Below are 56,018 nucleotides of genomic sequence, written 5' to 3' on the forward strand. Positions count from 1 at the left end.
GCTTGCTCGCGATTTTCGAAGGCGACATCATTTATATGCCAATCACCCGACAGTCCGGGCTGCGAAACAACCCCGGAATGAAGTATTGTTGTACCCATCCAGAAAAACGTCAGAAGCCTTGAACCGTTGCGACGGTTGTTAAGCGATAGAGGGTGTCATGGGTAACGAGAGCATCAATTGGGACAAGCTGGGTTTTGACTACATCAAGACAGACAAGCGCTATTTGTCGCACTGGCAAGATGGCGCCTGGGACAAAGGCACCCTGACTGAAGACAATGTGCTGCACATCAGCGAAGGCTCCACTGCCCTTCACTATGGCCAGCAATGCTTCGAAGGGCTGAAGGCCTATCGCTGCAAGGACGGTTCGATCAACCTGTTCCGTCCGGACCAGAACGCCGCGCGCATGCAGCGCAGCTGCAGCCGTCTGCTGATGCCGCACGTGCCGACCGAAGACTTCATCGAAGCCTGCAAGCAAGTCGTGCGCGCCAACGAGCGCTTCATTCCGCCTTACGGCACCGGCGGCGCGCTGTACCTGCGCCCGTTCGTGATCGGCGTGGGCGACAACATCGGCGTGCGCACCGCGCCCGAGTTCCTCTTCTCGATCTTCTGCATCCCGGTCGGCGCCTACTTCAAGGGTGGCCTGACCCCGCACAAGTTCCTGATTTCCAGCTATGACCGTGCCGCGCCGCAAGGCACCGGTGCGGCCAAGGTCGGTGGCAACTACGCCGCCAGCCTGATGCCGGGCTCCCAAGCCAAGAAGGCGCACTACGCCGACTGCATTTACCTGGATCCGATGACCCACTCGAAAATCGAGGAAGTCGGCTCGGCCAACTTCTTCGGTATCACCCACGACAACAAGTTCGTCACACCGAGTTCCCCTTCGGTGTTGCCGGGCATCACCCGCCTGTCCCTGATCGAGCTGGCCAAATCGCGCCTGGGCCTGGAAGTGGTCGAAGGCGACGTGTTCATCGACAAGCTGTCGGACTTCAAGGAAGCCGGCGCCTGCGGGACTGCCGCGGTGATCACCCCGATCGGCGGCATCAGCTACAACGACAAACTGCACGTGTTCCACAGCGAAACCGAAGTCGGCCCGATCACCCAGAAGCTCTATACAGAACTGACTGGCGTGCAAACCGGCGATATCGAAGCGCCAGCAGGCTGGATCGTCAAGGTCTGATCTGACGGGGCCTGGCCCCACGCGGCACTCAGCCCACCCATCGCTTCGGCGGTGGGTGGGCTTTTTGTTGTGCTGCAATCTGCGCCCCACGACCGTTAGTCGCTCTTGCGGTGATGCAGACGGTCTCTTCACGAACATCATCTAGTCTGAGAGCAACACTCAGCTGGAGTTGGACCGATGTCGTTAGCTGATGAGCGCGTGCCCAGTTCCGACCGAGGTAAGGAAACCCGGCTGTTCCTCTTCCTCGTTGCCTGCCTGTTCCCCATGCTCTCCATCGCCCTGGTCGGTGGTTACGGCTTCTTCATCTGGTTTATTCAAATGATCTTCGGTCCACCCGGGCCACCCAACTGATAGCACCTTTTTTGAGTCTATCGGGAGCACGGACATGGACAAACCTTTGCATATTGCCAGCCTGGTGGTGCTCGCCCGTCCCGAACTGTTCGAGGCGGTCAAAGCCAACCTGCGGCTGTTGAAGGGTCTCGAACTGCATCAGCAAAGCCCTGCGGGCAAGCTGGTGGTGGTGCTCGAAGCCGAAGATGAAAGCCAGATCCTCGACTGCATCCAGCAGATTGGCAACCTGCCGGGGGTACTCAATGCCGCGTTGATCTACCACGAAGTTCTCGAAGACACTGGAGAGGTCGTATGAGCATGACTCGCCGGGAGTTCGTCAAGGCTCAGGCCGCCGCTATCGCCGCCGCCGCGGCCGGTCTGCCGATTGTCACGTCCTCCAGCAACCTGATCACCGACGCCGAGATGGTCACCCTGGACTGGAACAAGGCGCCCTGTCGCTTTTGCGGCACCGGCTGCAGCGTCATGGTGGCCACCAAGAATAACCGCGTGGTCGCCACTCACGGCGACGTCAAGGCCGAGGTCAATCGCGGGCTGAACTGCGTCAAGGGCTACTTCCTGTCAAAAATCATGTACGGTGTCGACCGCCTGACCCAACCGCTGCTGCGCATGAAGGATGGTCAGTTCGACAAGCAGGGCGAGTTCCAGCCGGTCAGCTGGGATCAGGCCTTCGATATCATGGAGTTGAAATTCAAGGCGGCGCTCAAAGCCAAAGGCCCCGAATCGGTGGGCATGTTCGGCTCCGGGCAATGGACGGTGTGGGAAGGCTACGCCGCCAACAAGCTGATGAAAGCCGGCTTGCGCAGCAACAATATCGACCCTAATGCCCGCCACTGCATGGCCTCGGCGGTGATGGGCTTCATGCGCACCTTCGGCATGGACGAACCGATGGGCTGCTACGACGACATCGAAGCGACTGATACCTTTGTGCTGTGGGGCTCGAACATGGCCGAGATGCACCCGGTGCTCTGGAGCCGCGTCACCGATCGCCGGTTGAGTCAGGCGAATGTCAAAGTCGTGGTGCTGTCGACCTTCGAACATCGCAGCTTCGAGCTGGCCGATATTCCGATGGTGTTCAAGCCGCAAACCGACCTGCTGATCCTCAACTACATCGCCAACCACATCATCGAAAGCGGCTCGGTGAACCAGAGTTTCGTCAGCAAGCACACGCGCTTCGCCAAGGGCACCGATGACATCGGCTACGGCCTGCGCCCGGACGATCCGCTAGAAATGCAGGCAAAAAATGCCGCCAAGGCCAACACCTGGACCGATATTTCCTTCGAACAGTTCGCCACCTTCGTCAAGCCCTACACCCTGGAACGCACAGCCAAGGAAACCGGGGTTTCCACCGAACACCTCAAAGCCCTGGCAGAGTTGTATGCCGACCCCAAGCGCAAGGTGGTGTCGTTCTGGACCATGGGCTTCAACCAGCACACCCGCGGGGTCTGGGCCAACAACCTGATCTACAATATCCACCTGCTCACAGGCAAGATCAGCGAGCCGGGCAACAGCCCCTTCTCACTGACCGGCCAGCCCTCGGCGTGCGGCACCGCGCGCGAGGTCGGGACTTTCTCCCACCGATTGCCCGCCGATCTGGTGGTGACCAATCCCAAGCACCGCGCCACTGCGGAAAAAATCTGGAAGCTGCCGGCCGGGACCATCCAGGAAAAGGTGGGTTTTCACGCCGTGGAGCAGAGTCGGATGCTCAAGGACGGCGTGCTCAACGTCTACTGGACAATGTCCAGCAACAACATGCAGGCCGGGCCGAACATCATGCAGGAGGTCCTGCCGGGGTGGCGCAATCCGGAAAATTTCGTGATCGTCTCGGACGTCTACCCCACCGTCTCCGCCCAGGCCGCGGACCTGATTCTGCCCAGCGCGATGTGGGTCGAAAAGGAAGGCGCCTTTGGCAATGCCGAACGGCGCACCCAGTTCTGGCACCAGTTGGTCAGCGCACCGGGCGACGCCAAATCCGATCTGTGGCAACTGCTGGAATTCTCCAAACGCTTTACTACCGAAGAAGCCTGGCCCGCCGAGTTGCTCGCCAAGGCCCCCGAGTACAAGGGCAAAACCCTGTTCGAGGTGCTGTACAAGAACGGCCAGGTCGATCAGTTCCCGCTTGAGCAACTGGAAGCCGGGTACAAGAACGATGAAGCCAAGGCCTACGGTTTCTACCTGCAAAAAGGTCTGTTCGAGGAATACGCCCAGTTCGGTCGGGGCCATGGCCATGACCTCGCCGAATTTGATCGCTACCACAGCGAGCGCGGGTTGCGCTGGCCCGTGGTGGACGGCAAGGAAACCCGCTGGCGTTACCGCGAGGGTTATGACCCTTACGTGGAAAAAGGCAGCGAAGTGCAGTTCTACGGCTACCCGGACAAGAAGGCGATTATCTTCGCCCTGCCCTACGAGCCGCCAGCCGAGATGCCGGATGCCGATTATCCGTTCTGGCTGAGCACCGGCCGGGTGCTGGAGCATTGGCATACAGGGAGCATGACCCAGCGCGTCGAGGAACTGTACAGGGCCGTACCGGACGCGCTGGTCTACATGCATCCGGAGGATGCCAAGGCAATGAATGCGCGGCGTGGCAGTGAAGTAAAAGTGATCAGCCGGCGCGGTGAAATGCGCGCACGCATCGAAACCCGCGGGCGCAACAAGCCTCCGCGTGGCCTGGTATTCGTGCCGTTCTTCGACGCCAACAAGCTGATCAACAAGGTCACGCTGGATGCCACCGACCCGATCTCCAAGCAGACCGACTACAAGAAGTGTGCGGTGAGGATCGAGCTGATCAGCGCGGCCTGAGGAGGACCTTCATGAGTTACCGCTTGCTACCCGTGCTGTTGCTTGCTGCCTTCGGCCTGGCTGTCGCGGCCCAGGTCGACTACCCGCTGGACGCACCGGGACCGGACGGCCGTCGACCCGGCGGAATAATGACCCAAAACCAGCCAGCGCCGCCCATCGCGAACGAGGAGAACAAGGACCTCAAACGCGAGCGCAATTACCCGGACCAGCCGCCGACCATTCCCCACACCATCCGCGGTTATCAAATCGACAAGAACAGCAACAAGTGCCTGTCCTGCCACAGCCGCGCTAACAGCGCGCGCAGCCAGGCACCGATGGTCAGCATCACCCACTACATGGATCGCGACGGCCAGGCACTTGCCGCCGTGTCGCCGCGCCGCTACTTCTGCAATCAGTGCCATGTCCCGCAAAAAGAGGTCAAGCCCCTGGTGGACAACAGCTTCGAGAACATCGACAAGTTGTTGCAAGACGAAGCCAGCGCGCCAGCGAAACCCTAAGGAGAGGTCATGAAATCATTGCTCGCCCTGCTCAAGGACTACTGGGGCGTCTTGCGTCGTCCCAGCGTCCACTACAGCCTGGGGTTCCTCACACTCGGCGGGTTTATCGCCGGGGTCATCTTCTGGGGGGGCTTCAACACCGCGCTTGAGGCGACTAATACCGAAAAGTTCTGCACCTCCTGCCACGAAATGCGTGACAACGTATTTGTCGAACTGCAGGAGACCATCCACTACAGCAACCGCTCCGGCGTACGCGCCACCTGCCCGGACTGCCACGTGCCCCACGAATGGACCCACAAGATCGCGCGCAAGATGCAGGCCTCCAAAGAAGTCTGGGGCAAGATTTTCGGCACCATCAGTACCCGCGACAAATTCGTCGGGATGCGCCGCGAACTGGCCGAGCACGAATGGGCCAGGCTCAAGGCCAATGATTCGCTGGAGTGCCGCAACTGCCACAACTTCCAGTTCATGGACTTCACCCGCCAGAGCAAGCGCGCCGCGAACATGCACTCCACGTCCCTGGCCGCTGGCCAGGCGACCTGCATCGACTGCCACAAGGGCATCGCGCACAAACTGCCAGACATGAGTGGGGTCAAGGGCTGGTGAGCGCCGTTATCCATGGGCGATCTTTGCGAGTGAACCGTGGCCGGGCTTCGTCACGTCGCTGAATCATTGAGAGCGGATGTGCTCAAGCACTGCGATTACCGCCTCCTCAGCGGATAGCACCGCAGTATCCAGTCTAAAAGGCCCGAATCCCCAGGCTTCATAGTCATGATCCAGTACCGATTGCCAAGTCGCAGGGACCAGGCCCGGAATGTCGAGTTCGCGGGTTTCGACCCTTCGTCTATGCTCGGCGATGTCGGAGCAGACCACCTCGATATCGACCAGTGGCACAGAATGGTAGTCGGCGATTTTTCGCCAGGCTTGACGGCTTTCCGCGACCGGATTGACGCAATCGGCAATCACCGTATTGCCGATGGAAAGATTGGCCTGTGCAAGCGCATTCGCTACGCTGTACCCGCTCTTGCCTGCATCACCGCCGAGCACGCCGGCATCGCGTATTGCCTGCTCGATGGAATCGATCCTCAGCCAGGTCGCAGCTGATTGAGCCGCAAGAGCGCGAGCGATGGTTGTTTTCCCTGTGCCAGGCAATCCGCTGAAAACGATGAGCATTGTGTGTCCTGAGTTCGTACAATTTTTCGGTAACATCATGTCCGAGAACGCAAGCCTCGGTCGAGGCGTTTGTACACGCTCAGGCATAGATCGACAGGTTGCTCGCCTGATGCCGGGACAGGCGCCGCAGCCACTCAGTCAATCCAGCCGGTCAAGGCGCACGCTCATGAACCCGCGTTACACGACCACCGCGATTGCCCTCCACTGGCTGATGGCTCTGGGGCTGATCGGCGCCTTCGCGATTGGCTTCTACATGCCGGACCTGGCGCTGTCGCCGACCAAGCTGAAGCTCTACTCATGGCACAAGTGGGCCGGCGTGACCCTGTTTCTGCTGGTACTGCTGCGCCTCGCCTGGCGCCTGCTGCATCCCGCGCCGCCGTTGCCGACGAGCATACCCGCGCTATTGCGCTTCACCTCGCTGGTCATGCACTGGTTGCTGTATGCACTGATGATTGCGATTCCCCTCAGTGGCTGGCTGATGAGTTCGGCGCAAGGTTTCCAGACTGCCTGGTTCGGGGTACTGCCGCTGCCCGATCTGCTGGACAAAGACCCCGCGCTGGGCGAGCGTCTGCAGGAACTGCATGAGGTGCTTAACTACATCTTGCTTGGCTTGGTGATCGTCCATACGGGTGCTGCGCTCAAGCATCACTTCATCGATCACAATGACGTGCTCACCCGCATCTTGCCGCTCAGGAACAAGGGCTGACCCAGGGTATTTCAGTCAATGAAGCTCGTGCTCCGACCGGAGAGTCCCATGAATGTTCGGTTCCTGCGTGCTGCCGCCCTGGTCGCCGCACTCATGCTCGGGCCCCTGACCGGCGCCCACGCGGTCCAATACAAGCAAGTGAATCCCGTTGCCAGCCAGATCTCCTTCACCTATACCCAGATGGGTGCGCGGGTGTATGGCACGTTCGGCAAGTTCGACGCCACGCTCGATTTCGACTCGGCGAACCCCACCGCGGCCCGCGCCGAGCTGACCATCCAGCTCGACAGCATCGACGCCGGCACCAGCGACGCCAACAGCGAGCTGCAAAAGCCCGCCTGGTTCAACACGGCGGTGTATCCGCTGGCGAAGTTCGAATCAAGCAGCGTCAAGGTGCTCGACACCAACCGTTTCCAGATTAGCGGCAAGCTCGCGCTCAAGGGCCGCACCCGTGACGTCAACGCATTGGTGGTTCTGAAGCCGCAGCACGCCATCGGCGTCTTCAGTGGCGAGTTCATCCTCAACCGCGCCGATTTCAGCATTGGTGAAGGCGAGTGGGCGGATATCGGGATCATTTCCAACGAAATCCTGATCAAATTCCGCGTTGTCGCTCCCGAGCAGTAACCATTACCGGCCCTTTCAATGGGCATAGGTATCTACACATCTTTCAAGGGCTGTCGAATACTGTGGCGAGGGGGCTTGCCCCCGTTCGGCTGCGCAGCAGTCGTAAAACCGGCAGATGAGATCTACCTGGAAAACCGCGATTGCCGGTTTTAGGGCCGCTTCGCAGCCCAACGGGGGCAAGCCCCCTCGCCACAATTTCGGTGTTCAATGGGCGTATTCCGATTTTCACTAAGTGCTGAACAGCCTGGAGGTGTTCCCTCACCGGATCATCAGTCATCGCGGGTCAGCACTTCCAGCAGCTCGATCTCGAAGGTCAGGTCTGAATGGGGGGTGATCGCGCCCATCGAGCGATCGCCGTAGGCCAGATGCGCCGGCACCCAGAGTGTGCGCTTGCCGCCGACTCGCATGCCCATCAGCCCGAGATCCCAGCCCTTGATCACCCTTCCTGTGCCAATCACGCACTGGAACGGCTTGCCGCGCTCATAGGAGGAGTCGAACGGGGTGCCATCCTCGAGAAAACCGCGGTATTGGGTGGTAATCAAGGCGCCTTTGACCACTTCTTTGCCGTCGCCCAGTTGAATATCTGTCACCTGCAATTCGCTGCTCATCACTCGCTCTCGTTGATTCGGTAGCCCTGTATGGCTCCTGAGGCAGGTTTTCCCAGAATTTTCGCGGGTTGGCAACCTTCATGAGTGCCTTGATTTTCTCGCGGCTTTCGCGAAAAAACCTGCTGTACTCAAGGGCGAGGACTAAGATAGCCTACGGCCATTACCCGCAGGGTTTCAATACTCCATGTCGTTAGTATTCACATGACCTATGCTTGGCTCAGCCTTTGCGCTGTTCTACTCATACTGGCGGCCGTAGTCACCTGGTTTCGTCGTGAGCGGAGCCTGCAAAACCGCCTGGCTCAGTATCGCGAACTGCTCGAACGCCTGCCGGACGGGGTGATCCTGGTCGGCGCCGATGGTCGCATCCAGCAGCAGAACAGCGCGGCAGCGCGGCTACTGGATAGCGACCACGCCCTCCTGGTCGGCTCGCCACTGTCCAGCTGGCTGCCGCACTTGAATGAAACCCTGGAGCAACGTCAACGCACCCTCGCCACCCGCGCCAATGGCCAGCAGCGGGCGATCGAGGTCACTCGCCTGCCCGCGACTTACAGCGCCAACTCCATCGTGCTGGTTCATCGCAGCAAGCAATACGGTCACGCGCCAGAGGATGCCGAACGCTACAAACGCAGCCAATATTTCGCCCGCATCGGCACCTGGGACTGGGATGTCGATACCGAGCAGCTGTATTGGTCAGAGGCGATCTACGGCATGTTCGGCTACAAGGTCGGCGAGGTGACGCCGTCCTATGAACTGTTCTGCAGTTGCGTGCACCCGGATGACCGCGCCCAGGTGCGAGCCGGTGAGTTGCGCTGCCTTGAAACCGGCGATAACCATGACGAGGAATACCGGGTCATCTGGCCGGACGGCAGCATCCATTGGTTGCGGGAAACCGGCAATGTGGTGAAAAACACCGACGATTCGACGGTAAAAATGATGGGCGTGGTCCGCGACATTACCGAGGAAAGAGCCTCGGCCAACCACCTCCAGCACCTGGCTCACTTCGATCCGCTGACCGGCCTGCCCAACCGCCTGGCCCTCGAGGCCCGCTTGTCCAAGGCCCTGGAACAGGCACGGCTGAACGATACCCGGGTGATACTGGTGTTTGTCGACCTCAATGGTTTCAAAGAAATCAACGACCATTTCGGCCACGCCGCCGGAGACCGGGTGCTGGTCACCACCGCTACCCGCCTGAAGAAAATCCTTCGCTCAACCGACACCGTCGCCCGCATCGGCGGCGACGAATTCGTGGTCATTCTCGAAGGCCTGCCCCAGGGCAAGAGCTTGCAAGATGAAGCCCACAGCATTTGCGAAAAAATCTTCGTCGAACTATCGCCCCCCGTCACCCTCGGCAATGACCAGCGACACATCGGCACCAGTCTCGGTGTCGCGGTGTTCCCGGATCACGCCCCGAGCATGGACAAACTCATCCACATCGCCGACCTGGCGATGTACGAGGCCAAGCGCAGCGGGAACAACCAGTATCGGTTGGGCAAGGAAGCATCGTGGGGCGTAGGGCTAAGTCCGTAGCAGCTGCCGAGCTTTGCGAGGCTGCGTTCGACTGCGAAGCGGTCGTTAAATCAGGCAACGGGTTCTTTCAAGCAAACCGCGTACTCAGGATTTACGAGGACTTCGGTCGAGCGCGACCCCGGCTCGAACGCAGCCTCGCAAAGCTCGGCAGCTGCTACGGAGTCAGTCAAGTCCCCTTACCCGCTGCACTATCCCCCCCACCCCGGTAGAATCCGCACTCAATCAGGACTGGCCGCGCCAGTCTGCATCAATTGTACGAACACCCAGGAGTCAGTCCATGCCCCATGAAGGCAACCTGTTGCAAGCCGCCGTGGTTTTTCTGTTCGCGGCGGTGCTGGCCGTTCCCTTGGCCAAGCGCCTGCAATTGGGCGCGGTACTGGGCTATCTGTTTGCCGGGGTGATCATCGGCCCGTCGGTGCTGGGCCTGATCGACAACCCACAAAGCGTCAGCCATATCTCGGAACTTGGGGTGGTGTTGTTGCTGTTCATCATCGGCCTGGAGCTCTCGCCCCGACGGTTGTGGGTGATGCGCAAATCGGTGTTCGGCGTGGGCCTGGCGCAGGTATTACTAACCGGGTCGCTGATTGGCGTCCTTGCCTTGTTCGTCTTTGGCCAGCCATTGAACAGTGCCATCGTGCTGGGCCTGGGCCTGGCGTTGTCGTCCACTGCGTTTGGCCTGCAGAGCCTGGCCGAGCGCAAGGAACTGACCAGCCCCCATGGGCGGCTGGCGTTCGCCATTCTGTTGTTCCAGGACATCGCCGCGATCCCCTTGATCGCCATGGTGCCGCTGCTGGCCGGTGGCGATCACAGCACCACTGCCACCCAGGACCTGAATCACGGCCTGCAGGTGCTCGGCAGCATCGCCGTGGTGGTGATCGGCGGGCGGTATCTGCTGCGCCCGGTGTTTCGCGTGGTGGCCAAGACCGGTCTGCCGGAAGTTTCCACCGCCACCGCGCTGCTGGTGGTGATCGGCACGGCGTGGCTGATGGACCTGGTGGGCGTGTCGATGGCACTGGGGGCGTTCCTTGCCGGTTTGCTGCTGGCCGACTCGGAATACCGTCACGAACTGGAAGCGCAGATCGAACCGTTCAAAGGATTGCTGCTCGGATTGTTTTTTATCAGCGTCGGCATGGGCGCCAATATCAGCCTGTTGTTCAGCGCGCCGGCCGCGGTATTGGGGCTGACTGTGTTGCTGATCCTGATCAAGCTGCCGCTGCTGTTTGTCGTCGGCCGGCTGGCCGGCGGACTGGGTCGAGTCAATGCCATACGCCTGGGCATCGTGCTGGCGGCCGGCGGTGAATTCGCCTTCGTGGTGTTCAAGATCGGCCGCGATCAGGGGCTGTTCGAGCCTCATCTGTACGATCTGCTGGTGCTGACCATTACCCTGTCCATGGCCCTGACGCCGCTCTTGCTGCTGTTGTGCGCGCGGCTGGTCAAGCCGGCGGTAAAACCGCTGAACATGCCGCCGGAATTCCGCGAAATCGAGACGGATGCGCCGCGGGTGGTGATCGCCGGCATGGGCCGTATGGGGCAGATCGTCGCGCGGATCCTGCGGGCGCAGAACATCAAGTTCGTGGCCCTCGACACTTCGGTGGAAACCATTGAGTTGTCCCGCAGTTTTGGCGGGGTGCCGGTGTTCTACGGCGACCCGATGCGCCCGGAGATTCTGAAGGCCGCCAAGGTCGAGCAGGCGGAGTTTTTCGTGATCGCCACCGACGACCCGGACACCAATATCAAGACCGCCGAACTGGTGCGCAAACTCTACCCGCAGATGAAAATCATCGCCCGCGCGCGCAACCGTCAGCACGTTCATCGGCTGGTGGATGTCGGCGCGCAAGCGGTGCGGGAAACCTACTATTCAAGCCTGGAAATGAGCCGGCGCACCCTGGTCGGGCTCGGCCTGAGCCAGACCCAGGCCGATGCCCGCATCAAACGCTTCACCCACCACGACGAACAGGTGCTCGAGGCCCAGCATGCGGTCTATGACGATGCCACCAAGGTCCTGCAAACCGCCCAGGAAGCCCGGGCTGAACTGGCGCGGTTGTTTGAGGCGGATCAGCTGGAGGAAGAGTCCAAAGGTTGAGGGTGAATGTGAGGGCCTCATCGCGAGCAAGCTCGCTCCCACAAGAGCACCGCTATCCCCTGTGGGAGCGAGCTTGCTCGCGATGAACGATAACGCGGTCTATCAGGCAAACAACAACCAAGGACTCCACAATGACCACCGCTGACCCATCCTCCCAGGCCCTCAAGGAAATCTTCAACGCCGAACGTCTCCAGCACATCGCCACCGAGATGAGTGCGGTTTACCCGGCGTTCAATGAAAAAGCCTTCCTCGCACTCGCCAACGACGGTCTTGCCGAGTTGTCGGTGATGCAACGCCTGGCCCGGGTCAGCGAGAGTCTGCACGCGGTGATTGCCCTCGACTACGAGCAAACACTAGAGCTCCTTCGCGCGTTGGCCCCACGGTTGAACAGCCGTTTCGTCAGCATGTTCCTGCCTCATTACGTCGCCGTTTATGGCGCCCACGCGTTCGAGCTGTCCATGGACGCATTGAAGTACTTCACGGCATTCGGCTCTTCGGAGTTTGCGGTGCGGCATTTCCTGCGCAGCGACTTTGAGCGCGCCCTGGCGCTGATGAACCAGTGGTCGCTGGACGACGACGAGCATGTCCGGCGCCTGGCCAGCGAAGGCAGCCGCCCGCGCCTGCCCTGGTCATTTCGCCTGGAACAGGTGCAAGCAGACCCGTCGTTGGCAGCCTCGATTCTCGATAACCTGAACGCCGACAACAGCCTGTACGTACGTAAATCGGTGGCCAATCACCTGAACGACATCACCAAGGATCACCCGCAGTGGGTGCTCGATCTGATCGAAGGCTGGTCCCTGGAAGACCCGCGCACTGCCTGGATCGCCAGACACGCCTTGCGCAGCCTGATCAAGCAAGGCAACCAGCGGGCACTGGCAATCATCGGTGCCGGAGGCAAACCAGAAGTCGAAATCCAGCACCTGAAAATCGAACCGCCAGTGATTCGCCTGGGGGAAAAAATCACCCTGTCCTTCACCCTGAAATCGACCCTGAGCGACAGCCAGCGACTGGTGGTCGACTACGCCATCGATTACGTCAAAGCCTCAGGCAGCACCTCGGCGAAAGTCTTCAAACTCAAGGGCCTGACCCTGGCTGCCAATGCCAGGGAAAACCTCAGCCGCGCCCAGCACATTCGCGAGCTGACCACCCGCAAACACTATGCCGGCAAGCACGCCGTGCACATTCTGGTGAACGGCGAACGCTTGGCCAGCAGCGCCTTCGAAATTCTCGACTGAGGCCCTGGACGACTGCAGAGCAGCGCCGTTTTCAAGGCGTAATAGCGACCTTCAGCACACCATCGCGCTGATGGGCGAACAGCTCGTAAGCCGCTTCGATGTCATCGAGTTTGAAGCGATGGGTCACCAGGGGTTTGAGATCGACCTGACCACAGGCAACCACCTCCATCAAGCGCCGCATGCGCTCCTTTCCGCCCGGGCACAGCGTGGTCACGATGCTGAGGTCGCCCAGCCCCGCGGCGAATGCATCGAGCGGGATGTGCAGGTCCGACGAATAGACCCCAAGGCTCGATAACGTGCCGCCGGGCCGCAGCACTCGCAGTGCCGATTCGAAGGTGCCCTGGGTCCCCAAGGCTTCAATGGCCACGTCAACCCCACGGCCATTGGTGATGGCCATGATGCGCTCGACCACATTGCCGTCCTTGAAGTCGACCACATGGGTCGCGCCCAACTGACGGGCGACAGCCATTCGTGCCGGCACGGTATCGACTCCGATAATGGTCGTAGCCCCCATCAGCCGGGCGCCGGCAATGGCGCACAGGCCAATGGGGCCAAGGGCGAACACGGCGACCGTATCGCCAATCTCGACCTTACCTCTTTGCGCGCCGGAAAAGCCCGTGGACATGATGTCCGGGCACATCAGCACTTGTTCGTCACTGAGGTTGTCGGGAATCGGGCAAAGATTGGCAAGGGCATCCGGCACCAGCACATATTCCGCCTGACAGCCGTCGATGGTATTGCCGAACTTCCAGCCACCGGCGGCGCGAAAACCGTGGGGAGTCCCGGGCCCGTCCTGTGACGAGCAGCCACAGAGGCAGGCGTAGCTTTGGCCGCTGGGGGTGATGGCGCCGACAATCACCCGTTGCCCTTCGACGAAGCCTGTGACCTGCGAGCCGAGCTTTTCGATCACCCCAACCGGTTCATGGCCGATAGTCAGCCCCTTGGCCACCGGGTACTCGCCGCGCAGGATATGCACATCGGTGCCACAGATGGTGGTGGTGGTAATGCGCACCAGCGCATCCAGCGGACCGACTTCGGGTATCGGTTTGTCGTCCAGCACGATGCGGTTTTTCTCAACGAAGATTGCCGCTTTCATTTTTGCCATGGTGCTGATTCCTGCTCTTCAAATCCGGGGAAGGTCTTGGTGACGGTCACTTTCCCAGATCCAGTTCATGGATGATTTCGCTGAACCCCTCGCTGGGATAGCGGCTGGTGAAACCGAGGTTTCTCGCCAGGCAATGCATGCCGTAATTGGTCGCCATGTCGGTCGAACTCATGGTCTTGACCCCGTTGCGCCGCGCGGCATCAATCAAATGCCCGCCCAGCAGGGTTCCCAGGCCGCGACGTTGCCAGTCATCGGCGACCGTTATGGCGCACTCGCATTGGTCCGCCCCGGGCGTCGAGGCGTAACGGCTGACGCCGATTTCAATTAATTGGCCATCTTTGTGCACCAGTGCGACATAGGCCATCCGCTTTTCATAGTCCAGGTCCATCATGCGGTCCATCAGTGGCGCATCCGCCTCACTGAAGGTTCCCATAAAACGCAAGCGGCGAGATCCGGCCGACAAATGCTTGATGAACTGAAACTCGCGCTCACGATCCTGCTCCTGAAGTGGGCGGATGAGTACATGAGTGCCATCCTTCAGCGCCTCGATCCAGTGTTCTTCAGTCGCGGCCGGACGAAAGGCGGCCAGGTGTTCGGCGGTTGATTGACCAGTGATCATGAGTTTCTCCCGGGCCGCGAGTCGAAGTGCTCGCAGGGCCTAGGAGTGTTGTACGACGGGTAGGGTTAGCCGAGCTGATCTGGATCAATGTTTAGGTGTATTCATCGGCCTTTACTCAGGCAAACGATTAAGAGCCTGGTCCGGACCGAGCAACAGCGCCTGCTCGCGCTCACACAACTCCACCACGTAATCCCACAACACCCGCAACCGCACCGACTTGTGCAGCTCGCGTCGGGTGCTGATCCAGTAGCTGCGCTGAATGCTCTCGGCCGGCAGCAGTGGAATCAGCTCCGGATCGTTGCTGGCCATGTAGCACGGCAATACGGCGATGCCCAGGCCCGAGCGCGCGGCCTGGTGCTGGGCGATCACGCTGGTGCTGTGAAACACCACCCGCGGGCTGCGGCAGAAGCTGTTGAGGAACATCAATTCCTGGCTGAACAGCAAATCATCGACGTAGCCGATCCAGGCATGCCGCGCCAGGTCTTCGCGGCTGTGCAGCGTTGGCGCATGGTCCAGGTAGGCGCGGCTGGCATACAGCGCCAGGCGGTAGTCGGTGAGTTTGCGAGTGACCAGCATGTCGACGATCGGGCGCTCGAGGTGGATGCTGATTTCCGCTTCGCGGTTGAGGATGCTGACAAAGCGCGGCACCGCTACCAGTTCGACCTCCAGCCCTGGATAGCGCTCGAACAGGCCGTTCATGCGGCTGGCCAGGAACATGATGCCCAGGCCTTCGGTCACTCCGAGACGGATCTTGCCCTGCGGCGCACTGGACTGGGTGATTTCTTCCTGCGCCAGCAAGGCGACGTTTTCCATGGCTTCGGCGTGCTTGAGCAGCGCCTCGCCGGCCGGGGTCAATTGGTAACCCTGGGCGTGCTGGACGAACAGCGCGGTGCCGAGGCTTTTTTCGATGGCCTCGATATGCCGGGCCACCGTGGCGTGGGTGGTTTTCAGCCGACGCGCCGCGGTCAGCAAACGGCCGCTACGTTGTAACTCGAGAAAAAACCGTAGGTCATTCCAATCAAACATGAATCTTCCTTGAACGCGCAGCAGGGTACAGCTGTCTAAAAACGCACAGCCACTGAGTAAAAACTAACATTCTTTAAACGAAAGCTAACAACTAGGATGAATCACAACAAGAACAACAACAGAAGAGGTCATGGATGCAGCCTGTCGTTGAAGAATATGACTACGTGGTAGTCGGCGCGGGGCCAGCCGGTTGTTTGCTGGCCAATCGTCTGTCCGCCAACCCCGGGCACCGGGTGCTGCTGCTCGAAGCCGGTGGCCGCGACAACTACCCGTGGATTCATATCCCCGTCGGTTATCTGTTTTGCATCGGCAACCCGCGCACCGACTGGTGCTTCAAGACCCAAGCGCAACCTGGCCTGCAAGGTCGCAGCCTGAGCTACCCGCGAGGCAAGGTACTTGGCGGCTGTTCGTCGATCAACGGCATGATCTACATGCGTGGCCAGGCCAGCGATTACGATGGTTGGGCCGCCGACGGTAATCCGGGCTGGGCCTGGAAGGACGTCCTGCCGCTGTTCAGGCAGAGCGAAAACCATTTTGCCGGCGACTCGGAGTTTCATGGCGCTGCCGGGGAATGGCGGATCGAGCGTCAACGGCTGTCGTGGCCGATCCTCGATGCGTTCCGCGAGGCGGCCGAACAAAGCGGCATTGCCAGCATCGATGACTTCAACCGGGGCGATAACGAAGGCTGCGGTTACTTCCAGGTCAATCAGAAGGCCGGCGTGCGCTGGAATGCCGCCAAGGCTTTTCTCAAGCCAATCCGCAACCGACCCAACCTCACAGTGCTGACCGATGTCGAAGTCGATCGCCTGCTGCTGGAAAACGGCCGGGCTTCGGCAGTCAGTGCCCGCTGGCAAGGCCAGCCGAAAACCTGGAAGGCGCGCCGGGAAATCGTCCTCTGCGCCGGCTCTGTCGGATCACCGAACATCCTGCAACGTTCCGGGATCGGCCCGAGTAGTTTGCTGCAACGCTTGGGGATTGGCGTCGCCCATGAACTGCCTGGCGTCGGCGGCAATCTGCAGGATCACTTGCAGCTGCGGCTGATCTACAAACTGCAAAACGCCCGCACCCTGAACCAGATCGCCGGCAGCCTGTGGGGCAAGATGGGCATGGGCCTGCGGTATCTGTATGACCGCAGTGGCCCGCTGTCCATGGCCCCGAGCCAACTGGGCGCGTTCGCCCGTTCGGGACCGGAGCAGACTTCGGCCAACCTTGAATACCATGTGCAGCCACTGTCGCTGGAGCGCTTCGGTGAGCCGTTGCATGCATTCCCGGCATTTACCGCGTCGGTCTGCGACCTGCGTCCGCAAAGCCGTGGCCGAGTGGATATCCGCTCGTCCAATCCTCAGGAGGCGCCGCTGATTCAGCCAAACTACCTGAGCCACCCTGAAGACCTTCGAGTCGCCGCCGACGCCATTCGCCTGACCCGGCGCATCGTCGCCGCGCCGGCCCTGGCGCAGTTCAAGCCCTGCGAATACCTGCCGGGCGACGCCTTGCAGACCGACGAGCAACTGTTTGACGCAGCAGCGCGGATCGGCACGACGATCTTCCACCCGGTCGGCACCTGCCGCATGGGCAATGACAAGGATGCCGTGGTCGATGCCCAATTACGCGTCCACGGCATTCCCGGGCTGCGCATCGCCGACGCCTCGATCATGCCACGCATCACCTCGGGCAATACCTGTTCACCGACCCTGATGATCGCCGAGAAAGCCGCTCAGCTGATTCTCGCAACACCGACAAGGAGCCTCGCCCCGGAAGAAGAACTGGTCACCGAACCGCAACCCCTGTAGGAGCTGCCGCAGGCTGCGATCTTTTGATCCTGCATTTGCGGCGCCCCCGAAAAGATCGCAGCCTATCGGCAGCTCCTACGCCGACCGGGTACACCTGCAATGTGGTGGGTTTAAACCTCCTACGCAGATTCCATCAGGCAATACCGACATCGTGGCGCCGAACATCGCGGCGACAGTGGAACAACAAAAACAATCACTGTAAGGGATACCGATATGTCAGAACATGCTCAACCCCTGGACGCGACGCTTGGCGCGACCACCAGCAAGGAAACCCAGAAAGTCATCTTCGCCTCGTCCCTGGGGACGGTGTTCGAGTGGTATGACTTTTTCCTCTACGGCGCCCTCGCGGCGGTCATCAGCAAACAGTTTTTCGCCGGGGTCAACGACACCACCGCGTTCATCTTTGCGCTGATGGCGTTTGCCGCGGGCTTCATCGTGCGGCCGTTCGGCGCGCTGGTGTTCGGCCGACTGGGGGACATGATCGGGCGCAAGTACACCTTCCTCGCGACCATCATCCTCATGGGCCTGGCGACCTTCTGTGTCGGCCTGCTCCCGACCTATTCGAGTATCGGCATTGCCGCACCGATCATCCTGGTGGTGCTGCGCATGCTCCAGGGCCTGGCCCTGGGCGGTGAGTACGGCGGCGCGGCGACCTACGTCGCCGAGCACGCACCGCCTGGCAAACGCGGGTTCCACACCAGCTGGATTCAGTCCACCGCCACCCTTGGCTTGCTGTTGTCGCTGCTGGTGGTGCTCGGTTGCCGCTACTTCACCGGTGACCAGTTCGAAGTCTGGGGCTGGCGCATCCCTTTCCTGTTTTCGATTGTGCTGCTGGGGATTTCCACCTGGATACGCATGAGCCTGCATGAGTCGCCGGCCTTCCTGAAAATGAAAGAGGAAGGCAAGATCTCCAAGGCGCCGATCCGCGAATCCTTCGGTAAATGGGAAAACCTGAAGATTGTGCTGATCGCGCTGTTCAGCATCAACGCAGGGCAAGCGGTGACCTTCTATGCCGCGCAGTTTTACACGCTGTTCTTCCTCACCCAGTTCCTGAAAATGGACCCGGCCCTGGCCAACGGCCTGCTGATCGTCAGCGTGGTGATCGGCGCGCCGTTCTTCATCTTCTTTGGCTGGCTGTCGGACAAGGTCGGGCGCAAACCGATCCTGATGCTCGGTCTGTTGCTGGCGACCGTGTTGTACTTCCCGATCTTCAAGGGTATTGCCCACTACGCCAACCCGGCAATTGACCTGGCCAGCCGTCAGGCACCGATCACCGTACTGGCCGACCCGGCCACCTGCACCTTCCAGTTCGACCCGGTGGGCAAGGCGCGTTTCGACAGCCCGTGCGACAAGGTCAAGACCTTCCTGGTCAAACAGGGCCTGCCCTACAGCAGCGAAGCGGCGCCGGCCGGTAGCCAGGTGCAAGTGAGCGTGGGTGACGTGCGCATCGACGGTTACGACGAAGCAGCGCTGCGCGGCGCGGTAACCCTCGCCGGTTATCCGCAACGGGCGGACACCCAGCAGGTCAACAAACCGATGATCGTCGCGCTGATGGTCGCCCTGACCTGTATCGCCGCCATGTGCTACGGCCCGCTGGCGGCGCTGATGGTCGAACTGTTCCCGACCCGTATCCGCTACACCTCGATGTCCCTGCCCTATCACATCGGCAACGGCTGGTTCGGCGGCTTCCTACCGACCGTGTCCTTCGCGCTGGTGGTGTACACCGGCGATATCTTCTACGGGCTGTGGTACCCGGTGGTGATCACCGGGGTGAGTTTGATCGTGGGCATGATCTGTCTGCGGGAAACCAAAAACGTCGATATGGACAAGAACTGACGGATCAAGGGCCGCCCACTCGCCGTATTGCCGGCGATGGGCGGACCCGGTGATACGCCCGGCCTGATTGGACCAGGCGCTGGAATTGCGCCTGACCCCAGGGCTAGCATCCCTCTAGCAAGCCCCTCAGGGGCGAGGCCGTTGCTCCACGAGGTTTTATGTAGTGCGAGAAAATATTCACTACAAAAGCATTGACGACTCGATTGCCGTTTTGCATTATCGACTCGTCTCTCGGATCGGGAGAGCTGGCAAGGGATTACGAACACGCTCGACAGACCGCCGAGCTGTTCCTTGATATGTACTGCCCACAAGGCAGATTGATGAAGCTGATCTGGCAGGACCGTCCAGTACAGGGACGAGAAGCGCTGGCGAAACGTCCTCATGATGCTTGTGGCTGACCTCGTAAGGTCAGCATGGGTATCCGGATTTGCGCTGCTTCTCCTCGTTGTGACCGTGCCCTGTAGTCGCTTTTCATCAATGCTACATTCATCAAGCCCAAGGCTGGATCTGCACCTGACGGACAGGTGCTTCAGGAAACGATTGGCCAATGTGGCCACGTCGTTCAGCGAACCAACCAGACATGATCAATGAGTGGTCAAGGGGCTTACCAATGAATCTGAACAATCAACCCACTATTGATGAACTGGCTCGGCTGTTCGCATCGCACAAAGACAACCACGACAGCCACGTACTGTGGATCTGCAAGTCGGGTGAAGTCCGAATCGATTGCCTCGCGCCCTACTCGCAGGAAAGTGAATTCGAGAAGGCCCATCAAAGCATGCGTGCCCGACTCAAAATGTACCGCCGGGGCCAGGGCTATGTCGGGAAGAAAGCGGCAGCGGACAAAGACTTCATTGGCCGGGTCTTTCAAACCCTGAGCCAGGAATGGAAGTTGCTGCAGAATCAGTCCGGAGTGAACCTGCTGGACCGCTACTGCTAAAAACCCCCTGCGGTGTCGCTGATAGCGACACCCGCCTCTACAAACACCCTACGGCGGCCGCTTTCATTCAAATGAAAGCGGCCGCGCTGTTTTGATCTTGTTTGTTTTTAACGGTGAGGGCCAACTCATATTCATCAAACTTCATATCGGGCAACCCGTGTTAAGTTAGCGTTCCATGTTGTATCGATTCCGTTGAACAATACCCGTTTATAACAAATATTTTTCAGCCCCTTGGTCAATCCGGCTGTCTTGCATGCCGGTAACACCAGCTATTATTTCACTACTTGCTCTGCGACTGACCCGGCAATCCCATGATTAATCAAATCAACAGGGACGCACATAATGGCGACCTTAAAGTTAACCCCGGCACTCCGGGCTGAATATCAAGCACTGTTCAATAACTGCCTGATCCGGCCGGATCGCATGGCGGTCGTCAATACCCTGGTCGAGCGCCTGAACCAGCACCGGGATACATACCAAAGCGTTGCCAATGAAGTTGGTGTCCCCTGGGGCTTCGTCGCGGTCATTCACAACATGGAGGCCAGTCAGCGTTTCGATGGACATTTGCATAACGGCGACCCACTCACGGCGCGCACCGTTCATGTTCCTGCAGGTCGGCCGGCCAAGGGCAACCCGCCGTTCAAGTGGGCTGAAAGCGCAGTTGATGCCTTGCGCATGAAAAAACTCGGCCCCGCGAGCGACTGGACGCTGCCTGGCACCTTGTTTCAACTGGAACTGTTCAACGGCATAGGGTATCGGCGTTTTCATCCGCACGTGTTAACCCCCTACCTATGGAGCTTTTCCAATCACTACAAAAGCGGCAAGTACATTTCCGATGGCACCTGGTCGGAAACCGCAGTCTCGGCCCAGTGCGGTTCGGCCGTGTTGTTGCGGCGCATGGCGGAGAACGGCTTCCTCGACTTCGAGGACCAGCCCGCCCCGGTTGAAGGCGCCCAGCCGATCGTTGTGAGCCACTCCAACAAGAAACCGGATGACCCCGCCGAAGTGACAAAAGCCATTGCGTTGCAGAACTGGTTGAACACCTTCCCGGGGATCTTCGTCAAAGTCGACGGCACCCCAGGTGATCGGACGTCAGCAGCGTTTTTCAAAGTAACGGGACGGTTTCTGCCGGGTGATCCCAGGGGGTAACAAGCCCCCAAAAAGATCGCCGCCTGCGGCAGCGCCTACGCCATTTCGCTAGACCCACAAATGATCCAGTGTACGCGGGCACCGGAGCTGCCGAAGGCTGCGATCTTGCAAACTCAAGCCGCAACCCCTTGGCGGGAGCTGCTGCTCACCTCAAATTGCCCCACCAGCTTCTGCAGTTTATTGGCGTTGAGCCTGACCGTTTCCGCACTGCTCTGCAGCACCACCACAGTCTGGCGCATCTCGCTGGAAGACTGGTCGACCTGCTTGATCGTGCGCCCATAGTCGAGGCCGCGTTCATTAAGCTGCTGGATGATGGCGAACATGCTTTCCACCGCCTGATGCAGCTGCACGTTTTCCGAGGAGGCTTCTTCGGCCAGGCGCAGGCTGTTGTCGACATCCTTGACGCCGTTTTCCATAAAGCTCACGGCGGTTTGCGTTTCGTTTTGCAGGCCTTCGACCATCTGCCGGATATCCTCGGCGGCCCGTGAGGTGCGCGAGGCCAGGCTGCGAACTTCGTCGGCCACCACGGCGAAACCACGGCCATGTTCGCCAGCCCGCGCCGCCTCGATGGCAGCATTGAGCGCCAGCAGAGTGGTTTGATTGGTGATGGCGCTGATCAGCCCGGTGATATTGCCGATCTGGGTCATTCGGCTGTCGAGCAATTGCACGCTTGAGGACGAACGCTCGACCACGTCGCGAATCGACTGGGTGCCGATCTGCACCGCGAGAAACTGTTCGCGGGCGCGGCTGACCACCTCGTCCATGGCTTGCTTCATTTGTTCGGCACTGGCCGAGGCTTGCTGGATCTCGCCCAATTGCTCTTCGACGATGATCATCATGTGATGCACCGCATCCGCGACTTCGCCACAAGTGAGACGGGCTTCCTGGCTGCGGCCAAGCATCAGTTGATTGGTCTTTCCAACACTGTGACTGGCCTTGATCACCTGCCCGACGACCGCGTCCAGGTGGTCGATGAAACTGTTGATCAAGCGCCCCATATCGCCGGTCTCGTCGTTGGCCATGCGTGAGGTGTCGAGGCGCTGGCGCAGGTTGCCTTCGCCCTCGGCGATGGTCCTGATCACCCCGGTCATCTCGTTCAGCCGTGCCGCCAGCCGCTTCGGCCCGAAGGTGCTGAACAGCACCGCGGCGACCAGCATGCTCAGGACCTCGCCGGCATCGATCAGGCTCTGCGCAAGGCCACTGTAGTGCCGGACCAGGAAATTGCAGGCAAACAGCGCGGCCATGGTGGCCAGGTAAGGCTTCATCAGCCCGTAACTCAGCGAACGCCGGCGATAGACCTCCTCCAGATCGGCTTCGCACATCATGCCCCAACGGTCAGGCGATCCGGGCAGTTGAAAGGTCACACCCTTGCCGACCACCGGAATGTGCCGGTAGTCCGAGTAACCGGGATAGGTGACGAACAGGTTGGAACCGCTGCGGATGGTTTCGCGCACCCCGGGGTGCAGCTGCTGGGTCGCCGGGTCGGTGAAGCGCAGTTCCAGTTCGGTATGGCGCTGCACCTGGACGGTCTTCCAGGGCGTGTGTACGCCGCTCTTGAGATTCTCGCCGTGGCTAAAGGTCCCGTCCTCGAAGCGTGAGCGTGACAGGGCGATGCCAGGCTCGATTGCCGGATCGAAGCGCGACTGGACCATGAACAGGTAGTTGTCCCCCGACTCGGCATAAATATGCCCGGCCTCGCGCTGGATAAGATCGCCCAGGACATCGTTCGGTACACGGCCGCAGAGGCAGCCAAGGACTTTGCCGTCAACCTTCAGCGGCTGGTAGAACATCAGCGTGACTTCATCGTGAAAACGCGAGGACGAAGGGCCGATCTGCAAGGTCAGCGGGTCACTGTAGGGGCCATGCAGAAACGGTGTTTTCAGCCCTTCGGCCAACGCCTGCGGATTGCAGGGTTGTTTTTTGCCATGGGCGGCCCAGGTCGAAGCCAGCACCGCACCGCCTGGATCGACGACGAACAGTTCAGAAAAATCTTCGGCCTGGTTGAGCTTATCCAGCAGTGAACTGTTGTCGAGATGGGCGAAGTCGCGACCGAGGACCACCGCCAATTCGGCCAGGTGCTCCCACTGCTCGCGAGTCCAGTTGTGCAGCAACTGGACGCGGGTTGCGGCAATGGCTTCGAACGTCTGCTCGATCACCGGGTAGGCAGACTTGTTGAGCCCGCAAGACCAGCGCATCGCCCATTTTCCGGTCTTGCCTAACCAGGGTAACCAGTGCTTTTCGGCGGAGGACAACCCCATGGAATTACTTGATAGCGACATTCACTTCCCCAAGTACGACATTCTAATGCCGAACGTCAGAGCAATTACCACGCCAATTCGCAAGCTTGCTAACTATCCTGCTACTAAAGTCTCAGGAATCAGGGGATCTGCCATCGATATTCCCCAGCTGAAGCTTGTCGGTGAGCGTTGGTGTTTGAGCAAGTGAGCCGATCAGGAACCTGATGGTTCAAATAAGTGCGGGTGCTCGATAACAGGGCAACCTTGCGCCTGACGATCATCAGGAGCGATCGATCGAGGGAACCGATCCAAGTGTCTCAGCGCCTTGACACCCGCGACCTGAAGCCTTCGGCGCCGATGAGCTACACTTGTGAGCCCTTCGATAACTGCTAGATTTCACAGATAGCGTCTCGCCATCTCTGGACACCCTCCCCCCTTGCCGGTGCCCCCATGGCCCAGGCAGTGGCGCACAGACGGCAGCGGCCCGGCCCTGCCAGGGTTCCCAGGCAACCCCCTGGGCCAGCGCGTTACTGGGTATGGAGCCAGGAAATGCCAAAGGCATTTCAGTCAACCGACTCAAGGCTGCGGACGCTTCGGCGTTGCATCCTCGCCCGCCCGCGTGCGCTGCGGCGCTGGATCCTCGCCCTACCGCATAAGCTTCGGTGCTGGATCCTCGCCCTTCCACATAAGCTTCGGTGCTGGATCATCGCTCTTCCACATAAGCTTCGGTGCTGGATCATCGCTCTTCCGCGTGCGCTGGGCGATGGGATTGCGGGCCTCCTGCACCATTTGCCCGGAGCCCTGGTTGTCGCCTCGCTGGTGACCATCGGCCATCTCCACTTTCACCTGCTCGATGCCATCGACAGTTATGCCTTTATCGGCATCGGCAATCTCAGCGCGGTAGAAGCCTTGTCCAGTGGAGCCAAAAAACCCAGCGTTGCGGTTGTGCTCATCGACCAGTCGAGCTACGAAACTAACTACCATGAACGTTCACCGCTGGATCGCTGCCAACTGCGGGACGACCTCAAGTTCCTTTACGACCTCCCCATACCGCCCAGACTGCTGGTCATCGACCTGGACCTGTCGCCCGGCCGCGGCGACGTCTTTTGTCAGAATAAGCTGAATGAGCTGCTCATAAATGGCCAGAGCAGGACCAAGACGGTGTTGATGGCCCCGCTTCCCGTGAATGACCCCCTCGCCTCGGACATAATCCAGGCCTGGCGCGAAACCATGGAGGACGCAAAAATCGCCTTCGGTGATCCGAACCTGCCTATCCGTTATGGCCTGGTGACTAAAATCGAATGCGAGGAGAAAAAGCTCGCAGCAGTCGCCTTGGACGCGGCAATCGCCGTAGACAGGGAAGTCCCCTCAGACACGGCAGTCGCCGTGAAGAAACTCACGAACGCTAGCACCAACCCTTGCCGGGGCGAGCAGGAAAAAAAACAATCCAAGGAGTTTCTGATCAATCCCAAGCAATACGTTATGGGACTGCGTCCGGTGTCGACCTATAAACTGTCAACACAACGCGAGCTGTTTTCCGAGTGGCCGGGACTCCCCCCACCCTGGCAGCTGCCGGTGGTGTTCTTCGGTGGCAGCTACGGCGAGGATGACACCTACCTGACCCCTCTCGGCACCATGTACGGCGTCGAGGTGCATGCGGCGGCCTATATGTCCCTGGTGGAACCGGCGACATTATTCAGTCATCTGCGTAGCTTCGGCCTGGAGATTGGCATCGCCGTGCTCTTCGGCGGGGTCATCAGTTTTTGCTGGCGGCACTACTTCGCGATGCGTTTCAGCCCCTCCCCCCCGAAACGCCAGTTCTCCACGATTTTTGTGTGGATCCTGGGTCTTTTGCTGATGGCTCTGGTCATGGTGACCACCGCCTTTTCTCTTTGTCTGCTGAGCACGAGCAACTCATGGCTATCGCCTATCCCCATCGCGCTCGGGATGTTGATCGAGAGTTTCTTCGTCGGTGCCGTGCACGAAGCCGTGAAGGAAGGAGACCACCAGCGCGAGATGTTGGTCGGGAAGTTGAAGACGGCCCACGAGAATGGCCCAGCCCAATTCGACGAGGCCATCGCGGCAGAAGAGATGCGACAGCGCCCGGAGCACCCTCGCAACCTTTGCGACCGATGCTCGCGCTTCATCATCGGCGACGTTGCACGGCATATCGGAAACTGCGATTTAGGCGCCGCACTGTTCCTGCTAGTGCGTCGCCTGGCGCTTTTCGCCCTGCTGGGTTTTGCTCTGTCTCTGATCTTCCGCCATCACTAAAAGGAGCCTGACGATGAAACGAACCACCCTCCATCTGTGTGCGGTCACACTGCTTGTGCTGTGCGGTACCAGCGCTTTCGCTCAGGACTGCAAGGGGCTGCAAGCGCTAAACCTCAAGGCCAAGGGCAGTACCTTGGGCAATCTGGTGAGCGCGATCATGGGTAACAAATCGGAACCCGTCGAATGTGGCTCGCTGGAATCGGTCCTCGACAGCGTGGTGAACACCCACAAAGCCGGTGGGCGCAAGCTGGAGGAAGACCGCCCATTCAACCTCCAGGAAGCCCAGGCCAACCTCGCCGAAGCCCAGAGCGAGCCCCTGGTGAAAAGGCGCCTGGAGCAGATCAGAAAAAACGTCCAGGACGCCAACCAGCGATTGCTCTACGAAGCCGCGACGCTCGATGAAGAGGGTTACTACGGCGCCAGGGATCTGCGCATCCGCCAACTCCAACAGCAACTCAAATGACAGGCTGGCGCCTGCCAGCGGAGGCCTCATGAAATCGCGCACATCAATTCTTGGGACAGTCACGCTGGCTGCCCTGCTGGCCGCCTGCAGCGCATCGCAGCTATCCAACCCGTTCGACGCCGGCAAGGGTGAGGTCAAGGTGAAACAGATCACCACCCTCTCGCCCAGGGCGTCGGTGGTGCTCGACAAGAACTGCCCGGAGCTGGTCCAGCCCTACCGGCTGACCGACAACTTTGCCTCGGTCGCGATGTTCAGCATGAAGGAAGGCATCAAGGACTTGCCCGGCAAGCTCAGCAATCTGCTGGGCAAGGCGCCTGCCCCGGCCACCGGCGACAAGCTCTCGGCCTCGACCAAGCTGGCCGCCAAGCAGCTCAACTGGATGCCGATGACCGCCGAGGAACTCTATGCCGAGCGCCAGCACAACGCACGCACGGACATTCTGGCGCGCGACAGCAAGCTCGGCCGCAAGTACTACCCGATCGCGGACAAAATGCTGCACGAGATCCTCGCCAGCATCGACGAACCTTACGACTACCGGTTCAAGCTGTTCATCCTGAAAACCTCCAACCGCAACGCCCTCGCCCTGCCCGGTGGCTACCTGTATCTCGACCAAGGCCTGGTCGACAGCCCCCAACACCTGCCCAAGGCCTATTTCGCCTTGGCCCACGAGGTGGCCCACGTACTGCAGCGTCACGAAACCAAGGAGATGCAAAGTATGGTGGTGGACTCGTTCACGGTGAAAAAGGAACTGATCGATACCCTGGAAGCCGCCAAGAGCAACCCATCCGTGGTGGTTGACCGGGTCAAACTGGAAAAAGGCCATTTCACCAAGCATCACGTGGACCAGGAACTGCAGGCCGACTCCTGTGCAGTCAGGATGCTCAGCCACGTCTACCCCAACCGTCAGGAACTGGCCGTATCGATCAACGCCTTCGAGGTCGACCTGCCGAAGATGGAACCCTCTTCCCCCACCCCCGCCCCACAGAACGATGCCGAGGCGCTGGCCGAAAGCGTGCATGACATCGTCAATTCGCCGGTGATGCGCCACCCCAATACCCGGGAACGCACGGAGAACCTGCAAGCGATTTATCGGGAGGTGACCAGCACCACCACCGCGGCCAAATGAACAGCCGGTCCATTCTGATCGAGCATGGGGTGAGGCGTTGCCCGGCGATTGCCTACGGAGGATGGATGCTGTTTCATCAGCCACTGACTTCCTGAAAGGACTCCCCCATGCACCGCCTGGACTGGCTCGAGCAACACATGAAGCACTGCGACACCCTGGCTGAATGGCTCCATCGGCAATTCAGCTATGAATTTGCCCAACAGCCATTGGCCGATTGGCAACGCGAGTTCGCTGACGGCCAACATGATGGCCACTGGAAATGCCTGATCGCCCTGGAACACGACCAGCTACTGGGAGGCGCCGCACTGGCCACGGCCGACCTGCCCGATCGGCCAGAGCTGGGACCCTGGCTTGCCTGCGTGTTCATCACTCCGGCGGCAAGAGGCCGGGGGTTGGCGCAGGAGCTGATCGAGGGAATCTGTTCCCATGCAAAAGCGCGCGGCATTGCGACGTTGTACTTGCACACCCATGATCAGAGTCGCTACTACGAAAAGCGTGGGTGGAAGGTGCTGGAGCGCTTTGAAGCCTGGGGAGAAGAGCAGTGGTTGATGGCGCGGGAGCTGTGAGGCACGACTCCTGGCCGCCAGAGACTCAACGCATCCTAGAGCAAGCGTGGTCCGCGCCCGGTGTTTTGCAACGCGGCCTCGCCAAGACGTTCCAGCACGAACGCCTTCGCGTGGCGTGTCATCTGGTCGAGATGCCGGTCACGCTTCTTCTCGGCCTCCACCATCGCTCTTTTCCCGTGCTGTTGAAGCAGATAAGTATGAATCTGCCGCACCTCCACAGAGCTATAGATCGGTGCCACGTCCAACACGGCCAACAGGCCGTCGGTACCATGGTCGCGGGTATTCATGACCACCTGAGGACCACGCGCCCCCAAAACCTGAAACCCCAGCGCCTCGAAACACGGCACTTTGCCAACGCCGCAGGCCAACTCGGCATGAGGGTATCGACCCAGCATTTGCTGCAGCATCGCGCGCGCGACACCCTGCCGTCGATGGCCTTCGCGCACGGCCATATAGGCGACTGAGCAGGCCTCGGGATCGTCCTTCACCGGCAGATACAGCAAGAAGCCGACAACGCTGGAAGGGTCCTGGGCATCCGTGGCCACGATCAGTTCGACTGGAATGCCTCTGGAACCATCCATAGCGTCCAGATAGAGATGAACCTCGAACCCGATACCGTATTGATACAGGTTGTAGAGGGGATTGCTTGGCGCGATGGCCACCATGCTGATGTCGGTGAGGTAGTCGACAACCATCTGCAGGATCTGGCTTTTGACGGGCTCGGGGGGCGGGGTTTCAAACAGGGTGATCGTGAACATCGAACTTCTGACTCCGAGGGTTAAGGCTTGCCCGTGACTTCATCGGTCAGCGCTGGGCGGGGCATCATAACCCGTCTTTGCACTGACCACGGAGGACGGCGCGGCTCGCCCATCGCCCTCCCCGGCAGCAACGTGCTAGATTCCCCGCTCAACTGGCACGACAAGGAGTGTTTACCCATGAAATTCGGCTACATGATCATCTACGTCCCGGACGTTGCAGCCTCGCTCGAGTTCTTCTCGTCCGCCTTCGGGCTGGGCGTTCGTTTCCTCCATGAATCGGCAACTTATGGCGAACTCGAAACGGGCGATACGGCATTGGCATTCGCCGCCGATGAACTGGCCGCGATGAACTTCAGCACCGGCCATGTCTCGGCGCACTCCTCCCCCAAACCTCTCGGAATCGAAGTCGGCCTGGTCACCGAGGACGTTCAAGCGGCTCATGCCAGAGCGCTCAAGGCCGGCGCCAGCGAGGTTTCCAGCCCAACCACCAAACCCTGGGGGCAAACCGTGTCCTACGTTCGATGCCCGGACGGGACGCTGGTCGAACTCTGCACACCGATACAACGGTAAACCGATCAGCCTTCGCAGAAGTACGGCACTTCAGGCTCGCCAATGACACGGTCGGGGGCACTGGTCGTGTCTGACCTCTCGGCCATGACCTTCTGCATACGATGTCGGTCAAATAGTCGACGACCATCTGCAGAATCTGGCTGTTAATGTGCTCGGGGCACTGGGTTTCAAAGTGGCTGATCTTGGGCGTCGATTTTCTGACTCCGAGGGTTGAGGCTTGTCCGTGACTCGAAGAGTTCGCGCAGGACCTGGCCATCATCATCCGTCGAAGCACTGATGCCGGACGGCGATGCAACCCCTGGCGCTATGAAAAACTGATCTCCAGAGTCGCGCGTAGCCCCCCGCCAGGTAGATTCTCCAACCTGATCTGACCGCCCAGGCGGGTGGCGATGGTCTGTACTATGGTCAGCCCCAGACCCGCACCCTGGTCATTTGCGCGGCTGTAGAATCGCTCGAAAAGCCGATCACGCTCGGCCTCGTCGATGCCAGGCCCCTGATCGTCGACAGACAGCTCGAAATGTCCCTCGTTACTTGCCAGCCGCACAGTGATGACTCCGTGTTCCGGAGAGAAGTTCGCCGCATTGGTCACCAGATTGTTCAGCGCAATGTTGATGGCCGCTGAATCGGCTTTGACCCGGTAAACCCCGTCACTGACATCGAAAGTCAGTTCCAGTCCTTTGCTCAATAGCCAGGGCGTCAGCTGAACCAGGCCTTCGCGAACCGTGGCCGCCAAGTCAATGTATTGCAGCTGCGGAGCACCTGATTGCGGTTCAAGGCGGGCCATGGTGAGCAACTGGTTGACCAGCCGACTGGTGCGGTCCACGCCGACGATCAAATACCCGAGCGATTCGCGGCGTTCTTCCTCGGTCCCTGCCTCCAGCAAGTTCTGCGCATGGACCCTGAGCACCGCCAAAGGTGTGCGCATTTCATGGGCAGCATCGGCGATAAAGCGGCGCTCGCGTCCCAGCACCTCGCGGATTTGCACCAGCATGCGGTTGAGGGCTGCCTGCATGGGTTCTAGCTCACTGGGCAATGGCATCAGTTGCAACGGTTCCAGGGAACCCGAATGCCGGGCACGCAAGATTGCAGCCATATTCGCCAAAGGCTTGAGGCCCCAACCGATGGCCAGCCAGATCACCGCGGCGAGAATCAGGCTACCGATCAGATTGGGCACCAGTGTGTGGCGAACAATGCGGTCAACCAGGTCGGCTCGCACATCATCGCGTTCGCCGACCCAGACCTTCAGGCCGTATTGGCTGTCATCCAGAACAAATGCCCGCCATGTATGGTTCTTCAGGTCAACTACATCGCTGAAACCCGGCTTGATCGGCGCGGAAGTAAAGGACGGTGCACTGGCGGTGTGAACCAGTAGCTCGCCTCGCGAATTCCAGACCTGGAAAGCGATCTTGCTTTCATAGGGGTGACCGTCGATTTTCGGGGTCGCCAGGCTCAACGCCTGATTGAAGGCCTGATACAGCTCGGTGTGTTCCTTGCTGGCCATCGGCATGCGCATGATGCCTTGCAACAAACGCGCGTTCTGGGCCAGTTGGGCATCATAGACCTCATCAATTTCATGCTTGCTGTCGTGGAGGTTGAACACGCTTATGATCAACAGGCCGACGAACAACAACCCGAGGATCAATATCAGTGTCCGGCGCCTGATGGACATCATCGGCGTTCTTCCACCAGGTAGCCGACACCGCGAATGGTGCGGATCAAGTCCGCGGAAAACTTCTTGCGCAGATGATGAATGTGCACCTCCAGAGTGTTGCTTTCCGCTTCTTCGTTCCACCCGTAAAGCAGCTGCATCAACCGTTCACGGGTCATCACCCGCCCCGGAGGAGACAGTAGTTCGTAGAGTAGCTGGTATTCCTTGGGGGTCAGCGCCACGGTTTGGTCGTGATAAGTCACCTGCTGGGTGCTGGGGTCCAGACTGATGCCGGCATGCTCGATCAACACCCGCGCGCGGCCGGCGCTGCGACGCAAAAGTGCCCGCAGCCGGGCTTTCAGTTCAGCCAGGTCGAAGGGTTTGACCAGGTAATCATCGGCGCCGGCATCCAGGCCGGCAATACGGTCTTCGGTGGCGTCACGGGCGGTGAGAATCAGCACCGGCAGGTTCGACCCGCTCTGGCGCAAGCGACGCAATACTTCAAGACCGTCCATGCGTGGCAGACCGAGGTCGAGTACCGCCACATCAAAGGTTTCACTGAGCAGTGAGTGCAAGGCGCTGCTGCCGTCTTTCAGCCAGTCGACGGTGTACCCCTCTCGACTCAGAGCCTGATGAATGCCCTCACCCAAAGCAACGTCATCTTCAATCAGCAATAGACGCACAACCACTCCTGTCAGTTAAGTTTCTTGCCGACTTCGACGAGCAGCGCCTGGATCTCCTGGCGCCGACCACTATCGGCCACTTCCCGTCCTGGGCGGGCGGGCGCTTGCAGAGCTTTGAGCAACGCCGCCTTGGCTTCGCCGTAACGACCTTGACGATAGAGATGGTCACCCCAGAAGTACAGACTGTCGATGCCATCGGGGTTAAGTGCCAAGGCTTGCTTCAACAGTTGCTCCGCTTTGTCCGCGTCACCAAAGCCGATGGGCCAGCCAGGCACTCGATCATACAGCGCCGCCAGGCTGGTATAGGCCGAGCCTTGCAGGGCACGCGGGTCCAGCGCCAGGGCCTTTTCGAAATCGACACGGGCAGCCTTGGCCTTGCTCAGTGCGCCCAATCCGCCCTGCGCACCCGCCCAACTGCTGGTGACGATGCCGGACCAGATCCAGGCTTCGGCGGCGTTCTGACGAGCCTGGGTAAAGGTTGTCGCTTCCCCGGCGAGTTTTTCAAAGGCTGCCGTACGCTGTTCGGCTGGCAACTCATACTGGATGTGCGCCCAGTTTTGCTGGATGCGGGCAAGACGCTGTTGATCCGCACTGTCGAGTGCCCATGCGGAGCCGCTTAACACGCCTAGAAAGACGCAGAAAATCATCTTGTTCATGGTTTGGGCTTCTCGCTTTCTTGCTGGTCGCTGAGTCGGCGAATCAATGGCAGTTGCTTGCGCAAGCCACGGTCCACCAGATTGGGCAGTAGACTGTTCAAGCGCACGAAGAAGCGCTCAGGCCAGCCCAGGTAAAGATCCCGATGATCCCCGGCAATGGCATGCACCACCGCGTTGGCAACGGTTTGCGGGTCGTCGACACTGGCTTTCAACGCGTCGTTCAACGCCTGTGCCGCGGGGCTGTTCATCGCGGTATGAGTAGCCCGGGGGGCGACATACAGAACGCCGACCCGGGTATCCGCCAGTTCCCGGCGCAACGCCTCGGAGAATCCGCGCAGGGCGAACTTGCTCGCACAGTAACTGGCATAACCCGGGTAGCCGATGGAGCCGTAGATCGATCCGACATTTACCACCATCGCGGTGTCCGCCTGTTTGAGCAGCGGCAATAGCGTACGGGTGAGACAAATCGGCACGCTGATGTTCAAGGCCAGCATCGAGGTGATTTCGTCATCCTCCAACTGTTCAAGCATGGCGAAATGGTTGGTGCCAGCAGCGTTGATCAGCATATTCACGCCGCCGATGGCTTTGGCTGCGGCGAGGACCTTACGTCGGTCGGTGATGTAGGTCAGGTCCGCGGCGATCCAGCAAAGCTGGTCGGGATAACGGGCCAGCAAGGGTTCCAGCGGCTCTCTATGCCGTGACACCGCCAGCACATAGGCGCCATGGGCACACAGTACACCAGTGATGGCCAGGCCGATCCCGCCACTGGACCCGGTCAATACGACCCGTACTTCAGAGAGGCGCATGCGCGGTCTCCCTGGTTCCGGCCCCAGCTATCACGCCGGGCAACTCGCGGAACATCTCGGTGTAAAGTTTGTAGACGACTTTGGACGCGTGAATGACCGAGGCCTGATCGGCCGGATCCTCCAGACGATTCATCAGACGGCGATAGGTTTGCATGTGTCCCACATCCAGCGAACCGTGGGAACTGAGGTAACTGAAGGCGGATTCAGGCAGTTCAAGCCGCTCGCGAATGCTCTTGGCGGCATGGGTTGCCAGCGCGATACTGGTGCCTTCCAGCACATTCACCATACCGAACAGTCCCACCGGGTTATCCCGGGCAATCAGGTCGTAGAGAAAGCTGACCATCAACTCGATCGGCAGCCCCGGGCGACCGCTGGCGACTGCTTCCCTATCGCCGCCACAGGCAGCGATGTCATCGAGCACCCATAGTTCGTGACCGTACTCTTCCTCGATGTATTCGCAGACCGCACCGCGCAGCCATTCGAGGCGAACCGGCAGGCGCGCACCACAGGCCATCATCAGCGGGACGGTGTGACGGACGTGGTAATAGGCCTGCATCAGAAAGGCCCGATAACTTTCCAGGCTGACTTTCCCCGTAAGGGCATCGCGAATGATGGGCAGGTTGAACAGCGTGTGACGTTCTTGTTGGGTGGCTTCTTGCAGCGTGTCAAAAAAACTCATGACGTGAATTCCTCAGAAGAGACAGATGAGGTGAGGCATTGTCGGTAGTGTTCGACAATGGCTTCGCGACGAGGACGGCCGTTAGCAGTGAGCAAGCCGTTGGCTGGCGTAAAGGGTTGATCGAGACGGGTCCAATGGTGAACCCGGGCATAATCCGGCAGCGCCTGATTGACCTGGGCCACGGCGGCACCGAGCTCGCTGTCGGTGCACTGCGCGTTGTGTGGCCACAGCAACGCATGGTTACTCGGTAGCGCTTCACCGTAGACGAACGCCTGGGCGATGTGGCTGCGCTGGGTCAATTCAGCCTCGACCCATTCGGGGTTCACATTGCGGCCAAAACTGGTGACAAACTGGTGCTTCTTGCGGCCTTTGAGATAGAGAAAACCTTCGGCATCGAACTCACCCAGATCACCGCTGTGCCACCAGTCACTGGACTCAGGCGCTTCCCCCAGATACCCCAGCATCGGTGAACCGCTGATCAGTACCTCGCCGTCCTCGGCCAGACGAATCTGCACATGAGGCAAGGGTTTGCCGACGCTGCCGGGGCGCAGCGCACCTGGACGGTTGAGACACACCACCGAGGCGCATTCGGACAAGCCATAGCCCTCGTAAACCGGCAAACCAAGACGTTGTGCCCGTTGCAGCAGCTCCAGCGAGACCCGGGCGCCCCCCACCGCGGCGAAGCGCAATGTCGAGGTGTTGAAGGCTTTTTGCTCGGCGGCGCTGACCAGCAGCAGCAACAATTGCGGCACCAGAATCAGGCTTTCAGGTTTGCGCTGGGCCAGGCAGCCGAGCAGTTTCGGGATATCCACCCCGCTTGCACCTTGAATCCCCAGTGTTCGCTGGCTCGGCAGGCTCAAAATGGCGCCGGCATACAGCGCGGCGTAACAACCGAGGTTTTCCAGCAGGATCGCTATCGGCAGTAACGCCAAGTGATGGCGCGTGTCGTTCGGCCGGCTGGCTTGATCCAGTTCGCGAGCAACCGTCAGCAAGCTGTCGGCACTCAGGCAGACGCCTTTCGGGGTGCCGGTGGTACCGGAAGTAAAGGTGAGCTTTGCCGTGCCCTCGGGTAGGCGCTTGGGGCCGGTGAAAGTCCGACGCCAGAATTCGCCGCTCTTTACATAACCGGCGCGTTCCAGTTCCGGGGCCAGATCATCCCCGGCGATGACCAGCTGCGCCTGGCTTTGCTCCAGACAGTAACGACGCTGGGCAGGACTGAAGAAACCCGGCAACGTCAGACAGGTCAGCCCTTCGAACAGCACCGCAAGATCCCAGAGCATGGCGTCCGCACCGTTCTCCAGTATCAGCGCGACAACACCCACCCGTTCATCGCGCAGCCGCTGCTGCCGATAGACCACTTCGGCATACAGCGTGGCGTAGTCCAGCTGCAATTTATCACCCCATATTGCCAGGGCATTGGTCTTTTGTTCGGCATGCTTGCGCAATGCTTGTTGGAATCGCAGCACTTCAGGCGACATGACTGGTTTCCTCGATCGACGACGGCAAACCGAGGCGGTTGAACATCCCCATGTTGCGCAAGTGAATGAAGCCGGCGCGAATATTGCCCACATGCACGGACGGCCGACTCTCGTAGTAACTGCCCCAGGCGTGTCGATCCTCTCCCAGGCGCTGTGGATCGGCGACGCACAACGTCACGGGGCGCAATCCCAGGCGATGGAAGCTGTTGAGCAAACCGATGCTGCCGGTGAACGCCACCCACTCAAGCCCCCCCATCGCCAGCACATAGGTCATGGCGACGATGCTCAGGCGAGCGCTGCCGGTATCGATGGCGGCAAGATTGCCAACCTCGACAATGCCCGCACGGTCAACCGGGCGATCTGCAGCCGCACAGATCTGCGGTTCGATAGGATCGTCCAGGTAGCGCTCGAGAAACATTGGCCCAGCGCTGGCCAACCGCACACCGGCCACCGCATTGAGCCTGCCCGCTGCGTTGTTGAGCCCGAACAGTTCAGGCATGAAATGGCGTATCTCGGCGCCATGGGCCTGGCGAAATCGCTGCTGAACAAAGGTTTCGAATACCGGACGCGACTCATCATCGGGCAATGCCCTGAGCAGGCTCATGGCGGGTGTCTCGGCATTGCCGAAACGCAGGGGTAAGCGGATGTTCCAGTCGAAACCGGGCATTGGAAGAACTCCTCCCATGAATAATCGTGGGTGGAGTATCTGTGGCGATTCTTAACGGAATCTGAAGGTGTATCTGGATGAGGGATGAGCGGTCTTCAGATTGTCTTAAGTCTGCCAAGCCAAGGTGTCGCAGACCACAAGCCGAGACACCCACGAGGTCCATTCATGAATCCCGATTTATTGCCGCGCTATGCAAGACTATCAATTACCCTGCACTGGCTGATGCTGGCGCTGTTTGTCGGCGTCTACGGCTGTATTGAGATCAAAGGACTGCTACCGCGAGGCCATGCATTGAAGGCTCCACTGCTGGGTGCCCATGCCCTGTTCGGCATGGCGATTTTTGCCTTGGTCTGGGTCCGCTTGCTGGGCCGTTTGAAACAACGCCCGCCGATCTTGCCGCAACCACCTGCCTGGCAGACCGCACTGGCACGCCTGACCCACCTGGCGCTGTACGTGCTGATGATCGTCACACCGATACTGGCTTGGTTGATGCTCAGTGCAGCGGGTAAACCGGTTCCCTGGTTCGGGTTCTCCCTGCCCTCGCCGATTGCTCTGGATTCTGCAATGGCCAAGCAATTCAAAGAGTGGCATGAGTTGATGGGCAGTGCCGGGTACTGGCTGATCGGAATACATGCTGGCGCGGGGCTTTATCATCATTACTGGGTGGGCGATAACGCCCTTGCGCGGATATTGCCCAAACGTCTCTAGCCTTGCCCCGATCTCGCTCCACCTCCCACGTGGAACGAGATCGGAGTGCGACGCCTAAGCGCTCACGATCATCTCGAAGCCGCCGAAAATCATCCGCTGCCCATCGAAGGGCATGGGATTGACGTCCGGTTGGATCCGGGGGTCGGCCATGACCTTCTGCATACCCGCGTCGCGCGTCTGGCGGGACGGCCAGATGATCCACGAAAAGACCACGGTTTCGTCGTCCTTGACTTTCACCGCCATCGGGAATGAGGTCAGCTTGCCTTCGGGCACGTCGTCGCCCCAGCACTCGGCGACACTCAATGCGCCGTACTCTTTGAAGATCGCCGCAGCGGACTCGGCATGCTGCTTGAACTTTTCGCGGTTGGCGGTAGGCACGGCGGCAACAAAACCATCGACATAGGACATGATCAATCTCCTGCCTGGGTTGCGTGAAAAGCTGCAATCGAACTTGGGCGGATCGCTTCGTCGATTGCAGTTCGTTCGGCCTTTTAGTCGATCCGGTAGACGTCATATCGACATGAAAAATCGATCAAGCCGACCGACGGCCATTTCCGCTAAATCAGAATGATCCGACGATTGATGTCTATGCTGAAGCGTCTGACGTCAGGGGACTACAGCGCTGCAACCAATGAAGGCTGCTATTGCCAAAGAACTTGAGCAACAGCTTGACCACGGTTGGATAGCGGCAGTAACCCCACTGCAACAAACAGGAGGGAATCATGAGCAAGAAAATTCTGGTGGTAGTGACCAGCGTCGAGAAATACCCGAGCCTGCACCGCGCGACCGGTTTGTGGCTCGGCGAGGCGGTACACTTTGTCGATAAAGTCCAGGCCGCCGGTTACGCGGTCGACTATGTCAGCCCTCAGGGCGGCTACACCCCCATTGATCCCCACAGCCTGTCCATGGCGCAACCGATCGACTGGGAGTGGTATCACGACAAGGCGTTCATGAACCGACTGGGCACGACGCTCAAGCCGAGCGAGGTCAATGCCGATGACTATGTCGCTATCTACTATGCCGGTGGCCATGGCGTAATGTGGGATTTCCCCGGGAACACCGAACTGCAGGCCGTGAGCCGAAAAATCTACGAAAGTGGCGGCGTGGTTTCCTCGGTTTGCCACGGCGCCGTGGGCTTACTCAACATCAAACTGTCTGACGGATCCTTGCTGATCAAGGACAAGCAGGTCACCGGTTTTTCCAACGAGGAAGAAAAAATCGCCGAACTGGATAAACACGTGCCCTTCCTCACCGAGTATGAATTGGTTGCCCGTGGCGGCGTGTACAAAAAGGCCGACGATCCCTGGGTTCCGTTTGCGATTGCCGATGAACGGGTGGTCACTGGCCAGAACCCTGCTTCGGGTGGTTCTGTCGCCGACCTGGTGCTGGCAGCCCTGAAATAGACCTTCAACCAAGGGGAAATCCAGAGTGTCCAGGTGAGTTGAAGGACATTCTGGATTTTGCCGATAAGGGGAGCTTCTTTATCTCCTGAAAAACGACAATCAAACCTCGGCGTCGAGGAGTTCGAACTGCACTTGATCGGGATAGAACGCCAGGTATCCGCGAATCTGTTCCACCGACACCTTGGGGTCCTCATAACTCCATACCGCGTTGGCGCCTTCATGCCCCGGGACTTGCAGACTGAAATAGCTGGCATCGCCCTTGTAGGGGCAATAGCTGGTGTGATCGGTGCGGGCGAAGTACTTTTCTTCGATGTCCTCCCGCGGGACGTAGTACACCGGAGGGTAATTGGTCTCAAGCAACACCAGCGCCCGTGCGGACGCGGCCACCTGGATACCGTGAAACTTCACCAGCAGGCAGCCGGGCTGCTCGGCGATGGTGATAACAGGACTGGGACCTGAGCTTTTCATGGAATACGTTCCTCATGACGGTGATGGACCTGTAGGCAAGGATTGCCCACGACGGGATGCGCAGCAGCCCTGAAACCTGAGACTACGATCTATCAGGTATAACCCAGGTTTCGCAATCACAACGGCTTCGCAGCCGAACGGGACGATGCGGCGTTCCGACAAGCTCCCTTGCCTCCTTTTTCCCTTGTAGGGGCTCTGGCACTGCAATTGTGTTTAAAATGCCGCCCCTTCAAATTGCCGACCTTGCCCGATGACTCCTGACGCCCTTTGCACCCTGCATCACCATTTGCTGACGGCCCTGGCATCTGCCCCGGAAGAAACCCGTCGCCTGTTCCATGGTCGGGGCCGGTGCTGGCCGGGGCTGGAACAACTGACTGTCGACTGGATGCAGGGCGTGGTCCTGGTCTCGCTGTTCAAGGAGCCTGAGCAGGCCCAGCTGGAGGCATTGAAGCAGTTGCTGATGGAGATCACGGCGTCACCTGAGTGGCATACGTCCGGTGCTCACAGGTTACTGCTGCAACACCGCTACCTGCCGCAAAGCACCACCGAATGGCTGTTGGGAGAGGCTATCGAGGAGTGGACACTTACCGAGGGCGGCCTGCGTTATCGGGTGGACCTGGGCAAGAAACAGAACAACGGCCTGTTTCTCGACATGCGTTACGGCCGCAATTGGGTGCGGGCCAATGCCCAGGGCAAGCGTGTGTTGAATCTGTTCGCCTATACCTGCGGGTTTTCGGTGGCCGCCATCGCCGGCGGCGCGGAGCATGTGGTCAATCTGGACATGTCCCGCGCGGCCCTGAGCCGTGGGCGCGACAATCACCGGCTCAACGGCCACGACCTGAGCAAGGTGAGTTTTCTCGGCCACGACCTGTTCAAGTCCTGGGGCAAGGTGATCAACACCGGACCTTACGACCTGGTGATCATCGACCCACCGTCCTTCCAGAAAGGCAGCTTTCTGCTGACCAAGGACTACCAGCGTGTATTGCGCCGCCTGCCGGAACTGCTCAGCAGCCAGGGCTCCGTACTGGCCTGTATGAACGACCCGGCCATAGGCCCGGATTTCCTCATCGACGGCGTCACCCGCGAAGCCCCGAGCCTGCGCTTTGAACAGCGCCTGGAAAACCCGCCGGAATTTGCCGATGCCGACGCTGACAGCGGCTTGAAGGCATTGGTGTTCAAGCAAGGTGAATGACCGCTGTTTTCAGCCAGAAGCGGAGGTTGGAGTTGCCAAGTCCGCTTCGTCAGGCCTATGAACTGCGTTCAACCGACACGGCAAGGGCTGATGTCCGGGCCAGCAGGTAATAGAGGATACCCGGCACCACCAGACCCACGATCCAGGAAATATCCACGCCGCCGAGCTGCGCGACCATCGGCCCGGAGTAGAACTTGGTGTCGACAAACGGCAGCTGGATCAACACCCCCATGACATACACGCTGATCCCCAACATGTTCCAGCGGCCGTAGCGACCCGCCGGGTCGGACAACGCCGGGATGTCATAACGCTCCTTGTTGATGAAGTAATAATCCACAAGGTTGATCGCGCTCCAGGGTGTGAAGAACGTCAGCAAAAACAGAATGAAGTACTTGAACGTCGTGAGAAACGAGTGCTGACCCAGCAGTGCGAGCGTGGTGGACGCCGCGACAATCCCCAGCACAAACAGCATGCGCTGCCCGGCGGATATCTCCAGGCGACTACGGAAGCCACTGATAATGGTGGCAACGCACATAAAGCTGCCATAGGCGTTGAGGGTGGACACCGTGACCTTGCCGAACACCACGCTCAAGTACAGCAGGGAAGCCATCACCCCGGTACTGCCCAAGCCGACAATGGTGGCCACCTCGTGACCGCGGAAATTAGCGCCCGCCAAAGCTGCGGCGAACACCCCCAGTACCATGGAAGCCTGGGCGCCCAGCACCGTACCCAGGCCGACCGCCGCAAACGTCTTCCAGGACGAGGTCTTGCTCGGCAGGTAGCGTGAGTAGTCGGCCACATAGGGGCCAAAGGCGATCTGCCAGGACGCGGAAAGGGACACCGCCAGCAGGAAGGTGCTCCAGCCGAAGTGACGGTTTTCCAGCAACAGCCCGATATCGTTGAGTGTCATCAGCCGGGTGAACAGATAGGCGAAGGCAATGATCCCCAGCACGCTGGCTACCCTTCCGACCAGGTGGATGACCCGATACCCGAAGATGGTCAGAAACGCGATGCAGGAGGCGAAAATCAGGATACCGGCGCTGTCGCTGACATCGATCAACTGAGCAATGGCCTGCCCCGACAGTACCGCGCCGGTGGCGCTGAAGCCGAGATACATCAGGCACACCAGCACAATCGGGATGGCCGCCCCATAGACGCCGAACTGCACGCGACTGGAGATCATCTGCGGCAGCCCGAGTTTCGGCCCTTGCGCAGCGTGCAGGGCAACTACCGCACCGCCGAGCAGCTGGCCGATCAGCAAGCCAATGAGTGACCAGAACACATCGCCGCCCAGCACCACGGCCAAGGCACCGGTGACGATCGCGGTGATCTGCAAGTTGGCGCCGAGCCACAGGGTGAACTGGCTGTAGAGGCTGCCATGACGCTCGGCCTCGGGAATGTAATCGATCGAACGCGTCTCGATCAGGGGGTTTCGCTGATTATCGCTGACCTTGGTCATTGTTGTTTTTCTCTTCTTATGGGCAGACGCATGGCAGTGTAGGAGCGAGCTTGCTCGCGATGGACGTTAACGAAAACGCGGGCTTTCTGAATGAACGCGCTGCCCTTGAGTCCATCGCGAGCAAGCTCGCTCCTACAGTGGCATTGGGGCAAATGGTGTTTTTTTATTGTCCAGTCACTGCTACTCGAGCCGGCCGCTGCTCAAGACCCTCGAACGGCGCCTTGGCCCACACGACCTTGCCACCGACCACCGTCAGCAGCACATCATTTCGACCTAACTCATCCTCGGGAACCTGCATGAAGTTCTTGTCCAGGACGATCAGGTCGGCGAACTTGCCGACTTCGACCGAGCCGACAACGGCGTCCAGTTTCAGCTGCTCGGCGGCGTTCAGGGTGATGGCGCGCAACACGTCAGTACGCGACAGCGCCGGGTCGGCATTCAGCCTGCCCGCATACTTGGGGCCATAGCTGTGCGGGTTCAGCGGATCGCCTGAGCGAGTGACACCAATCTTCAGCGCCAGGAATTCATCGAGCGGGTCGACCGGCCAGTCGCTGCCGTACGCAACGCGGCCGCCAGCACGGCTGATGCTGCCCGACGGCTCCATACGGGCAAAACGTTCGGCACCGAGATGATCGCTGGTGCCATCGATCGTCGACGGCGCCTGCTGAGCCCACTGGAAGGACATGTTGGCGGTCACGTCGAGCGCCTTGAAGCGCGCATAGTCGGCGGGGTCCACCGACTCGGCGTGAGTAATGGCCGGGCGAAAACCATTGCCAGGCAGTTGCTGGCGCACGTATTCGATGCCGTTCAGTGAGTCACGCACTGCTCGGTCTCCGGTGGCGTGAAGGTGCGGGTCGAGGCCGGCCTGCACCGCTTGCAACAACAGCGGCTTGAGCACCTGCGGCGGGAAGTACAACTCACCGGCATTCTTGCCAGGCGTCCACTTGGGCGCGGTATCGGTGCCGGCATTGCGCAGGTACGGCGTCAACATTGCCCCGGTGTCCGCCGGAGCGTTGATGATGCCGTCCATGAACAATTTAACGTGGCGCATGCTCACACCCGGCGCAGCTTTGGCTTCACCCTGGTCGTAGGTAGTGGCCAGTGCCTTGGCCTCGGCGATGGTTTTCGCCGGGTCGGCAGCAGCGGCGGCAGGGTCCAGTTTGATTGCCAGCAAGGCCCGGGCGGTCAGCTCGCCCGACTGCTGCAGGCTGGTAAACGCTTTGCCATTTTCAGGCCCCGACAAGGCATCGAAGAAGCTGGTGATGCCTTGCTGGCGCATGGCGTCGAGCGCCGCGCGGGTCTGGTTGAGTTTTTCCGCGTCGCTGGCTGGCGGCACTACGGCGGCCATGGCATCGGCAGCCCCGTCTTCGCAGATGCCGGTCGGGTTGCCGGCGCTGTCGCGCACGTACTTGCCATCCCCTGGATTGGCCGTGTGCTTGTTGATGCCGGCAACCGCCAGGCCGCGAGAATTGCTCAGTACGGTATGGAAGTCAGTAGAACGGACCTGAATCGGGCGATCGGTCTTGAGCGCGTCCAGCGTCGATTTATCGGGATCGCCGTCAAGTCCGGTCATGCCCATTCGGTCCCAGCTGCCCACTTCAAGCCAGACATCGGGGCCCTGGCCCTTGTCGGCATCCAGACACGCCTGAATGGTTTCCTGGAAAACCTTGCGGGTCATCGTCTGGTATTTCAGGTCGCACAAGGTCATGGCGCGGCCGCCGTCTCCCGGGTGCATGTGAGCATCGACGAAGCCCGGCATCAACATGCGTCCCGCCAAATCGATCAGCTGAGTCTGCGTGCCGATGTACGAGGCCACTCCTTCATCGCTGCCGACATAAACGATCTTCCCACCGCTAACGGCGATCGCCTGCTGCACCGAATTCTTGCCATCGACTGTATAGACATAGCCGTTGCGCATCACCATGTCGGCGGGAGTCGAAGCGGACGTCTGACACCCCACCAGCGCCATGCAGGAAAATGCCGTTGTCGTGGCAACGGCGATAAATAGCCTGGAAAATTTCAAATGCCTCACCTCTATTTTTATAGTTTTGGAAGTGGCCCGAACAGACTGCCGTGCAACCCCGCGATATGCAGGGCACACGATATAGAGCGCAGGAGTTGTACGGACCTCTACAAATGAGGAGGGGTAAGGCAATTAGTGGGGGGTTGGCGCACTTGATCGCGACGCGTGGCCTGCGCAAGCGCGGTTGGCGAACGCAGGACTGAACCGAGTTCGACCTTGCTCTTGACGCCGAGCTGCAAGTAGCAGTTGCGCAGATAGGTGCGCACTGTCGCAGGACTCAATGCAAGGATTTTGGCGATCTCCTTGTAGGAGTGGCCGGCGGCGAACAGCATGGCGACCGTCCGCTCGCGTGGTGCAAGCACCGCCCCCCGCGACTGCACCTCGAGTGACAGGATGACATGCTCCGCGCTCGGGCTCAGTGTCAGTGCACAGCGCCCCAGGCGCATCACGCAGGGCGCCTTTTGCAGTTGCGCGATCACCCCAAAGGGAAGCATTGAACCACTCCACCCGGGCAACTCGCGCTGAATGGCCGCGCACAGCCTTGCCCCCACGTACAGCAGACTGCCGTCCATGCACGCGATCCCGAAGTCCGTCGCCCCGTTGCCCGTGTCGAAGCGGATCATGTCCTGAATCTGAAACCGCCACAATTGCAGCAGCTGGTCGCAGAAGGCAGAAAACAAACCGGCCTCGCTCTCGCTGAACGCTGGTGCATGACTGCCACGGTAGAGACAGACGAAGAACATCAAGCCGCTTTCGGGCAACTCGAAGGTGATGCACATCAGGTGGTAAAGGTCATGGCGCCGCGCGAACGCGTCGACCTCCTCGTCGGGGTCGGTGAAGCCGCTGTCGCGCACGACCTCACCGGGTTGACTCAAGGTGTCATGGGAGAACCTGTCGCTGCCCGCGCCCTTGCTCCATTCCGCGGCAAACGACTCCGGCAGATTGATTCGCCCGTGCATCCAGCTTTGGGGTGGCGCACCGGCATCGGACGTGGACATCTCGCCCCACCATGCCGAAGCGAAGGGCACCAGTTCGCCAAATGCCTGCAGGCCGTCCGGGATGAATTCGGATGCGCCGCGCGCACGAGCAAGACGACCCAGGTGCAACACGCAAGAGTTGAACGCTTTCAGCGTTGCCATCGACTGCCTGGCGCCGTACTCATCACCCTCCTCCATCGTTCTGACTCCAACAGCTATGGCTTATTATTTTGATGCCATATGCCATAAGCAGAGCAATCGCGTCCAGCCCGATTGCGCTGATCGGTGAAGTGGCAGTTATCCAGACACTATTGCCCCCTTCCCACCTATGCCTGTCGGCCCCTGCGCCGATACTCGAGTGACACCCTTTGCCGAGGTGCCAAAGACTGCTTTACTGATTGAACTGCAGGCCGTGCTCGTCAGCCCTTCGGTTCAATGCTGGAAGGCCACGCGAGTGATTTCACAGGAAGCGCACCCATGGACCGTCTCACTGCGAAAGACTTTGCCCCTGAACTGCTCGAACTGTATGACTACTACGCCCACGGCAAGATCAACCGACGAGAGTTTCTGGATCGTGCGGCGGCTTTCACGCTAGTCGGTCTGACTGCCGCCGCGACGCTCGCGGCCCTGAGTCCGAACTATGCGCTTGCCGAGCAGGTGGCATTTACCGACCCGGCCATCATCGCCGAGTACATCACTTATCCTTCGCCCAAAGGCCACGGGCAAGTCCGGGGTTATCTGGTGCGCCCCGCGAAAGCCGCCGGCAAGGTGCCGGCGGTGGTGGTCGTGCATGAAAACCGTGGGCTCAATCCCTACATCGAGGATGTCGCCCGGCGGCTGGCCAAGGCCGGATTCGCCGCACTCGCCCCCGATGGCCTGACGTCGGTCGGCGGCTATCCCGGCAACGATGACAAAGGCCGGGAGCTGCAGCTGACGGTAGATCCGGAAAAGCTGATGAATGACTTTTTCGCCGCCATTGAGTGGCTGATGAAGCACGACTCCACCACGGGGAAAGTCGGCATCACCGGGTTCTGCTATGGCGGCGGAGTCGCCAATGCCGCTGCCGTCGCCTATCCCGAACTGGGCGCCGCAGTGCCCTTTTATGGCCGTCAACCCAAGGCTGAAGATGTCCCCAGGATTCAGGCGCCGCTGCTGCTCCACTACGGCGAGCTGGATACGCGCATCAATGAAGGCTGGCCAGCCTACGAGAAGGCGTTGAAAGCCGCTGGCAAGACGTATGAAGCCTATATCTACCCCGGCGCCAACCATGGCTTCCATAACGACTCCACCCCTCGCTACGATGAGGCCGCTGCCAATCTTGCATGGGACAGGACGCTGGCATGGTTGCGGCGATACCTGGCGTAGTGTTGCTCCCGGAGCAGATGCGCCTAGTGTGACGTGCCACCGCGCGGCTTATAGAGGAGAAATTTTCCGGTCTCGGCGGTCTTGATGTATTTTCTGGCCCAGCCGGGCTTCACATTCCTGTCGTGGAAATACAAAGCGCCACGGCTTCGGTCCGGTAGTTGCTGGTTGAGCGCTTTGCGCGATATTTCCTTGGCAATCGTGTACTGCTCGTCTTCCACTACCTGATCCGAACGCCCATCACACCACCAGGAAAACTGGCAGCTTTTTGTTTCGGAGCCTTGCTTGACCACCTTGCAAACCGTATCCGGAAAGCCCTCATGGCCTACCCGGTTCATCACAACGTTGGCGACGGCTTCCATGTCGGCAGGTTTCCCGCCTTTGGATTCCCAATAGATGCTGCGGGCGAGACAGGTTATTACATCGTCGAGCGGCGCCGCACCTGCCGGATCGACCGCCTGCACTTCAGTTTTGGTAATGGCCTCGGACTTGGGCACGGGTGCCTCGCTGCCCTTCTCTGCGGCTTTGTGCTCCAGAACCTGCGCCTTGTCTTCAGCCACCTCGGCTTTTTGCTCCCGGTCAGCCGCGATCGCCTGGCCGCCGAGAAGGACTGTTGCGAGGCAGATTGCTACCCATAAAAGGCGCATGGTTGAACCTGAGTGAAAGGTGAATTCGAGTTATTTAATAAACACTGTAGTAGCCAAATCATTCCTGCACACCGACTTTCGCTGTCCGCTAAACTTCGTCTCTCAATGGGCACGATCCAGGTTGGTGTTTGCCCGGTGAGTTTTGCTTCGGCATGAAAACGCAGTGCGCTGGCCGGGGCGAAATCGAGCATCATGGGCGCAGTCAGCTCAAGGGAGAGTTCCATGCGCGTCATATCATCCGTTATGCATCTTGCCGCGTTGTCACTGGGACTGGTGTTGGCCGCCGCTGCCGTGGCGACCGAAGAGACGCAGTTGGTTCAGTCGATCAACGCCTACCGCAGCCAGGTGCAGCGCTGCGCCGGCCAGGTGTCTCAGGAGCTGCCGCCGCTGGCGACCGACCCGCGCCTGGTGCTGTCCGCCAGCAGTATCGGCGACCTGCAGCAGGCGCTCGCGCGTGCGACTTATCCGATGGTCAATGTGCAGGCGATCAGCTTGTCCGGCCCGCGTGATGTGCAGTCGGCCATGAAGGCGGTGCAGGAGAGCTTCTGCCAGGTGGTGCTGGACCCGCAATTTGTCGATATCGGTGTGAGCCGGGATGGACGTGAGTGGCGCATCGTACTGGCGCGTCCGCTATTGACCGGGCGCCTGGGCGACTGGCAGGCGGAGGGCCAGAAGCTTCTCGAAATGATCAACAGCGCCCGTGCGCAGCCGCGCCAGTGCGGGGCCCAATCCTTTACCGCCACGACGCCGCTGGCCTGGAACGCCACGCTGGCGACGGCGGCCGAGGCCCATACCCGGACCATGGCCAATAACAACTTCCTCGATCACAAGGACCGCGATGGCCGCATGCCGGGTGATCGGGCGGAACTGGCAGGCTATGCCGGCCAGCAGGTTGGCGAGAACATCGCCGCCGGGCAAGACACCGTGCGCAAGGTGGTAGATGGCTGGCTGGCCAGCCCCGGTCACTGCGCCAACCTGATGAACTCACAATTTCGCGAGCTGGGAGCGGCCTACGCGGTTGATCCGAAGAGTGATGCGGGGATCTACTGGACGGCGATGTTCGGTGCGCAGTGAGTGCCTGAACGCGAGAACGTCCGGCGCACACTGTTGAAAGGGTTTGCGCGGGATTCAGGGCGGGTTGGCGGGATGCCGTTCAGGCCTCCCGCCTTGCTCCAGCCTCTTCAAGAAGTGCCCAAGCCCCGCGACAGGTCAGTTGTGGTTTCAGCGGTGGAGTGCTGCGCCACCCCGGTTTCGCCGCCCGTATGCTCAGTGGTTTTGGTCACTGTGTCGCGTACCGCCTCATAGCCCTCCCGTGCCTGTTGCTTGACCTTGTCGGTCAGGTTTGCGCTGGTCTTGCCCAAGTAACGTTGCTCAGCCGCCGTGGTCGGCAGTGCCGCTCCCAGCATGGCACCCAGGGCGATACCCGCAGCGGCGACGATCAGCGGCTGTTCCTTGAGCAAGTGATTGAACTGGCTGCTCATCACTTGCCTGCCGTGCATCAAGCGATCACTGGCGTCGTGAACGGCGTGGCTGAGGCTATCGGTGGCCGCATTCAGATCGTCACCGACACTCGCGGCCTTGCCCTTGATCGCCTGGTAACTGCCCTTGAGTGAGTCGGTGGTGCTGTGCAGGTAGCCGCGGGCGCTATCGATGCCGTCCGCCAGGCCGTCGGCCAAATCGCCGAAGCGGTCCTGATCCGGCGCGAAGCGATCCTCCGGACGTGGCGGCGGGCGATTCTGGCTCATTATCAACCACAGCAACCCGACCGAAGTCAGCACCGCGGGAAGCGGGTTGTTGCGAACGCTGGTGCCCAGATTGCTCAGGAACGTCGTGCCGTTGCTCTGCATCATGCCCAACGCCTGGTCGAACATTTGCCCCGGGGTGAATTTGCTTTCCAGCGCATCGACGATGTGGGCGATGTTTTCCCGTTGCGCATCGATCTCGCGTTCGATGGTTTCCGGACTCTTCGCCGACTCGATTTCGAGTTCACGATTCATGACATTCTCCTGCGCAGCGCTTCCTGGTCTTTATTGAGGGCCTCCAGGGTGCGATCAGGCTTGAAGTGGGAGGCTTCGAATTGCTTTTTCGCCGACTGCAACATGACGAACCCGACAACCATCACCACCACGCCGACAATCAATGCCGCAAGCCAGGGGGCCATGACGATGCTCAAGCCGTAGACGGCTGACATCAACAAGATGATGAACCCGGCGAGTAGCACGATTGCTCCACCCGCAATGCCGGCAATGCCCGCTTTCAATGTCGTGAGGCTGGCCTGCAACTCAGCCTTGGCCAATGCCAGTTCCTTGGTAAACAGCACCGGCACTTCCCGGGACAATTGCCGCAGCAAACCGACGACCGAGCTGTCGTGGTCGGCAGCCGTCATCGAAGGCGTGCGCTGCCTGTCCAGATCCTCTCTGTTCATCACAGTTCTCCTTTGAAGTGGGCCGAGTCAGGCCTCGAGGTCGTGGTGAAATCCCCAGGGTAGTCCTGGGTACTCGGTGATGCCGGCGGGGTACCTGCAGCCGGCTCTGAAGAAACACCGGCACTGCTCGGCACCGAGGTTTCGTAGGGTCGCTGAGCGCCGAAACCACCCGCGGGTGGCATGGAAGTGCTTCCGGCTGCCGGGTCGCTGCTGGCAACTGTCTGGGCTTGCGTACTGCCTGCTTTCAAAAACCGTGACAGGCCAAAACCCACCACTATGCTGCCGGCAATGAACAACCCAGGATTGTTGCGAGCCAGGTCTGCGCCGTCATGCAGCAACTGTTCGGCACTTTTGCTGCGTAGCCTGGTAGCCAGGCCGCTCATGCTCTCGGCCATATTGGCGACGTGGTCGGACAGGCCGAGCGTATCGTTGCTCTCGATTTCCGAAACCAGGGATTTGGCGCCTCTGGCCAAAGCCTCGATCTGGTCCGCTGCGGTATCACGGTATTGGTCAAATTGCGCATCGGCCTGCTGCCGGGCGCCGCCTAGCGCTTCGGTTACCTCCTCCTTGATATGCTGGAAGTTTTGCTCCGGCCGTACCCCGCTCTGCGGGTCGGCCTGCTGTCCGGTCCTGTTGTCTGGAGTATTCATTGTCACCCCTCGCCTCTTAGTGAAAACACCTTCCAAGTGGTTCGCCGCGGTATGCCCGCAGATGCCCCTCAGTTCAGATGACGAAGAGTCTTTAAAGGAGTTCCAACGAGATGATGAGTGATACATCGGACGCTTTAACGGTAAGCGCTATCAGTGGTTTAAAGGGGTAACGCGACAGGTTCGCTCTCTCTGTGGCGCCTCGCCACAGTACTCGGCAGCCCTGTTCTCCAACCCTCGGTACCTTGTCTTGCGCTAAATCAAACGCACGGCCAGTGACAGCGGGTAACACAGCGCAAAGAAGCTTGCGGGGCGGCCCTGGTTGAATCCACAGGCAAAAAAGCGGACAGAACCTCAGTAAGATCACCGTCGAAACCAGGTTTCCGATGAACGGTCAGGCGCCTACTGAAGGCTTAAAACCATTGAGCTACAAGGCGTCGCGGCTGCACGCTTGGGGGGCTATCAGCGCTCTACAAACATTTACTTACAAAACAGTAGCTTGCCAAATGCCAAATTTGCAACTTCAAGTGTTATTTTATGGGGCTTGATCGGGCCATGAGATGCTCAGCTTTACCTATGCGCATCAAACTACCCAGCCTTCCTGCCTTCGGCGCTTACCTTGCCCTTGCTTGCCTTTTTGCGGGCGCATGGTTCACCCATCCTGCTCCTACGCATTCTTCCTTTGCCCTGATGAATCCGGCGATGGCTGTGGCTGAACAAGTGGCCAAGCCCATTTATACCAGCCGTTTCGCCTCATCCGGGCTGGTGGACTTCGTGCATTCCTCGGCGGTAACCGCCTTGCCTGACGGTAGCCTGATGGCGGTCTGGTTCGCCGGCTCTCGCGAAGGCGCAGCCGACGTTCAGGTGCGTTCTGCCCGTTTCGACGCGAAAACCAGCGAGTGGGGTGCGGAACAGGTATTGGCGACTCGGGATTCGACTCAACAGGGCACTCGAAAATACATTCGAAAACTGGGCAACCCGGTCATTGCCCTCGCGCCGGACAATCGCCTCTGGTTGTTCTACGTGTCCGTGTCCATGGGCGGCTGGGCCGGTAGTGCGGTCAATGTGATGGTCTCGGACGATTTTGGTCGTCAGTGGTCCGCGCCGCGCCAATTGGTCACTTCACCCTTTCTGAATATCAGCACCCTGGTCCGCTCGGCACCGGTGTTTCATGCCGACGGCTCCATCGGTTTGCCGGTCTATCACGAGTTTCTGGGCAAGTTTGCCGAGTACCTGTACCTGAGCGCAGACGGTGATGTGATCGATAAATACCGCATCAGTCGCGGCAATAATTCATTGCAACCCACGGTAGTTCCGCTGGATGGGCAGCGCGGTATCGCCTTGTTGCGCTATGCCGGCAATGTCCACCACCGTGTCCTGGCGACCCGCACTGAAGATGCCGGGCAAACCTGGAGTGAGCCTTATCCGCTCGATCCATCGAATCCTAATTCCTCGTTGGCCGCCGTCGCGACGCCCGAACATGGGTTGCTGGTGGCGCTCAATGATCTGCAGGAGGGGCGCTTCAAGTTGAGTCTTTATGGTACCGACGCAAAAATGGACGATTGGCGCTCGTTGCGGGATCTGGACAAATCACCTGATCCAGAGGGCGATACGTTTTCACCCGAGGCCTACAAGGAAATCATCGGCAAAGAGTTCCGTGGTTCCAGCGGCGCACTTCGCCAACCGCTGGAGGCACAGTTCCTGAACAACCTCGACACCCGGGTATGTACCGATGACGGGTGCAAGTTTGAATACGAATACCCGTACTTCATCCGTAGTCCCGACGGTCTGTATCACCTGGTTTATTCCTGGAACAATACGTTTATCAAGCACGTCACCTTCAACGATGCGTGGCTGTCCGAGCGTGTCCATTGATTAACCTCTGGCAAGCCCATATCAGCTTCGCGCTGATCATCTTCGTGCTGCTGCCTTCGTTTGGTTTAAACCGGGTTGGGCGTATCGCGGTGTTGGTCGCATTGCTGGCAGCCAGCTTCATACCGCTGGACGGGTTGTCGCTGGCCGCTTACTTGCGCAGCCACATTGATGACCTTGCGGTCACATCCCTGGTCTTCTTGGGGTGGGGCTGTTTACGTCGACTGGGCATCTTGCCGCCTGCACCGCAAAGTAAAACCAGCGTATTGATCATCTTTGCCGCGATGGCCCTGGTGCTCTACCCGGCAACCCTGGGTTTGAGTTATCTGGACCCTTATCGGTTTGGCTTCAGCCCGCGCCCTATGTTGATTGTCGTCGCACTGTTGACGTTAAGCCTGTTTTACCTGCGCAATGGTCTGGCAGTGGTGATGCTGGCCAGCGCGACCCTGGCCTTCATCGCCGGGATAAAACCTTCACAAAATTATTGGGATTACCTGGTTGATCCGCTGCTGGGTCTGTATTGCTGCGCGGCCCTGCTGATGCTTGCCACGCGCTGGATGTATGGTTGGCTAAACCAGCTGCGCGGCTCAGTGCAAAACAGATCCATTTGAGATTTAACGAGATTTTTGACAGGGGAAGATGGATGGGTTGGCTGCAATCGAGACGTTTGCATTACTGGGTAGGCGCAACAGCGATAGCGTTTTCGCTGTTTGCACTGCTGCGGGTGGTGTTCTTTTTCGGCTTTTCCGGTTTCGACGCCAAAGCCCTGACCGACGAAAATGCCGTCTTGCAAACCTTAAGCATCGGCTTTCGTTTCGATCTGCGCCTGGCCATCCTGGTAATGTTGCCGTTGGCGCTGTTGGCCTGGATTCCTCGTTGGAATCTAATCAGCAGCCGCCTGCTTCGCCGGTTGGCACGCGTGTATGTATCGGCAACCCTGAGCGTCCTGCTGCTGATCTATATCATCGATCTGGGCCATTACGCGTACTTGGGCGTGAGGATCAACGCTACCGTGCTGCGCTTCATCGAGGATGCGCAAATATCCCGTGATATGGTCTGGCAAACCTACCCGGTTATCTGGATTTCACTGGGTTGGCTGGCAACAGTCGCGCTGGTGACACTGGCCTTGGTACGTCTGGAACGCGTGACGCTCGACCGCCCCCGCAAAACCATCCACCCGCTCTCCGCGACATGGGGGGGTACGTTGATGGTCGTGTTGGTGCTGCTGGGTATTTTGGGCCGTGTCGAAAACATGAACCTTGAAAACCCTGTGCCGTTGCGCTGGAGCGACGCGTTCTTCTCGGGCAACAACCAGATTGCCGCGCTGGGCCTGAACCCGGTGATTTTCCTCTACGACACGCTCAAGGTCGGCCAGTCGCGCTATGACGAAGAGCAGGTGCGCGAACACTACACGTCCATGGCCAACTACCTGGGCGTCGACCAGCCCGATCCGCAAACCCTCAATTTCGTACGTCACCAGGCGCCACAGCCCTACAAAATAGCGGGCTCCCGGCCACCGAACGTAATGTTCGTCATGCTTGAATCGCTGGGCACCAGCGCCGTCGGGGCCTATGGCAACCCGATCAACCCGACGCCCAATCTCGATCGCCTGGCCACGCAGAGCTGGTTCTTCGAACACTTCTATGTTCCGGTTACCGGGACAGCAAAAACCGTCTGGGCCAGCATTTCCGGGGTCCCTGACGTCACGCGTCAGGAAACCGCGACGCGTAATCCGCTGATCACCCAGCAGCACACACTGATCAATGCCTTCACCGGGTACGAAAAGCTCTACACCATCGGCGGCAACTCCGGCTGGGCCAATATGAATGCCCTGATTCGGCAAAGCATCGACGGGGTTCGCCTGTTCGACGAGCGCGACTGGAAATCCCCGGTGGTGGACGTCTGGGGGATTTCAGATCTGGATCTGTTCAAGGAAACCGACAAGATCCTGCAGGCACTGCCCAAGGACAAACCGTTCTTTGCCTATGTACAGACGGCTGGCAACCATCGCCCCTTCACGATTCCCAAGAGCAATGATGGATTCGAGGTCAAGCACCCTACCCTGGCTGAAGTCCAGGCCGCAGGATCGCGCAGTGTCGAGCAGTACAACGCCGTGCGCTTGCTGGACTTCAACATCGGACGCTTGATGGAAATTGCCAAAGAAGGTGGCTACTACGACAACACCATTTTCGTGCTGTTTGGCGACCACAACACCCGTATCGCCCAGATCCCTTTCCTGGCACCGGCTTATGAGCAACTGGGTCTGGAAAGCAATGCGGTGCCGATGATCATCCACGCGCCTGGCTTGCTCGGGACGCGTAACGTCAAGGAAGCGGTCGGCCTGGTGGACTTGCTGCCAACCGTGGCGGGCATGGCCGGCCTTGAGTTTCGCAACAGCGGCATGGGTCGTGATATTCAGCAGCCAGCGCCCGAGGGTGAACGCGTAGTGCCGTTGGTGTTACAGGAGGGCACGTTCCCGGTCATTGCGGGCGTTACTCAACACTACCTGGTGCAGATGGCGCACGACGGCAGCTCGCCGACGCTCCACGACCTGGCTTCAATGACGCCGATGGATAACGTGGCTCAGCAAAACCCCGAAGAGTTCAAACGCCTGGTGCAGCTGACCCGTGCTATGCATGAAACCTCAAGGTTGATGTTGTACCAGAACGTGCGAAAGTGACTGTGAGTGCCAGCAACCCGCGTCTATGGTTCAGATAAACGCGGGCCCGCCCGTGACGCAGGGAGCGGGTTGGGATTGAGTACATGGGTCGCCCCGCTTCCGGGGCCTGCCCCTATACCTGGCACGATCAGCGCGCGCCGACGTCTACAGTTCGCTAGAACCAACCGCCAGCGGCCACAGGCGGTTGGTGCTCCGGCTGAGTAAAGGGCCCGCCGTCTGACCGACGTTGAAGGCAATGGCAACGATCACTTGGGTTTCAGTCCATCGCGCCAGGTCATTGCTTCGAGCTCGACCCGGACTGCCTCCTCGACAGCAATCACCGGGCGCGCCTGGAATTCAAACGCAGGAAACGTCGAGCAAACCTTGTGAACCGCCACCGGATCGTCGCAATCCACCAACATGTGGCCACCCCATTCACCCACGCGCACGACAAACACCTCGATTTTGAAATTGTCCGGTGCTTTCCATTGAGTGAACACTTCAAGGATCCGTTTCTGCGCATTCTCGTACTCCGCAGGCGAACCTTGCGGGCGTTCGAACCAGCTGATCATGTACTTCATTGCCATCCTCCTCTATTGCATTGAGGCCCTCGAAACGACTACTGCTTGGGCTGGCTATCTACAAATAGACACCCAGTGGTGCATCACACCTTGAACGAGTTTGATGGATAACATTCTAAATCAAGCGGCATCACGCGCGCTTACACCAACCGCTCAATCTTCTGATGCTGCCAGACCATTTTGTAATACGTCGTCTGCAACACCAGCATCCCCAGATACGCCACCGGAAACGCCATCCACACCCCTTGCAACCCAAACCGTGCATCCAGCACATACGCCACCGGCAACTGCACCCCGACCACGCAAAAAATCGAAATCGCCATTGGCACCAGCACCGAGCCACTGGCGCGCATGATGCCGCCTATGATCGCCTGGAAGCCGAACACCAACAGACTCCAAAGCATGATGTGCAACAGGTGCTCCGCCTTCGCCCGGGTGGAATCATCCGTGAGGAACAAACCCAGAAGCCAGTGCGACAACAGATAACCCAACACCACCAACCCACCCGTCAGGCACACATTGATCAGCAGCCCCGTGCGCAGAATCGGCGCCATGCGTTCAAGGCGCCCTGCCCCAATCGCCTGAGCGCCAAGGATCGACGCCGTGATCGCAATCGACAACGCCGGGAACTGTACGTAATTGACGATCTGCGTCACCGCCCCGTACGCCGCCGTCGCCTGGGAACCGTGCTGATTCACTAGCGCCAGAATCACCAGTTCCGACACCGACAACACCACCATCTGCAACCCGGTCGGCAAACCGATGCGCAGCACCTTGCCGAGAATCACCAGGTCCAGGCGCATCGCCGCAAACATCTCCCGATCCGGCGCCAACGGATGCCCCTTACTAATCAACCGCCACGCCAGCCACGCCATCGCCGACAAGTTACCCGCCAACCCGGCATACGCCGCACTCTGAATCCCCATCATCGGCAGCCCGAACCAGCCGCGAATCAACGCCGGCGTCAGCGCCAACCCGATACAGGTCGACACCACCAACGCCACCAGCGGCGACACCGTATCGCTCACCCCACGCAGCAATTGGGTGAACAGCACGTAGACCAACAACGACGGCATGATCCACATCATCACGTGGGCGTAGGCCACGGCGTCGTCCAGCACGTCTGCCGGTGTGCCTAAGCCTTGCAAGGCTGGCCGTGCAAACACACTGCCCAACACCGCTGCCGCCAGGCCGATCATTGCGCCCAACAGCAAGGTTGTACCGGCGATGGCTTTCACCAGGTGTGGTTCGCGAGCGCCCCAGGCTTGGCCGATGAGCACGCCAGCGCCCGCACCGAGACCGATGACCAGGGCGATGAAGAAGAAGACGACGGGGAACATCCCGGATACGGCAGCCAGGGCTTGGGTGCCGAGCATTTGGCCAATGTAGATGCTGTTGATGGTGCCCGACATGGATTGGAGGAAATTGGAGAGGACCATGGGGGCGAGGAAAAGGAGGTAGGTTTTCCAGAGGGGGTGTTGGGTGGTGGGGGTTTGCATTGAGGGTCCGTCTCGGATGGGCGCGCGGTTCGGAGATTCTACGCTAGGGAAAATGGGAACAGTGCTCTGGTGGGTTACAGATTTGGATAGCGCTGGTGATATCTGCATCAGGCCAAAAACGGGCCGATACCTATACTTTGGTCACCAACATCACTGTTCGTTTAACAGCCCTGCATTACCCGTGTCTCGCTTCCTACCATAATCTCGGAATCAGTTCCTTGCCCGTCAAACCCGATGAAGCTTATA

54 protein-coding genes and 1 pseudogene are annotated in these 56,018 nt (G+C 59.7%); 29 read left to right on the forward strand and 26 right to left on the reverse strand.

Going from position 1 to position 56,018, the window contains the following annotated elements; all coding sequences use genetic code 11:
- Positions 1 to 157 precede the first annotated feature (157 nt).
- From F8N85_RS24060 to F8N85_RS24085, 6 genes are all read left to right on the forward strand, one after another.
- Entirely contained in the window at positions 158 to 1,177 is a 1,020-nt protein-coding gene (locus F8N85_RS24060) for a branched-chain amino acid aminotransferase (RefSeq protein WP_150806011.1), read from the forward strand.
- A gap of 177 nt (positions 1,178 to 1,354) precedes the next feature.
- Complete coding sequence (locus F8N85_RS24065; RefSeq protein ID WP_150806012.1) at positions 1,355 to 1,528, forward strand: periplasmic nitrate reductase, NapE protein; 174 nt, start codon at positions 1,355 to 1,357, stop codon at positions 1,526 to 1,528.
- Between the two features lie 34 nt (positions 1,529 to 1,562).
- Positions 1,563 to 1,823, forward strand: a complete 261-nt coding sequence (locus tag F8N85_RS24070; protein ID WP_150806013.1) for a chaperone NapD — start codon at positions 1,563 to 1,565, stop codon at positions 1,821 to 1,823.
- On the forward strand, positions 1,820 to 4,324 hold the full coding sequence (napA, locus tag F8N85_RS24075) for a nitrate reductase catalytic subunit NapA (protein ID WP_150806014.1): 2,505 nt from the start codon (positions 1,820 to 1,822) through the stop codon (positions 4,322 to 4,324). Before F8N85_RS24070 ends, napA begins: the two co-directional genes overlap by 4 nt.
- Before the next feature lie 11 nt (positions 4,325 to 4,335).
- A complete protein-coding gene (locus F8N85_RS24080) occupies positions 4,336 to 4,821 on the forward strand; it encodes a nitrate reductase cytochrome c-type subunit (protein WP_150806015.1) in 486 nt (161 codons plus the stop codon).
- A 9-nt stretch (positions 4,822 to 4,830) separates the two neighbouring features.
- The gene (locus tag F8N85_RS24085; RefSeq protein ID WP_150806016.1) at positions 4,831 to 5,427 is read left to right on the forward strand and encodes a cytochrome c3 family protein; all 597 of its coding nucleotides are present in this window, start codon (positions 4,831 to 4,833) and stop codon (positions 5,425 to 5,427) included.
- Positions 5,428 to 5,490: 63 nt separating this feature from the next.
- Here F8N85_RS24085 and F8N85_RS24090 read toward each other — a convergent pair whose 3' ends face one another.
- Positions 5,491 to 5,994: an AAA family ATPase gene (locus F8N85_RS24090; RefSeq protein ID WP_150806017.1), complete on the reverse strand. Its 504-nt coding sequence runs from the start codon at positions 5,992 to 5,994 to the stop codon at positions 5,491 to 5,493.
- 166 nt (positions 5,995 to 6,160) lie between these two features.
- On the opposite strand from F8N85_RS24090, the gene F8N85_RS24095 reads away from it, so the two are divergent.
- Positions 6,161 to 6,700, forward strand: coding sequence for a cytochrome b (locus F8N85_RS24095; protein ID WP_150806018.1), 540 nt, complete (start codon positions 6,161 to 6,163; stop codon positions 6,698 to 6,700).
- A 48-nt stretch (positions 6,701 to 6,748) separates the two neighbouring features.
- Positions 6,749 to 7,321, forward strand: a complete 573-nt coding sequence (locus F8N85_RS24100) for a YceI family protein (RefSeq protein ID WP_150806019.1) — start codon at positions 6,749 to 6,751, stop codon at positions 7,319 to 7,321.
- Between the two features lie 269 nt (positions 7,322 to 7,590).
- Here F8N85_RS24100 and F8N85_RS24110 read toward each other — a convergent pair whose 3' ends face one another.
- The gene (locus F8N85_RS24110) at positions 7,591 to 7,929 is read right to left on the reverse strand and encodes an FKBP-type peptidyl-prolyl cis-trans isomerase (protein WP_150806020.1); all 339 of its coding nucleotides are present in this window, start codon (positions 7,927 to 7,929) and stop codon (positions 7,591 to 7,593) included.
- Between the two features lie 201 nt (positions 7,930 to 8,130).
- Between F8N85_RS24110 and F8N85_RS24115 the strand changes: the two genes are divergently transcribed.
- The 3 genes from F8N85_RS24115 to F8N85_RS24125 all read left to right on the forward strand — a co-directional run bounded on the left by F8N85_RS24115 (position 8,131) and on the right by F8N85_RS24125 (position 12,774).
- Complete coding sequence (locus tag F8N85_RS24115; protein ID WP_150806021.1) at positions 8,131 to 9,456, forward strand: sensor domain-containing diguanylate cyclase; 1,326 nt, start codon at positions 8,131 to 8,133, stop codon at positions 9,454 to 9,456.
- Between the two features lie 277 nt (positions 9,457 to 9,733).
- Entirely contained in the window at positions 9,734 to 11,539 is a 1,806-nt protein-coding gene (locus tag F8N85_RS24120; protein ID WP_150806022.1) for a monovalent cation:proton antiporter-2 (CPA2) family protein, read from the forward strand.
- A gap of 131 nt (positions 11,540 to 11,670) precedes the next feature.
- Positions 11,671 to 12,774 carry a DNA alkylation repair protein gene (locus F8N85_RS24125; RefSeq protein ID WP_150806023.1) on the forward strand — a complete coding sequence of 368 codons (1,104 nt, stop codon included), beginning with the start codon at positions 11,671 to 11,673 and terminating at the stop codon, positions 12,772 to 12,774.
- Between the two features lie 31 nt (positions 12,775 to 12,805).
- Here F8N85_RS24125 and F8N85_RS24130 read toward each other — a convergent pair whose 3' ends face one another.
- From F8N85_RS24130 to F8N85_RS24140, 3 genes are all read right to left on the reverse strand, one after another.
- On the reverse strand, positions 12,806 to 13,879 hold the full coding sequence (locus F8N85_RS24130) for an NAD(P)-dependent alcohol dehydrogenase (protein ID WP_150806024.1): 1,074 nt from the start codon (positions 13,877 to 13,879) through the stop codon (positions 12,806 to 12,808).
- A gap of 46 nt (positions 13,880 to 13,925) precedes the next feature.
- Positions 13,926 to 14,498, reverse strand: coding sequence for a GNAT family N-acetyltransferase (locus F8N85_RS24135; protein WP_150806025.1), 573 nt, complete (start codon positions 14,496 to 14,498; stop codon positions 13,926 to 13,928).
- 111 nt (positions 14,499 to 14,609) lie between these two features.
- Positions 14,610 to 15,524, reverse strand: coding sequence for a LysR family transcriptional regulator (locus tag F8N85_RS24140; RefSeq protein ID WP_150806026.1), 915 nt, complete (start codon positions 15,522 to 15,524; stop codon positions 14,610 to 14,612).
- 134 nt (positions 15,525 to 15,658) lie between these two features.
- Here F8N85_RS24140 and F8N85_RS24145 point away from each other — a divergent pair, with 134 nt between their 5' ends.
- From F8N85_RS24145 to F8N85_RS24160, 4 genes are all read left to right on the forward strand, one after another.
- Complete coding sequence (locus F8N85_RS24145) at positions 15,659 to 17,314, forward strand: GMC family oxidoreductase (RefSeq protein WP_150806027.1); 1,656 nt, start codon at positions 15,659 to 15,661, stop codon at positions 17,312 to 17,314.
- 213 nt (positions 17,315 to 17,527) lie between these two features.
- The gene (locus tag F8N85_RS24150; RefSeq protein ID WP_150806028.1) at positions 17,528 to 19,150 is read left to right on the forward strand and encodes an MFS transporter; all 1,623 of its coding nucleotides are present in this window, start codon (positions 17,528 to 17,530) and stop codon (positions 19,148 to 19,150) included.
- A gap of 610 nt (positions 19,151 to 19,760) precedes the next feature.
- Positions 19,761 to 20,090: a hypothetical protein gene (locus tag F8N85_RS24155; protein WP_150806029.1), complete on the forward strand. Its 330-nt coding sequence runs from the start codon at positions 19,761 to 19,763 to the stop codon at positions 20,088 to 20,090.
- Positions 20,091 to 20,432: 342 nt separating this feature from the next.
- Entirely contained in the window at positions 20,433 to 21,239 is an 807-nt protein-coding gene (locus F8N85_RS24160; protein WP_150806030.1) for a hypothetical protein, read from the forward strand.
- A gap of 113 nt (positions 21,240 to 21,352) precedes the next feature.
- Here the strand turns inward: F8N85_RS24160 and F8N85_RS24165 are convergent, their stop codons facing one another.
- Complete coding sequence (locus F8N85_RS24165; RefSeq protein WP_150806031.1) at positions 21,353 to 23,518, reverse strand: methyl-accepting chemotaxis protein; 2,166 nt, start codon at positions 23,516 to 23,518, stop codon at positions 21,353 to 21,355.
- On the opposite strand from F8N85_RS24165, the gene F8N85_RS24170 reads away from it, so the two are divergent.
- The 5 genes from F8N85_RS24170 to F8N85_RS24190 all read left to right on the forward strand — a co-directional run bounded on the left by F8N85_RS24170 (position 23,496) and on the right by F8N85_RS24190 (position 27,905).
- Positions 23,496 to 23,684, forward strand: coding sequence for a hypothetical protein (locus F8N85_RS24170; RefSeq protein WP_150806032.1), 189 nt, complete (start codon positions 23,496 to 23,498; stop codon positions 23,682 to 23,684). The two genes, F8N85_RS24165 and F8N85_RS24170, sit on opposite strands and share 23 nt — an antisense overlap.
- 341 nt (positions 23,685 to 24,025) lie before the next feature.
- Positions 24,026 to 25,750 carry a CHASE2 domain-containing protein gene (locus F8N85_RS24175; RefSeq protein ID WP_191636248.1) on the forward strand — a complete coding sequence of 575 codons (1,725 nt, stop codon included), beginning with the start codon at positions 24,026 to 24,028 and terminating at the stop codon, positions 25,748 to 25,750.
- Positions 25,751 to 25,763: 13 nt separating this feature from the next.
- On the forward strand, positions 25,764 to 26,213 hold the full coding sequence (locus F8N85_RS24180; protein WP_150806034.1) for a hypothetical protein: 450 nt from the start codon (positions 25,764 to 25,766) through the stop codon (positions 26,211 to 26,213).
- 28 nt (positions 26,214 to 26,241) lie between these two features.
- On the forward strand, positions 26,242 to 27,339 hold the full coding sequence (locus tag F8N85_RS24185; RefSeq protein ID WP_191636249.1) for a M48 family metalloprotease: 1,098 nt from the start codon (positions 26,242 to 26,244) through the stop codon (positions 27,337 to 27,339).
- A gap of 107 nt (positions 27,340 to 27,446) precedes the next feature.
- Positions 27,447 to 27,905 (forward strand): GNAT family N-acetyltransferase, encoded by a 459-nt coding sequence (locus F8N85_RS24190; RefSeq protein WP_150806036.1) that lies wholly within the window; start codon positions 27,447 to 27,449, stop codon positions 27,903 to 27,905.
- A gap of 35 nt (positions 27,906 to 27,940) precedes the next feature.
- Here F8N85_RS24190 and F8N85_RS24195 read toward each other — a convergent pair whose 3' ends face one another.
- Positions 27,941 to 28,663, reverse strand: coding sequence for a GNAT family N-acetyltransferase (locus tag F8N85_RS24195; RefSeq protein WP_150806037.1), 723 nt, complete (start codon positions 28,661 to 28,663; stop codon positions 27,941 to 27,943).
- A gap of 177 nt (positions 28,664 to 28,840) precedes the next feature.
- On the opposite strand from F8N85_RS24195, the gene F8N85_RS24200 reads away from it, so the two are divergent.
- On the forward strand, positions 28,841 to 29,233 hold the full coding sequence (locus tag F8N85_RS24200; protein WP_150806038.1) for a VOC family protein: 393 nt from the start codon (positions 28,841 to 28,843) through the stop codon (positions 29,231 to 29,233).
- Positions 29,234 to 29,333: 100 nt separating this feature from the next.
- Here F8N85_RS24200 and F8N85_RS35130 read toward each other — a convergent pair.
- From F8N85_RS35130 to F8N85_RS24240, 8 genes and pseudogenes are all read right to left on the reverse strand, one after another.
- A pseudogene (locus tag F8N85_RS35130) lies at positions 29,334 to 29,414 on the reverse strand (GNAT family N-acetyltransferase); the annotation flags it as partial.
- Between the two features lie 123 nt (positions 29,415 to 29,537).
- Positions 29,538 to 30,905, reverse strand: coding sequence for a sensor histidine kinase (locus F8N85_RS24210; RefSeq protein WP_150806039.1), 1,368 nt, complete (start codon positions 30,903 to 30,905; stop codon positions 29,538 to 29,540).
- Complete coding sequence (locus tag F8N85_RS24215; protein ID WP_150806040.1) at positions 30,902 to 31,564, reverse strand: response regulator; 663 nt, start codon at positions 31,562 to 31,564, stop codon at positions 30,902 to 30,904. The genes F8N85_RS24210 and F8N85_RS24215 overlap by 4 nt, the downstream gene beginning before the upstream one ends.
- 11 nt (positions 31,565 to 31,575) lie before the next feature.
- Positions 31,576 to 32,220 (reverse strand): tetratricopeptide repeat protein, encoded by a 645-nt coding sequence (locus tag F8N85_RS24220; protein ID WP_150806041.1) that lies wholly within the window; start codon positions 32,218 to 32,220, stop codon positions 31,576 to 31,578.
- Positions 32,217 to 33,026, reverse strand: coding sequence for an SDR family oxidoreductase (locus F8N85_RS24225; RefSeq protein ID WP_150806042.1), 810 nt, complete (start codon positions 33,024 to 33,026; stop codon positions 32,217 to 32,219). Before F8N85_RS24225 ends, F8N85_RS24220 begins: the two co-directional genes overlap by 4 nt.
- Complete coding sequence (locus tag F8N85_RS24230; RefSeq protein ID WP_150806043.1) at positions 33,013 to 33,705, reverse strand: TenA family transcriptional regulator; 693 nt, start codon at positions 33,703 to 33,705, stop codon at positions 33,013 to 33,015. Before F8N85_RS24230 ends, F8N85_RS24225 begins: the two co-directional genes overlap by 14 nt.
- On the reverse strand, positions 33,702 to 35,183 hold the full coding sequence (locus F8N85_RS24235; RefSeq protein ID WP_150806044.1) for an AMP-binding protein: 1,482 nt from the start codon (positions 35,181 to 35,183) through the stop codon (positions 33,702 to 33,704). The genes F8N85_RS24230 and F8N85_RS24235 overlap by 4 nt, the downstream gene beginning before the upstream one ends.
- Entirely contained in the window at positions 35,173 to 35,850 is a 678-nt protein-coding gene (locus tag F8N85_RS24240; RefSeq protein ID WP_150806045.1) for a thermostable hemolysin, read from the reverse strand. Before F8N85_RS24240 ends, F8N85_RS24235 begins: the two co-directional genes overlap by 11 nt.
- A gap of 165 nt (positions 35,851 to 36,015) precedes the next feature.
- On the opposite strand from F8N85_RS24240, the gene F8N85_RS24245 reads away from it, so the two are divergent.
- Positions 36,016 to 36,558 (forward strand): cytochrome b, encoded by a 543-nt coding sequence (locus F8N85_RS24245; RefSeq protein ID WP_150806046.1) that lies wholly within the window; start codon positions 36,016 to 36,018, stop codon positions 36,556 to 36,558.
- Between the two features lie 54 nt (positions 36,559 to 36,612).
- On the opposite strand, the gene F8N85_RS24250 is transcribed toward F8N85_RS24245, so the two are convergent.
- On the reverse strand, positions 36,613 to 36,966 hold the full coding sequence (locus F8N85_RS24250; protein WP_150806047.1) for a DUF1428 domain-containing protein: 354 nt from the start codon (positions 36,964 to 36,966) through the stop codon (positions 36,613 to 36,615).
- A gap of 314 nt (positions 36,967 to 37,280) precedes the next feature.
- Between F8N85_RS24250 and F8N85_RS24255 the strand changes: the two genes are divergently transcribed.
- Positions 37,281 to 37,961: a type 1 glutamine amidotransferase domain-containing protein gene (locus F8N85_RS24255; RefSeq protein WP_150806048.1), complete on the forward strand. Its 681-nt coding sequence runs from the start codon at positions 37,281 to 37,283 to the stop codon at positions 37,959 to 37,961.
- A gap of 99 nt (positions 37,962 to 38,060) precedes the next feature.
- Here F8N85_RS24255 and F8N85_RS24260 read toward each other — a convergent pair whose 3' ends face one another.
- Positions 38,061 to 38,429, reverse strand: a complete 369-nt coding sequence (locus F8N85_RS24260) for a DUF427 domain-containing protein (RefSeq protein WP_150806049.1) — start codon at positions 38,427 to 38,429, stop codon at positions 38,061 to 38,063.
- 250 nt (positions 38,430 to 38,679) lie between these two features.
- Here F8N85_RS24260 and F8N85_RS24265 point away from each other — a divergent pair, with 250 nt between their 5' ends.
- Entirely contained in the window at positions 38,680 to 39,621 is a 942-nt protein-coding gene (locus F8N85_RS24265; RefSeq protein WP_150806050.1) for a class I SAM-dependent methyltransferase, read from the forward strand.
- Positions 39,622 to 39,676: 55 nt separating this feature from the next.
- Here the strand turns inward: F8N85_RS24265 and F8N85_RS24270 are convergent, their stop codons facing one another.
- From F8N85_RS24270 to F8N85_RS24280, 3 genes are all read right to left on the reverse strand, one after another.
- Positions 39,677 to 41,080 (reverse strand): purine-cytosine permease family protein, encoded by a 1,404-nt coding sequence (locus tag F8N85_RS24270; RefSeq protein WP_150806051.1) that lies wholly within the window; start codon positions 41,078 to 41,080, stop codon positions 39,677 to 39,679.
- A gap of 163 nt (positions 41,081 to 41,243) precedes the next feature.
- The gene (locus tag F8N85_RS24275; RefSeq protein ID WP_150806052.1) at positions 41,244 to 43,103 is read right to left on the reverse strand and encodes an amidohydrolase; all 1,860 of its coding nucleotides are present in this window, start codon (positions 43,101 to 43,103) and stop codon (positions 41,244 to 41,246) included.
- Positions 43,104 to 43,210: 107 nt separating this feature from the next.
- Positions 43,211 to 44,278 (reverse strand): helix-turn-helix transcriptional regulator, encoded by a 1,068-nt coding sequence (locus F8N85_RS24280; RefSeq protein WP_150806053.1) that lies wholly within the window; start codon positions 44,276 to 44,278, stop codon positions 43,211 to 43,213.
- Positions 44,279 to 44,557: 279 nt separating this feature from the next.
- On the opposite strand from F8N85_RS24280, the gene yghX reads away from it, so the two are divergent.
- Positions 44,558 to 45,445: a YghX family hydrolase gene (gene yghX / locus F8N85_RS24285; protein WP_150806054.1), complete on the forward strand. Its 888-nt coding sequence runs from the start codon at positions 44,558 to 44,560 to the stop codon at positions 45,443 to 45,445.
- A gap of 23 nt (positions 45,446 to 45,468) precedes the next feature.
- On the opposite strand, the gene F8N85_RS24290 is transcribed toward yghX, so the two are convergent.
- Positions 45,469 to 46,089 carry a cell wall hydrolase gene (locus F8N85_RS24290; RefSeq protein ID WP_150806055.1) on the reverse strand — a complete coding sequence of 207 codons (621 nt, stop codon included), beginning with the start codon at positions 46,087 to 46,089 and terminating at the stop codon, positions 45,469 to 45,471.
- A gap of 222 nt (positions 46,090 to 46,311) precedes the next feature.
- Here F8N85_RS24290 and F8N85_RS24295 point away from each other — a divergent pair, with 222 nt between their 5' ends.
- A complete protein-coding gene (locus F8N85_RS24295) occupies positions 46,312 to 47,163 on the forward strand; it encodes a CAP domain-containing protein (protein ID WP_150806056.1) in 852 nt (283 codons plus the stop codon).
- A 107-nt stretch (positions 47,164 to 47,270) separates the two neighbouring features.
- Here the strand turns inward: F8N85_RS24295 and F8N85_RS24300 are convergent, their stop codons facing one another.
- Genes F8N85_RS24300 through F8N85_RS24310 form a run of 3 tightly spaced genes read right to left on the reverse strand, consistent with a single transcriptional unit; the run spans position 47,271 to position 49,164 of the window.
- Positions 47,271 to 48,086 (reverse strand): DUF3618 domain-containing protein, encoded by an 816-nt coding sequence (locus F8N85_RS24300; protein WP_150806057.1) that lies wholly within the window; start codon positions 48,084 to 48,086, stop codon positions 47,271 to 47,273.
- Positions 48,083 to 48,514 (reverse strand): phage holin family protein, encoded by a 432-nt coding sequence (locus F8N85_RS24305; protein ID WP_150806058.1) that lies wholly within the window; start codon positions 48,512 to 48,514, stop codon positions 48,083 to 48,085. Before F8N85_RS24305 ends, F8N85_RS24300 begins: the two co-directional genes overlap by 4 nt.
- Entirely contained in the window at positions 48,514 to 49,164 is a 651-nt protein-coding gene (locus F8N85_RS24310; RefSeq protein WP_150806059.1) for a hypothetical protein, read from the reverse strand. Before F8N85_RS24310 ends, F8N85_RS24305 begins: the two co-directional genes overlap by 1 nt.
- Positions 49,165 to 49,737: 573 nt before the next feature.
- On the opposite strand from F8N85_RS24310, the gene F8N85_RS24315 reads away from it, so the two are divergent.
- Genes F8N85_RS24315 through F8N85_RS24325 form a run of 3 tightly spaced genes read left to right on the forward strand, consistent with a single transcriptional unit; the run spans position 49,738 to position 53,713 of the window.
- Entirely contained in the window at positions 49,738 to 51,036 is a 1,299-nt protein-coding gene (locus F8N85_RS24315; protein ID WP_150806060.1) for a sialidase family protein, read from the forward strand.
- A complete protein-coding gene (locus F8N85_RS24320) occupies positions 51,033 to 51,644 on the forward strand; it encodes a hypothetical protein (protein ID WP_150806061.1) in 612 nt (203 codons plus the stop codon). The genes F8N85_RS24315 and F8N85_RS24320 overlap by 4 nt, the downstream gene beginning before the upstream one ends.
- 32 nt (positions 51,645 to 51,676) lie before the next feature.
- The gene (locus F8N85_RS24325; protein ID WP_150806062.1) at positions 51,677 to 53,713 is read left to right on the forward strand and encodes an LTA synthase family protein; all 2,037 of its coding nucleotides are present in this window, start codon (positions 51,677 to 51,679) and stop codon (positions 53,711 to 53,713) included.
- A gap of 245 nt (positions 53,714 to 53,958) precedes the next feature.
- Here F8N85_RS24325 and F8N85_RS24330 read toward each other — a convergent pair whose 3' ends face one another.
- A complete protein-coding gene (locus F8N85_RS24330) occupies positions 53,959 to 54,273 on the reverse strand; it encodes a DUF3303 domain-containing protein (RefSeq protein WP_150806063.1) in 315 nt (104 codons plus the stop codon).
- A gap of 140 nt (positions 54,274 to 54,413) precedes the next feature.
- Positions 54,414 to 55,772 carry an MATE family efflux transporter gene (locus F8N85_RS24335; protein ID WP_150806064.1) on the reverse strand — a complete coding sequence of 453 codons (1,359 nt, stop codon included), beginning with the start codon at positions 55,770 to 55,772 and terminating at the stop codon, positions 54,414 to 54,416.
- Between the last annotated feature and the right edge of the window lie 246 nt (positions 55,773 to 56,018).

This window comes from Pseudomonas fluorescens (assembly GCF_902497875.1).
Lineage (GTDB): Bacteria > Pseudomonadota > Gammaproteobacteria > Pseudomonadales > Pseudomonadaceae > Aquipseudomonas > Aquipseudomonas fluorescens_BR.

Excerpts from the sequence above, each read along its gene's own strand:
- F8N85_RS24060 (WP_150806011.1), top strand. The coding sequence starts at position 158 with ATGGGTAACGAGAGCATCAATTGGGACAAGCTGGGTTTTGACTACATC.
- F8N85_RS24065 (WP_150806012.1), top strand. The coding sequence starts at position 1,355 with ATGTCGTTAGCTGATGAGCGCGTGCCCAGTTCCGACCGAGGTAAGGAA.
- F8N85_RS24070 (WP_150806013.1), top strand. The coding sequence starts at position 1,563 with ATGGACAAACCTTTGCATATTGCCAGCCTGGTGGTGCTCGCCCGTCCC.
- napA (WP_150806014.1), top strand. The coding sequence starts at position 1,820 with ATGAGCATGACTCGCCGGGAGTTCGTCAAGGCTCAGGCCGCCGCTATC.
- F8N85_RS24080 (WP_150806015.1), top strand. The coding sequence starts at position 4,336 with ATGAGTTACCGCTTGCTACCCGTGCTGTTGCTTGCTGCCTTCGGCCTG.
- F8N85_RS24085 (WP_150806016.1), top strand. The coding sequence starts at position 4,831 with ATGAAATCATTGCTCGCCCTGCTCAAGGACTACTGGGGCGTCTTGCGT.
- F8N85_RS24090 (WP_150806017.1), bottom strand. The coding sequence starts at position 5,994 with ATGCTCATCGTTTTCAGCGGATTGCCTGGCACAGGGAAAACAACCATC.
- F8N85_RS24095 (WP_150806018.1), top strand. The coding sequence starts at position 6,161 with ATGAACCCGCGTTACACGACCACCGCGATTGCCCTCCACTGGCTGATG.
- F8N85_RS24100 (WP_150806019.1), top strand. The coding sequence starts at position 6,749 with ATGAATGTTCGGTTCCTGCGTGCTGCCGCCCTGGTCGCCGCACTCATG.
- F8N85_RS24110 (WP_150806020.1), bottom strand. The coding sequence starts at position 7,929 with ATGAGCAGCGAATTGCAGGTGACAGATATTCAACTGGGCGACGGCAAA.
- F8N85_RS24115 (WP_150806021.1), top strand. The coding sequence starts at position 8,131 with ATGACCTATGCTTGGCTCAGCCTTTGCGCTGTTCTACTCATACTGGCG.
- F8N85_RS24120 (WP_150806022.1), top strand. The coding sequence starts at position 9,734 with ATGCCCCATGAAGGCAACCTGTTGCAAGCCGCCGTGGTTTTTCTGTTC.
- F8N85_RS24125 (WP_150806023.1), top strand. The coding sequence starts at position 11,671 with ATGACCACCGCTGACCCATCCTCCCAGGCCCTCAAGGAAATCTTCAAC.
- F8N85_RS24130 (WP_150806024.1), bottom strand. The coding sequence starts at position 13,879 with ATGGCAAAAATGAAAGCGGCAATCTTCGTTGAGAAAAACCGCATCGTG.
- F8N85_RS24135 (WP_150806025.1), bottom strand. The coding sequence starts at position 14,498 with ATGATCACTGGTCAATCAACCGCCGAACACCTGGCCGCCTTTCGTCCG.
- F8N85_RS24140 (WP_150806026.1), bottom strand. The coding sequence starts at position 15,524 with ATGTTTGATTGGAATGACCTACGGTTTTTTCTCGAGTTACAACGTAGC.
- F8N85_RS24145 (WP_150806027.1), top strand. The coding sequence starts at position 15,659 with ATGCAGCCTGTCGTTGAAGAATATGACTACGTGGTAGTCGGCGCGGGG.
- F8N85_RS24150 (WP_150806028.1), top strand. The coding sequence starts at position 17,528 with ATGTCAGAACATGCTCAACCCCTGGACGCGACGCTTGGCGCGACCACC.
- F8N85_RS24155 (WP_150806029.1), top strand. The coding sequence starts at position 19,761 with ATGAATCTGAACAATCAACCCACTATTGATGAACTGGCTCGGCTGTTC.
- F8N85_RS24160 (WP_150806030.1), top strand. The coding sequence starts at position 20,433 with ATGGCGACCTTAAAGTTAACCCCGGCACTCCGGGCTGAATATCAAGCA.
- F8N85_RS24170 (WP_150806032.1), top strand. The coding sequence starts at position 23,496 with ATGGAATTACTTGATAGCGACATTCACTTCCCCAAGTACGACATTCTA.
- F8N85_RS24165 (WP_150806031.1), bottom strand. The coding sequence starts at position 23,518 with ATGTCGCTATCAAGTAATTCCATGGGGTTGTCCTCCGCCGAAAAGCAC.
- F8N85_RS24175 (WP_191636248.1), top strand. The coding sequence starts at position 24,026 with ATGCCAAAGGCATTTCAGTCAACCGACTCAAGGCTGCGGACGCTTCGG.
- F8N85_RS24180 (WP_150806034.1), top strand. The coding sequence starts at position 25,764 with ATGAAACGAACCACCCTCCATCTGTGTGCGGTCACACTGCTTGTGCTG.
- F8N85_RS24185 (WP_191636249.1), top strand. The coding sequence starts at position 26,242 with ATGAAATCGCGCACATCAATTCTTGGGACAGTCACGCTGGCTGCCCTG.
- F8N85_RS24190 (WP_150806036.1), top strand. The coding sequence starts at position 27,447 with ATGCACCGCCTGGACTGGCTCGAGCAACACATGAAGCACTGCGACACC.
- F8N85_RS24195 (WP_150806037.1), bottom strand. The coding sequence starts at position 28,663 with ATGTTCACGATCACCCTGTTTGAAACCCCGCCCCCCGAGCCCGTCAAA.
- F8N85_RS24200 (WP_150806038.1), top strand. The coding sequence starts at position 28,841 with ATGAAATTCGGCTACATGATCATCTACGTCCCGGACGTTGCAGCCTCG.
- F8N85_RS24210 (WP_150806039.1), bottom strand. The coding sequence starts at position 30,905 with ATGATGTCCATCAGGCGCCGGACACTGATATTGATCCTCGGGTTGTTG.
- F8N85_RS24220 (WP_150806041.1), bottom strand. The coding sequence starts at position 32,220 with ATGAACAAGATGATTTTCTGCGTCTTTCTAGGCGTGTTAAGCGGCTCC.
- F8N85_RS24225 (WP_150806042.1), bottom strand. The coding sequence starts at position 33,026 with ATGCGCCTCTCTGAAGTACGGGTCGTATTGACCGGGTCCAGTGGCGGG.
- F8N85_RS24230 (WP_150806043.1), bottom strand. The coding sequence starts at position 33,705 with ATGAGTTTTTTTGACACGCTGCAAGAAGCCACCCAACAAGAACGTCAC.
- F8N85_RS24235 (WP_150806044.1), bottom strand. The coding sequence starts at position 35,183 with ATGTCGCCTGAAGTGCTGCGATTCCAACAAGCATTGCGCAAGCATGCC.
- F8N85_RS24240 (WP_150806045.1), bottom strand. The coding sequence starts at position 35,850 with ATGCCCGGTTTCGACTGGAACATCCGCTTACCCCTGCGTTTCGGCAAT.
- F8N85_RS24245 (WP_150806046.1), top strand. The coding sequence starts at position 36,016 with ATGAATCCCGATTTATTGCCGCGCTATGCAAGACTATCAATTACCCTG.
- F8N85_RS24250 (WP_150806047.1), bottom strand. The coding sequence starts at position 36,966 with ATGTCCTATGTCGATGGTTTTGTTGCCGCCGTGCCTACCGCCAACCGC.
- F8N85_RS24255 (WP_150806048.1), top strand. The coding sequence starts at position 37,281 with ATGAGCAAGAAAATTCTGGTGGTAGTGACCAGCGTCGAGAAATACCCG.
- F8N85_RS24260 (WP_150806049.1), bottom strand. The coding sequence starts at position 38,429 with ATGAAAAGCTCAGGTCCCAGTCCTGTTATCACCATCGCCGAGCAGCCC.
- F8N85_RS24265 (WP_150806050.1), top strand. The coding sequence starts at position 38,680 with ATGACTCCTGACGCCCTTTGCACCCTGCATCACCATTTGCTGACGGCC.
- F8N85_RS24270 (WP_150806051.1), bottom strand. The coding sequence starts at position 41,080 with ATGACCAAGGTCAGCGATAATCAGCGAAACCCCCTGATCGAGACGCGT.
- F8N85_RS24280 (WP_150806053.1), bottom strand. The coding sequence starts at position 44,278 with ATGGAGGAGGGTGATGAGTACGGCGCCAGGCAGTCGATGGCAACGCTG.
- yghX (WP_150806054.1), top strand. The coding sequence starts at position 44,558 with ATGGACCGTCTCACTGCGAAAGACTTTGCCCCTGAACTGCTCGAACTG.
- F8N85_RS24290 (WP_150806055.1), bottom strand. The coding sequence starts at position 46,089 with ATGCGCCTTTTATGGGTAGCAATCTGCCTCGCAACAGTCCTTCTCGGC.
- F8N85_RS24295 (WP_150806056.1), top strand. The coding sequence starts at position 46,312 with ATGCGCGTCATATCATCCGTTATGCATCTTGCCGCGTTGTCACTGGGA.
- F8N85_RS24300 (WP_150806057.1), bottom strand. The coding sequence starts at position 48,086 with ATGAATCGTGAACTCGAAATCGAGTCGGCGAAGAGTCCGGAAACCATC.
- F8N85_RS24305 (WP_150806058.1), bottom strand. The coding sequence starts at position 48,514 with ATGAACAGAGAGGATCTGGACAGGCAGCGCACGCCTTCGATGACGGCT.
- F8N85_RS24310 (WP_150806059.1), bottom strand. The coding sequence starts at position 49,164 with ATGAATACTCCAGACAACAGGACCGGACAGCAGGCCGACCCGCAGAGC.
- F8N85_RS24315 (WP_150806060.1), top strand. The coding sequence starts at position 49,738 with ATGCGCATCAAACTACCCAGCCTTCCTGCCTTCGGCGCTTACCTTGCC.
- F8N85_RS24325 (WP_150806062.1), top strand. The coding sequence starts at position 51,677 with ATGGGTTGGCTGCAATCGAGACGTTTGCATTACTGGGTAGGCGCAACA.
- F8N85_RS24330 (WP_150806063.1), bottom strand. The coding sequence starts at position 54,273 with ATGAAGTACATGATCAGCTGGTTCGAACGCCCGCAAGGTTCGCCTGCG.
- F8N85_RS24335 (WP_150806064.1), bottom strand. The coding sequence starts at position 55,772 with ATGCAAACCCCCACCACCCAACACCCCCTCTGGAAAACCTACCTCCTT.